Origin of the sequence: Inquilinus limosus, assembly GCF_002195995.1 — a bacterium.
GTDB classification, from domain to species: domain Bacteria; phylum Pseudomonadota; class Alphaproteobacteria; order DSM-16000; family Inquilinaceae; genus Inquilinus; species Inquilinus limosus_C.
This window is the reverse complement of the sequence record NZ_NHON01000035.1, coordinates 1-55880: the sequence shown is the minus strand read 5'-3', so window position 1 is coordinate 55880 and position 55880 is coordinate 1. Positions and strand designations below refer to the sequence as shown.

Sequence of the window (55880 nt, the reverse complement as noted above, 5' to 3'; positions counted from 1 at the left end):
GGTGATGGAGAGCATCGGCCAGGCCGTCCGCACCGCCGCCTTCCTGGTGCCGGGCGCGCTGGGCATCCAGGACGGCAGCATCCTGGCGCTGGGCGTGATGTTCGGCCTGCCGCCGGAGCTCGCCCTGTCGGTGGCGCTGGTCAAGCGCATCCGCGAGCTGCTGCTGCATGCGCCGGCGCTCCTGATCTGGTACCTCATCGAAGGCCGGCGCCTGCTGCGGGCGCCGGATGTCGCACGCGAGCAAGCCTCCTGATGTCGATCTACACCCAGCCCCACACCTCCTGGACCCACCGCCTGACCCGGATGATGGTCCGGCCCCTGGTCGGCACCCGGGTCACGCCGAACCACCTGACCACGGCGCGCCTCATCACCGGCCTGGCCAGCTGCGCCGCCTTCGCCGTCGGCGACGAGAGCTGGACGGTCTGGGGCGGGGTGATCTGGCTGGTCTCCTGCCTGCTGGACCGGGCGGATGGCGAGCTGGCGCGGCTCGGCAACAGCTCCTCGCCCTTCGGCCATCTCTACGACACGATCTGCGACCTCTCGGTCAACGCGCTGATGTTCCTGGCGATCGGCATCGGCCTGCGCACCAGCTGGCTGGGCGAGGCCGGGCCGCTCCTGGGCCTGCTGGCCAGCGCCGGAGTGCTGGCGGCGTCGATCCTGTCGGCGAAGCTGGAGGCGGCGGGGGCGGTCGAGACCAAGGCCTATGTCGGCATCCTCGGCTTCGACTTCGATGACGCGCTGTATCTGTTCGCGCCGGCCGCCTGGTTCGGGCTGTTCCCGTACATCCTCATCGGCGCGGCGATCGGCGGCCCGTTCTTCGCCATCCTCACGGCGCTGCGCCTTCGCGCCGCACGGGCCGGGGCGCGGGCAGGATAGAGCGCCTATTGACACTCATTCGCAATCTCATCTAAATCCGGCGGACCACACCGGAGCCGCCGACGCATGTATATCTGCATCTGCAACGCCCTGAACGACACCCAGGTCCGGTGTGCCGTGGATGCCGGGGCGAAGAATGCGGGGCAGGTCTATGCCGGGCTCGGCTGCTCCCCCCAATGCGGCAAATGTGTCACCGCCATCCGCCGCATGGTGCACGAGGCCAGCCGCGAGCAGGACGACGTGGCGCCGGTCCTCCTGGCCGCCGAGTAGCGCGCCGCAGCCCCTGTACGCCGCCGCGCCGCGGTGCTAGCCAGCCTCCCTGAGACTTCGAAACGGGAGGCCGCGATGGCAAGGCGCATCATCATCGACACCGATCCGGGCCAGGACGACGCCATCGCCATCCTGCTGGCGATGGGCTCGCCGGAGCTGGAGATCGCCGGCCTGACCACCGTGGCCGGCAACGTGCCGCTGCACCTGACCACCGCCAACGCGCTGAAGCTGTGCGAGCTGGCCGGGCGCACCGACATCCCGGTGGTCCAGGGATCGATCCGCCCGCTGGTGCGGCCGCTGGTCACCGCCGAGGCGGTGCACGGCAAGACCGGCCTCGACGGCTCCGGCCTGCCGGATCCCACGACCAGGCCGGTTCCCGGCCACGCGGTCGACTGGCTGGTCGACACGATCATGGCGGCGCCGGAAGGCACCACCACGCTGTGCCCGCTGGGGCCGCTGACCAACATCGCCGCGGCGCTGGTGCGCGAGCCGAAGATCGCGCCGCGGATCCGCGAGATCGTGTTCATGGGCGGCGGCTTCTTCGAGGGCGGCAACACCACCCCGGCGGCCGAGTTCAACATCTATGTCGACCCGCATGCCGCGCATGTGGTGCTGACCAGCGGCATCAAGCTGACCATGGTGCCGCTCGACGTCACCCACAAGGCGCTGATCTCCCGCGCCTGGCTGGACAAGGTGGCGGCGCTGGGCACGCCGGTGGCGAAGAGCGTCCACGGCATGCTGGATTTCTACGAGCGCTTCGACATGGAGCGCTACGGCACCGCCGGCGGCCCGCTGCACGACCCCTGCGTCATCGCCTATCTGCTGCGGCCGGAGCTGTTCGGCGGCCGCGACTGCCATGTGGCGGTCGAGCTGGCGGGCGAGCACACGCTGGGCATGACGGTGGTCGACTGGTGGGACATGGCCGCGAAATGGAACCGCCCGGACAAGAAGCCGAAGAACTGCCATGTGCTGCGCGACATCGACGCCGACGGCTTCTTCGAGCTGATCTACCAGGCGCTGCAGCGGGTCTGAGGCCGACAGACAGCCGGGGAGGGGATGAGGTGACCGAAGCGCTCGAGAGCATCTTCACCATCGAGGCGGCGCCACTGAAGTTCGGCGCCGGCGCGGTCGAGGAGCTGGGCTGGGAGCTGAAGCGCCTCGGCGTCTCCCGCGTGCTGCTCGTCGCCGACCCGGCGCTGCACGATTTCAAGCTGGTCGACCGGGTGATCGGCATCATCCAGCGCAGCGGCATCGGCGTGACCCGGTTCGAGGGCATCGCGGTCGAGCCGACCCTGGAGTCGCTGGAGCTGGCGGCCGAGGTCGCGCTCGCCGCGGAGGTCGACGGCTTCGTCGCGCTGGGCGGCGGGTCGACCATCGACACCGCCAAGGTCGCCAACCTGATCAAGCGCCATGGCGGCGCGATCATGGACTATGTCAACGCGCCGATCGGCGGCGGCCGCAAGCCGCCGGGGCCGCTGTTCCCGCTGGTGGCGGTGCCGACCACCTCGGGCTCGGGGTCGGAGGCGACGACCGTCGCCATCCTCGACATCCCTGACCTCAAGCTGAAGACCGGCATCTCGCACCGCCATATCCGCCCGAGCCTGGCGCTGGTGGATCCGGAGCTGGCGCGCACCACCCCGGCCGGCGTCACCGCCTCGGCCGGGCTCGACGTGGTCTGCCACGCGGTCGAATCCTACATCTCCAAGCCCTTCGACGCGCGGCCGCGCCCGGCCACGCCGGACGACCGGCCGCCGTATCAGGGCAGCAACCCGGTGGCCGATCTGTGGTCGCTGCGGGCGATCGAGTTCGGCGGCCGCTACCTGGCCCGGGCGGTGGCCAGCGGCGACGACCTCGAGGCGCGCGGCACGATGATGCTGGGCGCGACCATGGCCGGGATCGGCTTCGGCACCGCCGGGGTGCACATCCCGCACGCCTGCGCCTATCCAATCGCCGGGCTGAAGCATGTGTTCCAGGCCGAGGGCTACAGCCGCGACCATGCCTTCGTGCCGCACGGCATTTCCGTGATCGTGACCTCGCCGGCGGCGTTCCGCTTCACCTACGATTCGGCGCCGGAGAAGCACATTCGGGCGGCGGAGCTGCTGGCCGGCCGCCCGGTCGGGGATCCGGGGCCGGACAGCCTGCCGAAAGCGCTGATCGCGCTGATGCGGCAGGTCGGGGCGCCGAGCGGCATCGCCGCGCTGGGCTATGGCGAGGCCGACATTCCGGCCCTGGTCGAGGGCGCGCTGAAGCAGCAGCGGCTGCTGGTCGGCGCGCCGAAGCCGGTCGGGCCGGCCGACCTGGAGCGGATCCTGCGCGAGTCGCTGGCGAATTGGTGAAAGAGAAAGGCCGCCGGATCGCTCCGGCGGCCCCGTATGATGCGTGGCGACGGCTCAGGCGGCGCGCAGCACCACCTCGGTCGGCACGTAGTTCAGGCCCAGCGCCTCGGCCACCGGCTTGTTGGTGACCTGGCCGGAATGGACGTTCAGCCCCTCGCGCAGATGCGGGTCGTCCAGGCAGGCGCGGCGATAACCCTTGTCGGCCAGAGCCAGGGCGAAGGGCAGGGTGGCGTTGTTCAGCGCGAAGGTCGAGGTCCGCGCCACGCCGCCCGGCATGTTGGCGACGCAGTAATGCACCACCCCGTCGACCACATAGGTCGGGTTGTCATGGGTGGTCGGCTTCGAGGTCTCGAAGCAGCCGCCCTGGTCGATGGCGACGTCGACCACCACCGAGCCGGGCTTCATCTTCGCGATCATGGCGCGGGTCACCAGCCGCGGCGCGGCGGCGCCCGGCACCAGCACCGCCCCGATCACCAAATCGGCGCCGGTGACATGCTCCTCGATCGCGTCGACGGTGGAGTAGATGGTGTTCAGCTCGGCGCCGAACTGCAGGTCCAGCTCCTTCAGCCGCTGCAGCGACTTGTCGATCACCGTGACATGGGCCTCCAGCCCCATCGCCATGCGCGCCGCATTGGTGCCGACCACGCCGCCGCCCAGCACGACGACCTTGGCCGCCGGCACGCCCGGCACGCCGCCCAGCAGCATGCCGCGGCCGCCCTGGATCTTCTCCAGGCAATGGGCGCCGCACTGGATCGACATCCGGCCGGCGACCTCGCTCATCGGCGCCAGCAGCGGCAGGCCGCCGCGGGCATCGGTGACCGTCTCATAGGCGATGGCGACGCAGCCGGACTTCATCAGCAGCTCGGTCTGGCGCGGGTCCGGCGCCAGATGGAGGTAGGTGAACAGCACCTGGCCGCGGCGCAGCATGCGGCATTCGTCCGGCTGCGGCTCCTTGACCTTCACCACCATCTCGGCGCGGTCGAAGATCTCCTGGGCGGAGGACACGATCTCCGCCCCGGCGGCGCGGTAGCGATCGTCGCCGAAATCGATCCCGCCGCCGGCATTGGTCTGGACGATGACGCTGTGACCGTGATGGACCAGCTCGCGGACGGAGCTCGGGGTCAGGCCGACACGGTACTCGTGGGTTTTGATTTCCTTCGGCACGCCGATGAGCATGTTTCCCCCGGGTTTCGTTGCCGGCGGCCGCCCTGCGGGCGGCGCCTTACCCGATTCCTACATCAGCCGTGCGGGGAATGACATCACCTGTCGGCGCCGGGGCCGTCCTGCCATGGCACGGAATGACAAAACCGCCGCGAGGCGGGGCCTCCGGCGGTCATCCGGTCAGTCATCCGCGGCGGCGGCGGACGGGTGTCGTCAGAAGCCTTCGCGCTCGAGCCGCTTGCGCAGCATCTTGCGGGCGCGGCGCACGGCCTCGGCCTGCTCGCGGGCCCGCTTCTCCGACGGTTTCTCATAGTTGCGACGAAGCTTCATCTCCCGGAAGATGCCTTCGCGCTGCATCTTCTTCTTCAGCGCCCGCAGCGCCTGATCGACGTTGTTGTCGCGGACATGGACCTGCACGTTCGGTCAAAGCTCCTTTCGCCGCCGGAATGGTTGCCGGCGCAAGGGGTTGTGAGAATATGTCTTGTATCATGTCACTTTTTTCTTGCCAAGCCGGGGTGAATCAGGGCCGGCCGTTTTGCCAGGAGACAAGGCTTTGACTCTGTTGAAGATCACCGGCATGGGGCACCCTGTGCTGCGCCATATCGCCGAGCCGGTGACGGACCCGCTCGACCCGGAGATCGCGCGGCTGGCCGCCGATATGATCGAGACGATGCGGGACGCGCCGGGCATCGGCCTGGCCGCGCCGCAGGTCTATCGGCCGCTGCGGCTGATCGTGTTCGAGGTGCCGCAGGGCCGGCAGGAGGAGGGCGAGCCGCCGGCGCCCGGGGCCCCGACCGTGCTGATCAATCCGGAGATCGTGCCGCTGGGCGACGACACGGCGCTGGGGCTGGAAGGCTGCCTGTCGATCCCGGGCTTCCGCGGCCTGGTGCCGCGCTGGCGCCGGATCGCCTATCGCGGCCTCGGCCTCGACGGCGAGGTGATCGAGCGCGAGGCGGAGGGGCTGCACGCCCGCGTGGTGCAGCACGAGGTCGACCATCTCGACGGCGTGCTGTATCTCGACCGGCTGCGCGACCTGGCCGACCTGGCGCTGGACGCCGAGGCCCGCCATCTCGCCGACCGAGCCTGAAGGGACGCATCATGACCGACCCGACCCCGAACGATCGGCCCCCTGGTGACCAGCCCCATGGTGACCGGACCGCCGGTCGCGACGCGCTGCTGCTGGCGGTCCTGCCGCATGTCGCCTTCGACGGCTGGACCCGGCAGGCGCTGCGGCTCGGCGCCGAGGATGCCGGATTCGGCCTCGACGAGGCCGCCATCCTGTTCCCCGGTGGGATCGCGGCGCTGGCGGACCATCTCCACGACTGGGCCGACCGGGAGATGCTCGATCGGTTGGCGGAGGAGGGCGAGGCCTTCGACGGGCTGCGGGTGCGCGAGAAGATCGCGCGGGCGGTGACGGTGCGGCTGGGCCTGCTGGCGCCCTATCGCGACGCGGTCCGGCGTGACCTGTCGCGGCGGGCGCTGCGGCCGCTGTCGCGGCGCGGACTGCAGCAGCTGCACCGCACCGTCGACGCGATGTGGCGGGCGGCGGGCGACCGGTCGACCGACATCAACTACTACACCAAGCGCGGGCTGCTGGCCGGCGTCTACGCCTCGACCCTGCTGGTCTGGCTCGACGACCGGTCGGAGGGGCAGGAGACGACGCACGCCTTCCTCGAGCGCCGCATCGGCGAGGTGCTGGCCTTCGGCCGCCAGATCTCCGGGCTGAAGCGGCTGGGCGACCTGGCCGAGGCGCCGTTCCGGCTGGCCGCCCGGCTGCGCGAGGGGCGCGGGGCGGCGGCTTCGTAGGTTGTTGGGTTCGCGACAGCGAACCCAACAGCGTGATGCGTCGAGACGTTGAGTTCGCAAAGCGAACCCAACCTACGCGTGATGTCGCGAGGGGTTATTTCTTCCGGAACGCATCCAGCGCCACGACCTTGGCGCCATCGGCCGGCACGGCTTCGGCCGCGACCTTGGCGTCGGCTTCCGCCGGTTCCTCCGCCGCCTCGGCGGCGTCGGCGTCCTCCTCCTCCACCCCCTCCTTCGCGGACTGGAACTGCAGGGCGAAGTTGACCGACGGGTCGGCGAAGGTGGTGATCGCGGCCAGCGGGATCACCAGGCGCTCGGTCTTGCTGGAGAAGCTGAGCGAGACCGAGAACCGGTCCTCGCACACCTCCAGCCCGAAGAACTGGTGTTGCAGGACGATCGTCATCTCCTGCGGGTATTTCTGCCGCAGATAGTCCGGAATCGCGACCCCTCGATGATTGGTCACGAAGGTCAGGTAGAAGTGGTGGTCACCCGGCAGCCCCTTCTCGGCCACCTGGGCCAAAGCTTCCCTGACCACGCCCCGCAGGGCGGATTCGACCATGCGGTCGTATCGGAGTTCGTCGTCCATCCGATCACACTAGACCGGGGCCGGCGGGTTGAAAAGGGAGACGCGCGGCGTCCGGCCGCCCAAGTCCGACATTCCAAGGGGGAGTGAAGCGGGGCGTTCTGTTGCTGGGTGCCCCAAGCCCCACCTCGACGGGGCTAACCGCCGAGGGATTGATCGAGGACGCTTAGCTGCTTACGCAGCCGCGCGAACCTCAGCAAAGTTGTCGTTGGCAACTATTGCAATGGCCCGATAACGGCGGAACCATGCCGGACGAAAACCTTCCCTTTACTACACGCGTCGATCCTATTTCGCCCCCATGCTCCGTCCAACACCGGAGATTTGGTGGAGGCGCCGGGTACCGCCCCCGGGTCCGCAGCGTCTATTCCAAAAGGCGTTTATCGTCATAGTCGGTTGCCCGACACCCCTAAGATAGGGGCTCGGCGGCGCGGATGGAAGGGTCGAAACCGTCATCGGCCCGTCACAGAACGAAATCGGCGACGACCAGCGCGATCGCGCCGGTCAGGCGGATGTGGAAGTCCGAGACGCCGTCGCCATTGATGTCGCCGGCGATGGTGGTAAGTCCGCCGGACTGGGCGAAGCGCAACTCGCCGGCATGGTGGCCGTAGAGGGCCGAGCCGATGAAGCTGAAGGCCTGGTTGCCTGTCATACCGGTGTCGGCATCGATCGCCGAGAGATCCACACGGTCGCTCTGGGCGTGGCTGAAATCGGTGATCAGGTCGGACCTTGCGCCGACCGGGCTCTGCGTTGTCGAGCCGTAGACGAAGCGGTCGGCGCCCGCGCCGCCGGACAGCGTGTCCTGGCCGCCGGCGCCAGTGAGCACGTCATTGCCGTTCCAGCCCTGGAGCACATTGGTCCCGCTATTCCCGACCAGGCTGTCATTGCCCTGGCTGCCGGACAGATTCTCGATGCTGATCAGGATGTCGCCCTGGGCCGTTCCGCCGTTGCCGGCGCCGCTGACCAGATTGGCCAGCACGCCGCTGGAGCTGTTGTAATAGCTGGCCGTGTCGGTGCCGGCGCCGCCGTCCAGCCGGTCGGCGCCGCCTTCGCCGCGGAGCACGTCGTTGCCATGACCGCCCGCAAGTTGATTCGCCCCGCTGCCGGCGGTGATCGTGTCGTTGCCGTCGCCGCCGACCACGTTCTCGATGATGGTGCCGGCGGCGATGGCGAGATGGCGGCCGGCAATGGTGGCTGTGGAATGCAGAAGGTCGATCACCGCGGCCGCGGTCAGCGCGGCGCCGTTGATGGTGTCGCTGCCGCCGGTATCGCTCAGCGTCTGGCGCGACGCGGCGGCACCGACGGTCGCGAATTCGTCCGTATAGACATAGGTGTCGTCGGGGCTGGCGGCATCGCCGTAGAGGTGCAGGCTCCAGGAGTTCAGCACCCCGGTGTCGCCGGCGACCAGGTCGCGGACCGTCAGAGACCACACGCCTTGGCCGAATTCACCCCAATCCTGCACGGTGCTGAAGGTGAAGGCGATGTTGTCCTGGCTCGAACCATCGACGGCGTTTTCGCTCAGCCCCGGCCGGTTGACGAGGACGCTGTCGGTGCCGTCCGGCGAGGTCAGGACGATCTGCAGGTCGCCGATCCAGGTGTGGCTGAGGTTCAGCGTCACTTCGACCCGGTCGATCTCGATGCCCGTGCCGATCGTCAGGCTGGTGGTGACGCCGGCGGTGCTGCCGTCGGGGATGGCGAGACCTGGCGAGGCCGAGGCGGAGACGCTGGTCTCGTTGGCGCTGGTATGGGCCGGGCCGCCCCAACTCTCGGCCAGGCGCACCGCGGCATGGGCGTCGATCAGGCCGAAGCCAATGTCGTGATTGACCGTCAGCCCGCCGCCGTTCCAGTTGGTCGCGCCATTGGTCTGGTCGGTGGCCGCGCCCGGCGCGGCGGAACGGGCGGTGTAGGCCAGGATCTCCTGCACGTCGCGCCAGCCGAGATGCGGATTGGCCTCGAGCATCAGGGCGACGACGCCGGACACCATCGGCGTCGCGGCCGAGGTGCCGTTGAAGCTGGTGGTATAGTCCCCCGCGGCATAGCCGTTGCCGCCGACGCGGTCGGTGGTGACGATGGTGCCGGTGCTCGGGCTGCCCGGCGCGCCGATCAGGATCGAGGCGCCCGGCGTCGAGTAGTCGGAGATGGTGCCGTCCTGGTTGGTGGCGCCGACGGTGATGGTCCAGCGGTTGTTCTGAAAGCTGTGCAGGTTGGTGTCGTCGCCATAGTCATGGGCGTTGCCGGCGGCCTGGACGATGATCGTGCCGAGCCCGCCGCGCCCGTTGGTGGCCGCGTTGATGGTGGCCGCCCGGGCGGCGGCCCAGTCGGACTCCGCGAAATTGTCGAGGAAGGCCGAGTTCGGGTCGTCGAAGAAGGCGTTGCCGAAGCCCCAGCTGTTGTTGAGCACGTCGGCATGGGTCGCGGCATAGTTGCGCGCGTTCACCACCGCGGTCTGCAACGTGTTGAAGAACAGCGGGTCGTAGTAGGACTGCAGCGTCGCGCCATAGGCGACGCCGACCACGCCCGTGCCGTTGCGCTCGGCGGCGATGATGCCGGCCACGGCGGTGCCGTGATTGTCGTCGGCCGTCACCGGCGCGCCGCCGGAACCGCCGGTCGAAGCGTTGAAGCTGTGGGCGCTGTCGATGTTGTCGTTCAGGTCGGAATGGCTGAAGTCGATGCCCTGGTCGTGCACCGCGACGACGACACCGGCGCCGGTATACTCGTCCCAGATATTGCCGAGATGGATGCCCCATTGGCCGGTCAGATGCCATTGCTGGGCGTAAAGCGGATCTGTCGGAGCCGGCATGACGAAATATCCTGCAATGGAAATGGAATGACACGACCATAGCAGGGAAATGCGGCTGTTCCGCGGTGCAATTGCCTTGTGTCTTCGGCCTGCTGCGGCCCAGGGCTTGAGCGCCCCGACACACCAGCCTTGGTCCCTGACCCCGGCGCGGCTACACTATCTGGGTCTTCCTTGAAAGAAACCTGGCCCCATGACGATCACCGCCGACCAGCGCGCCGAGCTGGACCAGATCCGCTCCGCCACCTTCACCACCCGCCGCGCCACGGTGCCGGCGCTGGAGGAGATCCTGTTCGAGCCGCTGCCCGTGCTCGACCACGGCTTCGTGCGGGTGATCGACTATATGGGCGACGATTCGGCGGTGGTGCAGGCGGCTCGCGTCTCCTACGGCCGCGGCACCAAGAAGGTGTCGGAGGATGAGGGGCTGATCCGCTACCTGATGCGGCACTGGCACAGCACGCCCTTCGAGATGTGCGAGATCAAGTACCATGTGAAGCTGCCGATCTTCGTCGCCCGGCAATGGATCCGGCACCGCACCGCCAACGTGAACGAGTATTCCGCCCGCTACTCGATCCTCGACCGGGAGTTCTACCTGCCGGCGCCGGAGCATCTGGCGGCCCAGTCCAGCAGCAACCGCCAGGGGCGCGCCGGGGTGCTGGAGGGCGAGGAAGCGTCGCGTGTGATGGACCTGCTGCGCGAGGATGCCGAGCGCTGCTGGCGCGACTATGCCTGGATGCTGAACGAGGAGATCGACGGCGCCGAGCCGGTCGACCCTTCCCGCCAGGGCCTGGCGCGCGAGCTGGCGCGGATGAACCTGACGCTGAACACCTACACCCAGTGGTACTGGAAGACCGACCTGCTCAACCTCATGAATTTCCTGAGGCTGCGGGCTGATTCACACGCGCAGTACGAGATCCGCGCCTATGCCGACGTGATGGTGGACGCGATGGAGCGCTGGGTGCCGCTGACGTCCCGGGCGTTCCGCGACTACCGCATGAACGCCGCGACGATCTCGGCGCCCGGCCTCGCCGTGCTGCGCCGCATGCTGGCGGGCGAGGCGGTGGCCCAGCCGGACAGCGGCCTCAGCCCGCGCGAATGGCGTGAGCTGATGGCGGTGCTGGGCCGGCCGGCCTGACGCGCCGCCCGGCCGAAAGCTCCGCTCATTTCTCCGGCAGGCCGAACTCGGCGCGCGCCTGCTTGACCTCGGGCTTGGTGTAGTCCGGGTTGTCCCATGTCTGCTGCGATAGCTTGTCGGCCGCGCCGAGCTGCTCGCGGTACTGCCTCTGCTCCTGGGGCAAGTCCAGGCAACGCGGGTCCAGGGCCGCGAGATAGTTCTTGATGTACTGGCGCTTGTTCCCGGGCACGGGATCCTGGCCGCCCTGGGCGACGGCGGCCGGCGTCGGATGGTTCAGGTTCTGCACGACCGCGTTGTACAGCTCCTCCATGACCGCGGGGGAGGACTTGCCCCAGTCGTGGCCGGTCAGCGCCTTGAAGGCGGCGGCGTTGTCGGCGCCGTTCACCTGCCCGATGAAATTCGAGATCTGTGCCCGGAGCTGGCCGCGGTCGCCGCAGTCGGCGGCGGTCTGGATCGCGGTCAGCCGGGGATCGGCCGGCGCCTGGGTCTGGGCCGGGGCCTGCGCGGACGCGGTTTTCAGGCCGCGCTTCTGGGCGGCCTGCGTGACGTCCTGCTTGATGTCGTCGCCGTTGACCGGCCATTTCTGCGCCAGCAGCTGGTCGACCATCTGCTGCTGCGCGCCCTTGTCGCTGCCCAGCGCGTCGAGGGCCTGGTCGACCACGAAGCTGCGAGCATGGGCCGAACCCTCGGCGGCATAGTCGTAGCCGACGAGGTCGAAGGTGGCCTGGACGAAATCGTCCTGCGGCACCGACTTCAGATAGGTCCCGATATCGGCGTTGATCCCGTCCCATTGCTGCATGGCCGTGCCGGAATCGGCGTTCGCGGCATGGTTGGCGCGGGTCTCGATGCTCTGGGCGAAGGCATCGCGTCCCTCGGGACCCAGGGCGGCGGCGCCCTCCGGGGTGGGGGCGGGCACGGCGACGGCCTCGCCGACGAGGATCAAATCGTCATTCGCGAAGTTGTTGGAGGCGGTCATCTCGCTCCAGGGAGAGCCGACCTGGTGCGACATCGTCCACTGCGAATCGCCGGGCTCGGCGATCAGGAACCGCATGTTCGAGGCGTCGGTGGTGCCGTTGCGCTGCATCGCGGCCTGGACCGCCGCCTGCCATTGCTGCTGCTGCCCGGTCGGGACGTAGGTCGTGACGCCGTTCTCGACCTTGACCATGCGTCCGTCCTTGTCGACCTCGATCGCCATTCCGGCCTCCGTCCTCTCCATCCGGGGGCGGCACCATAGGCGACGGACCTCTCCGGAAAGATGACCGTTCGGTGAAGATCTCAATCGTTTAGGATTTGTGGGAATAAAATCACATAAAATGCGCTCCGTCCTCTTTGTCATACAAATGAAATAACGCCGTCACGCAATGTCCCTAGGTTTACCAACCGGTCAACGAAGGGCGGCGGGACGTCATGCTGAAGCCGATCGAGCGCAACTCACGTCCGGTCAATCCGGTCCGGCCCGGCACCGATCCCGACTTCCAGGCGGCCGTCCGCCGGGCCCTGGCCGCCCGCGCCTCGGCGGAGGGGCGCCCGCCCGAATCGCATGGCTACGAGACGGCGGGCGAGGTGCGCCCCGGCGACGCGCTCGAGCGTCTGGTCGGGCCCGACGGTGTCGCCAACAATGGCCAGTTCCCGGACCCGAACACCATCTATCCCGGCGAGATCTATTTCCAGCAGGGGCCGTCGCCGGTCAGCGCCCAGACGGAATCGGTGATCGACACCGCGCTCGCCTATGACCGTGAGCACGACCCGAGCTCGGCCGACAGCCAGCACAACTGGGATGCGGTGCAATCGGCGATCGCCGGCGAGCTGCGCCAGACTGTCCATCTTAATGCCGACGGCAAGCTCGACCTCACCGCCGACCAGCAGGCCAAGCTGCAGGCGCTCAACAGCTGGGCCGTCGGTACCGACCGGCTGTCGCAGGAGACGCAGCAGGCGCTGACCCAGGTCGACGGCGAGGTCCAGAAGCAGTCGCGGGACAAGGCGCTCGACCAGACGATCAACGCGCTGCAGGGCAATCTCGACCAGGTCAAGCACAAGCTTGGCGACCAGAGCTTCGTCCGCAAGGGCTGGGGCTGGATCACGCCGGGCAAGAGCGCGGGCGAGAAGTTCGAGGACTTCCTCCAGGACAAGCTCGACGACGTGAAGGAGCTGAAGGCCAACGACACCGGGCTGCCGGACGCGCAGTACCAGCAGAAGCTGACCGCCGTCCTCGGCAACTTCGACCAGGAGTTCCAGGACCATGCCAAGGACATGGAGGACAGCGATAAGACCTGGGACACGATTGGCGAGGTCGGCCGGGTCGTGGCAGCCACGACTGTCGGCATCATCACCACGGCAGCGACCGGCGGCAACGTCGTGGCCGGCTTCGCCGCGGGATTCGGCACCTATCAGCTGATCGACACCGTCGGCGACGTCAGCGCCGTGGTCCAGGGCAAGGACATGTACGCCGACGGCCACACCTCGCTGATCGGCTTCGGCATGGATGCGGCCAACCTCGACGGCGACAAGGGCGACGGCTGGGGCGTCAGCTGGGACCACACCAAGGCGGTGCTGAAGGACACCGCGATCGACGCGGTGTCGTCGATCAGCACCGCCGGGGCGACCACCGCCGGCCTGAAGGTCAGCGCCGCCGTGACCTCCCGCCTCGCCAGCACGGCGCTGCCGGCGCTGGGCACGCGGGTCGTGGCCACATCGGCCGCGGGCACGGTCGGGCAGGTGGTGAACGGCACCGGCCAGCTCGCCACCGACGCCACGCGGCTGGCCTTCGACAACAAGCTGTTCACTGCCGAGGGCGGGCAGCAGATGCTGAACTCCGCCAAGACCCAGGGCATTTACCTGACCACGGCTCCGGTGACCGGCGCGGTCTCGGGCGCCATCCCGGTGCAGCGCGTGGTCAGCACCGCCTCGGCCGGAACCACCCAGGCGACGCAGCAGGGCGCGTCGCAGACGGTGCAGCAGACGGCGGCCAGCTCGACCCAGCTCTCGCGGCTCGGGGTCACCGCGCAGTTCGGCAATGACGTGGTCAGCAATCTCGGTGGCGCCGAGCTGGTGGCGCAGCTGACCGAAGGCCGTCACATGAACCGTGACGAGGCGATCTCGGCGGCGATGGGGGCGGTGCCGGGCACCGCCCAGAACCTCGCCCTGCACCCGCAGATGATGCAGCGGGTCGCCGACCGGCGCGACATGCTGCAGGCCAATGGCGGGATGCGGGACAAGGACACGATCCCGAGCCTGTGGGGCTGGCAGGGCAAGATCCCGGAGTTCCGCCTGGGCGCCCAGATCCGGATCCTCGGCAATCCGGATCCGGTCACCAGCCTGGTCGACGGCGCCCCGAAGGGCGGCCAGCCGACCCTGGCGTCCTTCGGCGGGGCCGTCAGCTCCAAGATGAACATCAGGGCGATGGGCCAGTCCGTCATGGACAGCCTGGTGATGGGCTCGACCAAGCCGCTGCGGCTGACGCTGGGCAAGGAGCTGACGGTGTCGCAGCGGCCGCGCGAGTACCGCAACATCACGGGGAAGGAGGCCGGGCTGCTGCCCGCCTCCGACCAGACGGTCCTCCAGATCAAGGGGTCGACCGTGGTGGGGAAGGGCCACGACCTCGTGCTCGGGACCGACCCTGCCGAGGTCAAGGCCGATTTCATGCCGACGCTGCAGAAGGTGCGCGACGTCGGCGCGCCACGGGACGAGAACGGCGAGGTGCTGCCCGGAACGGTGATGGAGCTGAGCTGGAGCGGGATGCTGCCGGACGCCCAGCAGGTGACGCTCCATCCGGGCGAGATGGACCTGTTCGGCACCGTCGCCGGTCAGGACGCTCCCGTCGGCGCCTTCGTCACGCTGCCGCAGGACATGACCTTCACCAAGCTGATGGAGGAACAGAAGGTCGGCGTGCGGCCGCGCGCCTGGACCAATTTCATCCCCGTGCTGAACAAGGTCTGGCGCGTCGGCGGCGAGCGGCGGCCGGAGGACAACATCACCGTCACCATCCCGAAGGGCACCAAGGTCTCCGAGCAGGCCTGGGACAACATGAAGGGCACCTATGAGCGGGTGTCGATGCGGACCCGCATCGTGGTGGACGACGCGACCAGGCAACTGCTGCTGGACTCCGAGCCGGATCTCGCGACCGTCCACGACCTGGTCGGGGATGGGAAGATCGATCCCACCCGCGCGGTGTCCTACGTGCCCGGCCGGAAGAGCGGCATGCGCCTGTCGGCCGTCACCGGCAAATATGCCGAGCAGCATGTCGACCTGCTGACCGGCAGGAAATACACGTGGCATCCCGATGCGGCCAATGCCGACTTCATCTTCAATGACCGCTTCCCGACCGAGAGCATTCCCGGCCTGCCGGACAGCCTGCCCAATCCCGACCAGGCGGTCTCCAATGCCGCATACCGGGCGCGGAAGGCGGCGAATAACGGGTTGCCGGATCCCGTGACGGGCGTCCTGCCGAAATCGCTGGGTGGGGACGAGGGCACGACGCCGCTGGTGCGCGCGGTACCGTCCAAGGTCAACCTGTACCGGCGGCTCGCCGGGCCGAACGCCTCCTTCGTGGCGGAGGCGACGCGGTTCACGGGATCGTTCAAGCTGCAGACCGCGCTGAGCTCGCTGAAGACGGTCGTTCCCTGGCTGCAGCGGGTCATTCCCTTCGACCTGTCGCTGGAGTTCCGCGGCCAGGTCAAGATCGATCCCCCGGGCGTGTCGAAGCAGACGCCGCGCGGTGTCTCCAGCGCGGTGCGGAAGAGCGAGACGACCGTCCAGACCTATACAGCGGCCGATGGGTCGGTGAAGCAGTTGCCGGTCCCGGGCTGGCTCGACACCTTCCTGACATGGTCGGAGCAGGGCCAGGGCGTGCTGTTCCCCGAGGGCGGCGTCCACGCGATGAAGCAGTATCTGAAGGACCTGCACGGCCTGCCGACGACCCGGCAGCAGCAGGAGGCCCTCGTGGAGTTCCGGCGGAACGTGCTGCCGAAGCTCGGCAACGAGACCCTGACGACGCCGGAGACGGCTCAGGTGATCCGCGATTTCCTCGAGGGGCAGGCCAAGCCGGTCGGCGTAGCGGCGTCGGGCACGCCGATGCCGCTGTGGACCCAGCAGAACCAAGCCGGCGGCGCGCCCTGACCGGCCGTCCGGTCAACCGGAGCCGGTCACCCGTGATCGATCAGTCCAGGTCGATCACGGGCCGGCTGCACAGGTTGAGGCTCCAGTATTCGGCCTCGGCGCCGTCATTCTGGCGCACCTTGACGTCGAAATAGCAGCCGCCGCGCAGGTCCTCGGTCGGGATCCGGGCGGAGGCGCCGGGCGCCAGCGGCGATGCGCGCAGCCGGTTGTAGCCCCAGGAACTCTCGAAATCGGGCGAGACGCGCAGGTCCTCGATCGCGGCGCTGCGCCGATTCTGGATCTCGACCGAATCCGGCAAGGCCTGGGCCAGCGCCGCCGCCGGCACCCCGGCTGCGGCCGCGGCGAGGACCGCGATCCGGCAGAAACGTCGCATTACTCTCCCACTCCGAGGGCTGGCACCGGGCCTTCTCCCGGTGCCGCAATCGCGCTCGTTATCGGATCGATTTGTGGCGAGGTGGTGACGTCGTGACCGGTCACTCGATCACGATCCGGGGCGCGGCCGGGCCGGCGCCGGAGCGCAGCTTGTCCCACACCCGGGCGGCGATGCCGCGATAGGCCTCGGCATGCGCGCTGTCCGGCGCCGAGACCACGATCGGTTGCCCGGAATCCGAGGTCTCGCGGATGGCGATGTCGAGCGGGATCTCGCCCAGGAAATCGCAGCCCAGCTTCTCCGCCTCGGCCCGCGCGCCGCCATGGCTGAAGATGTCGGTGCGGTGGCCGCAATTCGGGCAGCAGAAATAGCTCATATTCTCGATGATTCCGAGCACCGGGACATCGACCTTGCGGAACATGTTCAGGCCCTTGCGGGCATCCAGCAGGGCGATGTCCTGCGGCGTCGACACGATCACGGCGCCGGCCAGCGGCACCTGCTGCGCCATGGTCAGCTGGGCGTCGCCGGTGCCCGGCGGCATGTCGACCACCAGCACGTCGAGCTGGCCCCAGTTGACGTCGCGCAGCATCTGCGACAGCGCCGACTGCACCATCGGGCCGCGCCAGATCATCGGCGTCTCCTCGTCGATCAGGAAGCCGATCGACATCACCTTCAGCCCGTAATTCTCCTTCGGGTCCAGGCTCTTGCCGTCGGGCGAGTTGGGCTTGCCGGTGATGCCGGTCATCCGCGGCATCGACGGGCCGTAGATGTCGGCATCGAGCAGCCCGACCTTGAGGCCGTTGGCGACCAAGCCAAGGGCGAGGTTGACCGCGGTGGTCGACTTGCCGACGCCGCCCTTGCCCGAGGCGACGGCGATGATCGAGCCGATGCCGGCCACCGGCAGCTTGCGGCTTTGTGCCCCACCCGGGGCGGCGGCCCTGGGCGTAGCGCTAGGCGCAGCGGCCGGCGCGGCCGTGGCGGGGGCCGACGGGCCGGCGCCGCGATGCGCGGTCAGGACCGCGGTCACCGACAGCACGCCCGGGATCGCGCTCACGGCCTTTTCCGCGGCCTGGCGCAGCGGCTCCAGGGCCGGGCCGCGCTGGGGATCGACCTCGATCGAGAACAGAACATGGCCGTCGCGCAGCGTGAGGCCGGAGATCATGCCGAGGCCGACGAGATCGCCGCCGCGCTCCTCGTCCCTCACTGTGCCGAGAGCCGCGCGCACTGCGGCTTCTGTGACCATCGCCCGGCCGTTTGCCATGGTTGAACTTCCTGCCCTTTGTCCAATATGACAGGCTCCACATTTGCTGCCCGTCGCGCCGAGATATAGCATCCGGCGCCCGGGATGACAGGGCGGTCGACGGGGGAAGGGAACTGGATGCCGTGGAGTAATCAAGGCGGTGGTGGCGGCGGTGGCGGACCGTGGGGCGGATCACCGCAAGGCGGCGGACAGAATCCCTGGGGTCGCGGCAGCGGTCCCAGCCAGGCCGATATCGAGGACATGATCCGGCGCGGCCAGGACCGGTTCCGCCAGGTCATGCCCAAGGGCTTCGGCGGCGGCCGCGGCATCCTGGTCGCCATCGTGGTGATCATCATCGGCTGGCTGCTGACCGGCATCTACCGGGTGCAGCCGGACGAGTTGGGCGTGGTCCAGCGATTCGGCGCCTATGTCAGGACCGAGCAGCCCGGCCTGCGCTATCACCTGCCGGCACCGATCGAGACGGTGACCAAGCCGTCGGTGACGACGCAGAACCGGATCGAGATCGGCTTCAGCAGCGGCGAGGGACGGGCCAGCCCCCGCGACGTGCCGGATGAAAGCCAGATGCTGACCGGCGACGAGAACATCATCGACATCGATTTCGTCGTGCTGTGGCGCATCTCCGACCCGGTCGCCTACCTGTTCAACATCAAGAACGCCGACGCCACGGTGAAGGTGGCGGCGGAGAGCGCGATGCGCGAGGTGATCGGCCGCACCGAGATCCAGCCGGCGCTGAATGAGGCGCGCGGCCGGATCGAGCAGGACGCCCGGCGCCTGCTGCAGGCGACGCTGGACAGCTACGGCACCCCTGGCCGCCCCGGGGCCGGCGTGGTGATCGACCAGGTGCAGCTGCAGAAGGTGGCGCCGCCGCAGCAGGTGATCGACGCCTTCGACGACGTGCAGCGCGCCCGCCAGGACCAGGACCGGCTGCGCAACGATGCCGAGACCTACCGCAACGACATCGTGCCGCGCGCCCGAGGCGACGCCGCGCGGGTGGTGCAGGAGGCCGAGGCCTATCGCGAGCAGGTGGTGGCCAAGGCCCAGGGCGACACGGCCCGCTTCACCTCGGTGCTGCAGTCCTATCGCGCGGCGCCGGAGATCACGGCCGAGCGCTTCTATCTGGAGACGCTGGAGAGCGTGCTGAAGGGTTCGAACAAGATCCTGATCGACGACGCCGTCGGCGGCCAGGGCGTGCTGCCCTACCTGCCGCTGAACGAGCTGATCAACAAGCCGGCCGCGGCTCCGGCCCAGCGGGGAGGGCAGTAACATGAACGCCAAGCTTGCCGCCCTCGGCGCAGCCATCGTCGTCGTCGGCCTGGTGCTGGTCGATTCCCTCTACACCGTCGGCCAGAACGAGCAGGCGCTGGTCCTGCAGTTCGGCGAGGTGGTGAAGATCGAATCCGAACCCGGGCTGAAGCTGAAGCTGCCGGTCGTCCAGAACGTGCAGTTCTACGAGAAGCGCGTGCTGGACGTGGACCCGCCGGTCGAGCAGGTGATCCTGTCCGACCAGCGTCGCCTCGACGTCGACAGCTATGCCCGCTACCGGATCGCCGATCCGCTGCTGTTCTTTCAGTCGGTGCGGAACGAGGCCACCGCCAGCACCCGCATCAGCGGCTTCGTCAACAACGCGCTGCGCAACGTGCTCGGCAACTACAACCAGCTCGACGTGCTGTCGGAGCAGCGCGGGCCGATCATGCGGTCGATCCGCGACAGCGTCGAGGCCAACGCCAAGCCGCTGGGCATCGAGGTCGTCGACGTCCGCATCGTCCGCGCCGACGTGCCCGAGGGCACCGTACAGTCGGTCTATGACCGCATGCGCTCCGAGCGTGAGCGCGAGGCGGCGCAGTACCGCGCCCAGGGTGCCGAGTACTCGGCGCAGATCAAGTCGAGCGCCGACCGCGAGCGCACCGTCCTCCTGGCCGAGGCGGAGCGCAAGGCGCAGGAACTGCGCGGCCAGGGCGACGCCGACGCCATCAAGGTGCAGGCCGACGCCTATGGCGCCGACCCGCAGTTCTTCTCCTTCTACCGCAGCCTGGAAGCCTACCGGACTGCGCTGGGGGCGAGCGGCACCACCCTGGTGTTGTCGCCGAAGGGCGACTTCTTCAAGTACTTCAACGACGCCACCGGCCGCGGCCTGGTGCCGGCGGTGACCCAGCAGACCCCATCGGGCCCCAGCCCGGCGCCGTCCCCCGCGCCGGCGGTGCCCGAGGTTCCGGCGCAGCCGGTGCCCGCGACACCGGGGAACCCGGGATGATGCAGGCCCGTTTCTCGCCACGATCGGGTGTATGATGACCGACGCCGGCCTCCCGAATGGGGCCGGCGTCGTGCTTTGAGCGAGGGAGAGCGTTCGTGACCAGACCGATTGCCCGCCGCCCGACCGGCCCCGTCGCCGTCGCCCGCGCCGTGGGAGAGACTGCCCTGCTGCGCTGGGCCACGACGGTGCTGGTCATGACGGCCATGCTGATGGCCGCCGTCCTGGCGTCAGGGGTGGCCCGCGCCGCGCCGGCGCCCGACAGCTTCGCCGACCTGGCCGAGAGGCTGGTGCCAGCGGTGGTCAACATCTCGACCACCCAGAAGGTCCAGGACGGCCAGGACCTGCCGGAGATGCCGCAATTCCCGCCGGGATCGCCGTTCGACGAGTTCTTCCGCGACTTCTTCAACCGGCGCGGCCAGGGCCAGGGTGACCGGCCGCGGCCGCACAACGCCACGGCGCTGGGCTCCGGCTTCATCGTCCGGGACAATGGCTACATCGTCACCAACTACCATGTGATCGAGGGCGCCGAGGAGATCACGGTCGTCCTGCACGACAACACCAGCCTCGAGGCCAAGCTGATCGGCCGCGACGACAAGACCGACCTGGCGGTGCTGAAGGTCGAGACCGACAAGAAGCTGCCCTTCGTCGAGTTCGGCGACAGCGACGGGATGCGGGTCGGCGACTGGGTGCTGGCGATCGGCAACCCGTTCGGCCTCGGCGGCACGGTCACGGCCGGCATCATCTCGGCGCGGTCGCGTGAGATCAACGCCGGCCCGTATGACGACTTCCTGCAGACCGACGCCGCCATCAACCGCGGCAATTCGGGCGGCCCGATGTTCAACATGGACGGACGGGTGATCGGCATCAACACCGCCATCTACTCGCCCTCGGGCGGGTCGGTCGGCATCGGCTTCGCCATCCCGTCGGCCCTGGCCCGCGGCGTGGTCGACCAGATCATCGAGTTCGGGCGCACCAAGCGCGGCTGGCTCGGCGTCCGGATCCAGTCGGTGACGCCGGAGATCGCCGAGAGCCTGGGGCTCGAGAAGCCGGAAGGCGCGCTGGTGGCCGGGGTCACCGATGGCGGCCCGGGCGCCAAGGCCGGGATCGAGACCGGCGACGTCATCCTGCAGTTCGACGGCAAGCCGATCACCGAGAGCCGGCGCCTGCCGCGCGTGGTCGCCGACACGCCGGTCGACAAGCAGGTCTCGGTCACGGTCTGGCGCAAGGGCGCGCGCAAGGACCTGCCGGTGACGCTGGGCGAGCTCGAAGCCGCCGAGCAGTCCGGCCTGCTGGCCTCCGACACGCCGGACAGCAAGCCCGACGCCACCAAGCCGCAGGAGCTCGACGCCCTCGGCGTGACGCTGTCGGCGCTGACCGACGCGCTGAAGAAGCAGTACTCGCTGGCCGACGACCAGAAGGGCGTCGTGGTCACCGCCGTTACCAGCGGGTCGCAGGCCGCCGAGAAGGGGCTGAAGGCCGGCGACGTGATCGTCGAGGTCGGCCAGGCCGAGGTGGCGAACCCCGGCGACGTCGCCAAGAAGGTGACCGAGGCCCGCGACGGCGGCCGGAAGTCCGTGCTGCTGCTGGTCGAGAGCGGCGGCGACCTGCGCTTCATCGCCCTGCCGGTCGGGCCGGGCTGAGGCGGACTGGTATTCCGATGAAGAAGGCGCCGTCGGTGGACGGCGCCTTTTTCTTTGGCCGGCAGGCTATTGAGATCAGGTTTCTTGGTGCCGCCGGATCGGCATGGCCCGATATGATCTGAACTCGGCCCGCCGCCTATCCCCGTCGCCGCAGCCGCCGCAGATCCTCGCGCCGCAGGGCGCCGAGGCCGAACAGGGCGGCGAGGTAGACCAGGCCGGCCACGGCCAGCACCGCCAGCGCGGTGGCGATCGCCAGCAGGTTGGAGCGGCCGGCGAGACCCGGTGCTGCCAGCACCAGCAGGCCCCACAGCGCCGCCGCCATCACCAGCCCGGCCACGACCATGCGCGGCAGCCGCCGCCGGGCCGCGGGGTCGAGCTGGAAATGGCCGCGCCGGTGCAGCACCCAGGCCAGCAGGATGATGTTCAGCCACACCCCGGCCGAGGTGCCGACGGCCAGGCCGACCTGGGACAGCGAATCCATCAGCGCGATCTTCAGCCCGACATTCAGCGCCACGGTGGCGACCGCGATCTTGACCGGCGTCGCCGTGTCGCCGCGGGCATAGAAGCCGGGCAGCAGGCAGCGCACCAGCACCACGGCGGGCAGGCCGAAGGCGTAGGCGGTCAGGGTCAGGGCCGACTGGTGGCTGTCGATGGCGGTGAACCGCCCGCGCTCGAACATCGCCGCCAGGATCGGCTCCGCCGCCACCAGGAAGGCGATGGCGAAGGGCAGGGTCAGGGCCAGCGTCAGCTCGATCGCCCGGTTCTGGCTGGCCAGCGCGCCCTCATGGTCGTCGGCGGCCAGGCGGCGCGTCACCTCCGGCAGCAGCACGGTGCCGACGGCGAGGCCGATGACGCCCAGCGGCAGCTGGTTCAGCCGGTCGGCATAGTTCAGGTAGGACTGGGCGCCGGTCGGCAGCGCCTGGGCGATGATGGTGTCGGCGAAGACGCTGATCTGGGCCATGCCGGCGCCCAGCGTCGCCGGCCCCAGCGCCCGAAAGAACTTGCGCACCCCGGGCGACAGCTCCGGCCACACCAGCCGCAGCGAGGCGCCGGCCCGCCGCATGTCCCATTCCAGGTACAGGAACTGGGCGATGCCGGACAGGAACACGCCCCAGGCCAGGGCATGGCCGGCGGTGGGCAGGAACGGCGTCAGCCCCAGCACCGCGCCGATCATGAACAGGTTCAGGAGGATCGGCGCGGCCGCGGCGGCGCCGAACCGGCCGAGGCCGTTCAGCACGCCGCCCTGCAGCGACACCAGCGACATGAACAGCAGATAGGGGAAGGTGATCCGGGTCAGCTCGACCTTCAGGTCGGTCTGCGCCGCCGTGGCGCCGCCCGGCTCCATCACCGAGATCAGCCAGGGCATGGCGGCCAGGGCCGCGACCAGCACCACCAGCAGCACAGCCAGCAGGATCGCCTGCACCTGCTCGGCCAGCTGCAGCGCCCTGGCCTTGCCCTCGCGCTGCAGCGTGGTGGTGAAGGTCGGCAGGAAGGCAACGTTGAACGCGCCCTCGGCGAACAGCGACCGGAAGTGGTTCGGCAGCCGGTTGGCCAGGAAGAAGGCGTCGGCCACCGGCCCGGCTCCCAGCACCGCGGCGATGATCTGGTCGCGCACCAGGCCGAGCACGCGGCTGGCGAGCGTCAGCCCGCCGACGGAGGCGATCTTGCGGTACACGCCTAGGCCGCCACGAACTCCGCCGCGCGATAGCCCTGCAGGTAGAGCAGGGCGGTGAGGTCGCCATGGGCGATCGACACCGGCACCGATTCCCGCACCAGAGGCTTGGCCCGGAAGCCGACGCCCAGGCCGGCGGCCTGCAGCATCGGGATGTCATTGGCGCCGTCGCCGACCGTCACCGTCGCGTCCAGGCCGATGCCGCGGGCCTCGGCCATCTCGATCAGCAGGGCGCGCTTGGCGTCCTTGCCCAGGATCGGCTCGCGCACCCGCCCGGTCAGGCGGCCCTCGGCCTCGATCAGGTGGTTGCCCTCCGACCGGTCGAAGCCGACCGCGGCGGCCACCGGGCCGGTGAAGGCGTCGAAGCCGCCGGAGACCAGGGCGCAATAGGCGCCGTTCGCCCGCATCGTCGCCACCAGGGTGCGGCCGCCGGGGGTGTAGCGCAGATCGGCCAGGGCGCGGTCGATGATCGACCGGGGCTGGCCCTCCAGCAGGGCCACGCGCTCGACCACCGCCTCGCGGAAATTGATCTCGCCGCGCATCGCCCGCTCGGTGATCGGCACCACCCGGTCGGCGACGCCGGCCAGGGCGGCCAGCTCGTCGAGCGTCTCGGCCTCGACGATGGTGGCGTCCATGTCGGCCACCAGCAGCCGCTTGCGGCGCCCCAGGGCCGGCACGACATTGGCATCGACCGGCTGGCCGGCCAGGGACAGCCGCGCCGCCGCCTGCGCCGCCTTGGCATCGGCTGCCGCGAATGCGATATCGCAGGCGACGCCCGGCGCCAGCCAGTCGACCGCGCCCGGCGTTCCGCCGGCGATCGCCAGCGCGTTGCGCACATGGCGGGTCAGGGCGTCGTCGAGGGCCGGGTGATCCGGGGCGGTGGTGAGGGTGAGGACGAGATCCATGGCGCGGCGCAGCTCCCAGCACAGGCGACCGTCTATGCCGCAGCGCGGCGGTACCTGTCTATGCGCGAAAGGCGGCGGGGCAGGGGCATGACCGACAGCGTCATCATCGTCGGCGGGCCGACGGCCAGCGGCAAGTCGGCGCTGGCGCTGGACCTGGCCGGGGCGCTGGACGGCGTCGTGATCAACGCCGACAGCATGCAGGTCTATGCCGAGCTGTCGATCCTGACCGCCCGGCCGGGCCCGGCCGACCTGGCGCGGGCGCCGCATCGCCTCTACGGCGTGCTGCCGGCCTCCACGCGCTGCTCCGCCGCCGCCTGGTGCGACATGGCGCTGGCCGAGATCGGCCTGGCGCGGAAGGCCGGCAGGCGCCCGATCGTGGTCGGCGGCACCGGCCTCTATCTCCGCGCCCTGACCGAGGGGTTGAGCCCGGTGCCGCCGGTGCCGGAGGAGATCCGCCGCGCCACGGTCGAGCTGCACGAGACCCTGGGCGGCGAGGCGTTCCATGCCGAGCTGATGCGCTGGGACCCGAAGATGGCCCAGCGCCTGGCCCCCGGCGACAGCCAGCGGATGATCCGGGCTTGGGAGGTGATGGTCGCCACCAACCGCTCGCTGGCCGACTGGCAGCTCGAGGCCGGGTCTGGCCCGCCGCCCGGCATGGTGTTCGACTGGATCGTGCTGGCGCCGCCGCGCGACGTCCTCTACGCCGCCTGCGACGGCCGCTTCCGCACCATGATCGCCGCCGGTGCGCTGGAGGAGGCGCGGGCGCTATTGGCGCTTGGCCTGGACCCTGACCTGCCGGCGATGAAGGCGGTCGGGGTGCCGGAGCTGGCGGCGCATCTGCGCGGCGAGATCGAGCTGGAGGCCGCGATCGCCCGGGCCCAGCAGGCGACGCGCAACCTGGCCAAGCGCCAGACCACCTGGTTCCGCCACCAGATCCCGGCCCCGGGCGCAAGGGTGCAACGCAGCCATGTCGCCGTCGCGCAATATTCGGAAAAAATTGCAGCTGAAACTTTGTCTTTTCTTCGCAATTCCGATTGACCTGTCGGATTCCGCCGTCTAGCTTGCCGACCCTCGTTGATCCCCAACGTTGAACGTCGCGGCCCGGAGGGGGCCGCAAACCGAGGTTACCATGTCGACAGAAACGCTGACCGGAGCCGAAATCGTCCTGCGTGCCCTTCGGGACCAGGGCGTAGAGGTTATCTTCGGATATCCGGGCGGAGCTGTCCTTCCGATCTACGACGCGATCTTCAAGCAGAACGCGATCCGCCACATCCTGGTCCGGCACGAACAGGCGGCGGTGCACGCAGCGGAAGGCTATGCCCGCTCGACCGGCAAGGTCGGCGTCGTCCTCGTAACCTCCGGCCCCGGCGCGACCAACGCGGTCACCGGCCTGACCGACGCGCTGATGGATTCGATTCCCATCGTCTGCCTGACCGGGCAGGTGCCGACCCATCTGATCGGCAACGACGCGTTCCAGGAGGCCGACACCACCGGCATCACCCGGCCCTGCACCAAGCACAACTACCTGGTGAAGGACGCCAACCACGTCGCCCGCATCGTGCACGAGGCGTTCTACGTCGCCCGCAGCGGCCGGCCCGGCCCGGTGGTGATCGACCTGCCGAAGGACGTGCAGTTCGCCGACGGCGTCTACACCCCGCCCGAGCATGTCGAGCACCGCACCTACCGGCCGCGGACCGAGCCGGACGCGGAGCTGATCGAGCGGGCGGTCGAGCTGATGGCCAAGGCCGAGCGGCCGATCCTCTATACCGGCGGCGGCATCATCAATGCCGGGCCGGAGGCGTCGGCGGCGCTGCGCGAGCTGGTCGAGCTGACCGGCTTCCCCTGCACCTCGACCCTGCTGGGCCTCGGCGCCCTGCCGGCCTCGGACCCGCGGTTCCTGGGCATGGTCGGCATGCACGGCACCTACGAGGCCAATCTGGCGATGCACGGCGCCGACCTGATGGTGGCGCTGGGATCGCGCTTCGACGACCGCGTCACCGGCAAGATCAGCGCCTTCTCGCCGGGGTCGACCAAGATCCATGTCGACATCGACCCGTCCTCGATCAACAAGAACGTCCATGTCGACCTGCCGATCGTCGGTGACGCCGGCCGCGTGATCCGGGCGATGGTCGAGCTGTGGAAGCAGCGCGGCCACAAGTCCCGCGAGAAGGCGATCGCCGGCTGGTGGGGCAAGATCAAGGAGTGGCAGGCGCGCAACTGCCTGCAGTTCAGCCAGGACAAGTCGCATGACGCGATCATCAAGCCGCAATACGCGATCAAGCGCTTGGCCGAGTTGACCGCCGACCGTGACGACGTCTACATCACCACCGAGGTCGGCCAGCACCAGATGTGGGCGGCGCAGCTGATCCCGTTCCAGAAGCCGAACCGCTGGATGACCTCGGGCGGGCTCGGCACCATGGGCTACGGCCTGCCGGCCGCGGTCGGGGTGCAGATCGCCCATCCGGACGCCCTGGTGATCGATGTCGGCGGCGAGGCGTCGACGCTGATGAACATCCAGGAGCTGTCGACCATCGCCCAGTACCGGCTGCCGGTGAAGATCTTCATCGTCAACAATTTCTGGATGGGCATGGTGCGGCAGTGGCAGGAGCTGCTGCATGGCGAGCGCTACTCCGAGAGCTATTCGGAGGCGCTGCCGGACTTCGTCAAGCTGGCCGAGGCCTTTGGCCTGACCGGGCTGCGGGCCACCAACATGGGCGAGGCCGACGATGTGATCCGCGAGATGCTGCGGATCAAGGGGCCGGTGGTGGTCGACATGCAGGTCTCCAAGATGGAGAACTGCTTCCCGATGATCCCGGGCGGCGCGGCCCATAACGAGATCCTGCTGGGCCCGGCCGACCAGGCCGCCAAGCCGACCTCGGAGGAGGGGATGGTGCTCGTATAAGGCGCGGACGACGCCGCTCGCCGCGGCCGTCCCCCCGGAAATGGGGGATGGCCGCGACCCTCGTCTCGTGACCTCACTGGATCGACCATGACCCCCCCGCAGACCCAGATCGAAACCCATACCATCGCCGTGCTGGTGGACAACGAGCCGGGCGCTCTCGCCCGCGTCATCGGCCTGTTCTCCGGCCGCGGCTACAACATCGAGAGCCTGACCGTGGCCGAGGTCGACGCGGCGCGGGACCTGTCCCGCATCACCGTCGTCACCTCCGGCACGCCGATGATCATCGAGCAGATCAAGGCGCAGCTGGACCGGCTGGTGCTGGTGCACAGCGTGCACGACCTGACGCTGGACGGGCCGGCGGTGGAGCGCGAGCTCGCTTTGGTCAAGGTCCGCGGCGCCGGCGACAAGCGCATCGAGAGCCTGCGCATCGCCGACGTGTTCAGGGCCCGCGCCGTGGATTCGACGACCGAGAGCTTCGTGTTCGAGGTCACCGGCTCGTCCCAGAAGATCGACGCCTTCATCCAGCTGATGATCCCGCTCGGGCTCGTCGATGTCAGCCGGACCGGCGTCGTCGCCATCGCCCGGGGGCCCGAAGGGCTCCTGAGCGCCGAGTAACTCCCCTGAAGCTGTCGGTTGCCAGCAGCCGGCGGTTCCCGTCATCGTTGAGAAAGGCCGGGCCGCCCGGCCCCGTGTGAGAGGACAGAGCAATGCGCGTGTATTACGACCGCGACGCGGATGTGAACCTGATCAAGTCGAAGAAGGTGGTGATCGTCGGCTATGGCAGCCAGGGCCATGCCCATGCCGCCAATCTGCGCGACAGCGGCGTCAAGGATGTGCGCATCGCGCTGCGCCCCGAGAGCCCGACCGTGAAGAAGGCCGAGGCCGCCGGCTTCACCGTGATGTCGCCGGCCGAGGCCGCCGCCTGGGGCGACGTGCTGATGATGTGCACGCCGGACGAGCTGCAGGCCGACATCTACGCCCGCGACCTGGCGCCGAACATGAAGGAAGGCGCCGCCATCGCCTTCGCCCACGGGCTGAACGTGCACTTCAACCTGATCGTGCCGCGCAAGGACCTGGACGTGTTCATGGTGGCGCCGAAGGGCCCGGGCCACACCGTGCGCTCGGAGTACCAGAAGGGCGGCGGCGTGCCCTGCCTGATCGCGGTCGACCAGAACGCGACCGGCGCCGCGCTCGACATCGGCCTGTCCTACGCCTCGGCGATCGGCGGCGGCCGCGCCGGCATCATCGAGACCACCTTCAAGGAAGAGTGCGAGACCGACCTGTTCGGCGAGCAGGTGGTGCTGTGCGGCGGCCTGACCGCGCTGATCATGGCCGGCTACGAGACCCTGGTCGAGGCCGGTTACGCGCCGGAGATGGCCTATTTCGAGTGCCTGCACGAGGTCAAGCTGATCGTCGACCTGATGTATGAGGGCGGCATCGCCAACATGCGCTACTCGATCTCCAACACCGCGGAATACGGCGACTACGTCACCGGCCCGCGGATCATCACCGCGGAGACGAAGGCCGAGATGAAGCGCGTGCTGGACGACATTCAGTCCGGCCGCTTCACCCGCGACTGGATGCTCGAGAACAAGGTCGGCCAGGCCAGCTTCAAGGCCACCCGCCGCCGCCAGGCCGAGCACGACATCGAGAAGGTCGGCGAGAAGCTGCGCGCGATGATGCCGTGGATCGCCAAGAACAAGCTGGTCGACAAGGCCAAGAACTGAGCCGGACCGTCTCCGGACTGGGAAAGGGCCCCGCGAGGGGCCCTTTTTCGTTGGCGGGCTGGCAAGGGTGAAGCCCGGACTTTCGCGTTGCCTCTCCAGCAAGCGAGAGCCTTTCGGAATTCAAACACCGTCATTGCGAGCGTAGCGAAGCAATCCAGGGGCCGGTGCGCACCGGCCCCTGGATTGCTTCGTCGGCTTCGCCTCCTCGCAATGACGGTGAGGGGTGGGCGTTGTGAAAAGGTCTCGCAAGCGGGAGAGGCAACGCGCGCCCGGCAACTACTCCGCAGCCGCCGCGACGCTCCGGCCGAACACGGCCCGCCGCAGTCCCCAGGCGACCACGACCACCGCGGCCGAGGCCAGGCTGAGGAGGATCTGCGACCGGGTGTCGTCCTGGAAGCCCATCGCCACCAGCACTGCCACCATGCCGGCGATGGTGAGGAGGGTGAGCACCGGATACAGCCACATCTTCACCCGCAGCCGCTCCGGCGGCGTGCGCGGGCGCAGCACCAGCTGCGACACGGCGATCATCAGATAGACGAACAGGATGACCGCGCCGGAGGAGTTCAGGAGGAACAGGAACACCGTGTCCGGCGAGACATAGGCGGCGACGACGGAGAGATAGCCGATCAGGGTCGAGGCCAGGATCGCCCGCGCCGGCACGCCGCTCCGGGTGGTGCGGGTCAGGCCGCCCGGGGCCTCGCGCCGGCCCGCCAGCACGAACAGCATGCGCGACGCGGTGTAGAGGCCGGAGTTCAGGCAGGACAGCACCGCGGTCAGCACCACCGCGTTCATCAGGTCGGCGGCCCAGGCGATGCCCATCCGCTCGAAGGCGACGACGAAGGGCGACTGCTTCGGCGCCAGGCCGTCCCAGGGCAGGATCACGGTCAGCAGGAACACCGAGCCGATGTAGAAGATCAGGATCCGCACCACGACCGAGCGGGTTGCCTTCACCACCGCGCGCTCCGGGTCCTTGGCCTCGGCCGCGGCGATGGTGGCGATCTCCGCCCCGACCATCGAGAACACCACGACGACGATGCCGGAGAAGATCGCCCCGACCCCGTTCGGCAGGAAGCCGGCGGCGGGCGTCAGGTTCGAGAAGTCCATGGCGTGGCCGGGCCACAGCCCGAAGACATAGGCGCAGCCGAGCAGCAGGAACACGACGATGGTCGCCACCTTGATGCCGGCGAACCAGTACTCGAACTCGCCGAAGGAGCGGACGGAGTAGAGGTTGGTCGCGGTCATCAGCAGCAGCAGGCCCAGCGACGCCGCCCACAGCGGCACGTCCGGCAGCCATTTCTGCAAGAGGCCGGCGCCGGCCACCGCTTCGAACCCGACCACGATCACCCAGAAGTACCAGTACAGCCAGGCCACGGTGAAGCCGGCCCAGTCGCCCAGCGCCAGCCTTGCATAGTCGGAGAAGGAGCCGGTGGAGGGGTTGGCCGCCGCCATCTCGCCCAGCATGCGCATCACCATGATGATCAGCACGCCGGTGACCGCATAGGTCAGGAAGGCGCCGGGGCCGACCGTGCCGATGATGGAGCTGGAGCCGACGAACAGCCCGGCGCCGATGACGCCGCCGATCGCGATCATGCTGAGATGGCGCTGCTGCAGGCCCTGGTGGAGCCCGCCCTCCGGTGCTTCGGCCATGGTTGATCTTCTTGTTGTGGATCCGATGCCCGCCCTCCTAGCCTGATTTCGCCGGCCGCACACGCGATTTTGTCGGGAATGAGGCGTTCTGGCCTGTATGCGACGCCGTCTGTAGGATTTCCGGCCGAGATCCAGGGAGATGTTCATGCCAAGCACTGTTGACGACGATGTGGCCCATCTCGCCCGGCTGGTCGGGCTGGCGCGTTCGGATCCCGACAACATCCGCCTGCTGTCGCCGCGCGACGCCTGCGCGGTGGCGCTGCTGCTGAACCGCCTCGACCTGCTGCCGGAGGCGCAGCGCCACCCACTGGCGGCGTTGGAGCTTCTGGGTCCGGACGGCCGCGACAGGGTGCTGGACCTCTACCGCCGCCGCGCCGGGCTGGACGCTTCGCAGGACGCGTGACGCGCCTCACCGGATCACCCTGCGGGCCCGGTTCAGCAGCGTCGGCGGGATGATGACGCCCATGGCCGCGGCCGATTTCAGGTTCACGACGAGGTCGCCGCCGCGGGCGTTGATGACCGGCATCTCGCCGGGCTTCTCGCCCTGCAGCACCCGGACGACCATGGCGCCGGTCTCGCGGCCGAGCTGGTAGTAGTCGAAGCCGATCGCGGCGACGGCGCCGCGGGCGACGCTCTCGGTCTCGGCGCCGAAGACCGGGAGGCGATTCTCGAGCCCGACCCCGACCACCGCCTCGACCGCTGAAGCGACGGTGTTGTCGGTCGGGACATAGATCGCGTCGACCTTGCCCACCAGGCTCAGGGCGGCGGCGCGGACATCGGCCGTCTTGGTGGCGGTCGCCTCGACGATGCCGACGCCCCGGTCCGGCGCCATCTTGCGCAGCGTCGTCACGGTCCAGACGCTGTTCGCCTCGCCCGGGTTGTAGATCACGCCGAGGGTCTTCACGCCCGGCATGATCGCGCGGATCAGGTCGAGATGGTCGGCCAGCGGCTGCATGTCGGAGGTGCCGGTGACGTTGCCGCCGGGATGGTCGCGGCTGGCGACCAGCCTGGCGCCGACCGGGTCGGTGATGGCGCCGAACACCACCGGGATGTCGCGCGTCGCCGCGGCCACGGCCTGGGCGGAGGGTGTCGTGATCGGCACGATCACGTCCGGCGCCTGGCCGACATATTTCCGGGCGATCTGCGCCGCCGTGGCCGCGCTGCCCTGGGCGGATTCAAATTCGAAGACGAGGGTCTCGCCCTCCTTGTATCCGGCCTGTGCCAGGGCCGCGCGCACCCCGTCGCGGACGGCGTCGAGCTGCGGATGCTCGACGATGGCGGTCACCGCCACGACCGCTTTGTCGGCGGCGGGTGCGGCGGGTGACAGGAGCGCCAGGACGGCCCCGGCCGCCAGCGCCAGACGGATGATGTGCATGGAGGGTTCCCCGTGGTGACCCGGCCCAGGCGGCCGGGCGACCGCATTGACGCAGATGGCGGGGATTCCTCGTGTCCCGCGGGGAACAGCGGGCGGTCGGGCGGCTTCCGGCCGCCCGGCTCAGCCGGGGGACTGGAGGGCGGACGGGGCCAGCAGCAGGATGGCGCCAGCGGCGATCAGCGCCAGGCCCGGCCAGTTCGCCTTCAGCCCGAAGCCGCTCAGCCCGAAGGAGCGCTTCTCACGGCTGAACCGGCCGATCCAGATGGCCTGGAAGGCCGAATACACCAGCCCGGCGATGACCAGGAGCGCGCCGATCAGGGGCAGCAGCGCAGTCAACGGCATGGCGACCTCCATCCCGGCCCTCCGGCGGAACGTCTCGCGGCGCCGGACGGGGCGGCCGAACAAGCAACGGGGCCGGGCCGGCCAGGGTTCCGGTCGGCCAGCCGCACCCCGCGCTCCCCCGGGGGGACGGGAAGGGCGCAGGCCGTGCGGAGCTGTCGTGAGAAAGCCGCGCAGCGAGCCGCGCTCAGCTGCTGTCGGGTTTCCATGGCTTCGAGGGAAGCCGGCCGGTGGCGGACTCATCCATCGGGCGAGGCCAGCCCTCCACGGACGCAGGTTCGGCGGCCTCCGCCGGCAGCGTGTCGTCGGCCGCCGCCTTCTCGGCCAGCCGGGCGGCAGCCACGTCGGGTCGGGCGGTAGGCTGATCCTGCGGCAAGCCGCGCTGTGCCGGGGGGAACAGCCGCCCGGCGCCCGATCGCCTAGATCTGCTCGCGACCATACATGAGGCGAGGAACACCATGGCCATCGTCAACGGAACCGGGGGGAAGGATTTCATCCATGAGGCCGGCGACGGCCTGCCCGTGCCGGCTGGCTTTCACGGGATCGCGCTGGCGACGGCCCGGAACGACATCATCCAGGCAGGGGCAGGCGACGATATCGTGGTGTCGGGGGCCGGCAATGATTTCGACGATGGCGGCGCGGGAAACGACATCCTCCGCGGCAGGCTCGGCGACGACACCCTGCTGGGCGGCGACGGCAACGATGTCCTCCAGGGCGGCGCGGGGGCGGACAATCTGGTGGGCGGGGCCGGCGTGGACATGGCCGACTACAGCGGCAGCCTCAACGCCACCTTCGTGCGGATCGGCTTCGGGGATACGGACGGGATCGGCAACAGCGACTCCGTCGGCGATCAGGTGGCGGCCGATGTCGAGAACCTGGGCGGCTCCGACTTCAGCGACTTCTTCGACGGCGCGAACGGCAGCAACATGCTGCTCGGTCGCGGCGGAAACGACGTCCTGACAGGCGGTGCCGGCGATGACACGCTCAATGGCGGCGAGGACGACGACATCCTGACGGGCGGCGCCGGCAGCGACCATCTCATCGGCGGCGCCGGCAGGGACAGGATCACCTATGACGACAGCGCGGCTGCTGTGACCGTGAACCTGGCGACGCGGGTCGTCTCAGGCGGCACGGCCCAGGGGGACGTGATCGCCGACGATATCGAGGATGTCATCGGCGGCCAGGGTGCCGACCGGCTGACCGGCGATGGCGGCGCCAACCTCCTGGACGGGCGCGACGGCAACGACATCCTCCGCGGCGGCCCCGGCGCCGATCTGTTCAGTGGCGGGGCCGGCATCGACCTCGTCACCTATTTCGGCGCCACGGTCGGCGTGAAGGTGAATCTACAGGGCGGCTCCGGCAGCGACGGCGATGCCCAGGGCGACGCTTATGGGCTGATCGAGAACGTCAATGGCGGCAAGGGCGGAGACGTGATCGCCGGCAACGCCGAGGCCAATGCGTTGAGCGGCTTCGAGGGCAACGACATCCTCATCGGCGGCGCCGGGCGCGACCGGCTCGGCGGCGGCATCGGCGCCGACACCTTCGTCCTCACCGCGACCGGCGACAGTGTCGTCGGCGCCGATGCCGACCGGATCACGGATTTCAGCCGGGCCCAGGGCGACCGCATCGACCTGTCGGAGATCGACGCCAGCACCGTCGCCACCGGCGACCAGCCCTTCACCTTCATCGGCACCCAGCTCTACCACCATGTCGCCGGCGAGCTGCGCTTTGCCCAGTCCGGCGGCGCCACCACCATCGCCGGCGACGTCAATGGCGACGGCGCGTCGGACTTCCACATCGTGCTGGCCGGCGCGGTCGCGCTGACGGCGGGCGATCTCGTGCTGTAGCGCCTCAGCCGCTCAGCCGCGGTACAAGCCCAGGCGCTGCAGCAGCTGGCCGATCACCCGGCCCAGCCGCTCGGCGATGCTGGCGGGCCGCGCGGCTTCGCGCACCGGCTCCGCCGCCCGGGGATGATGGCCGGGCGCGTCCTCGTCCTCGCCGGCGAAGGCGGCGCGCGCCTGCTCCAGCAGCACCGGGATCGACCGCGCCTGGCGCAGCAGCAGAGGCAGGAACAAGAGCGCGACCACCGCGCCGATGATCAGGAGCTTGACGGGGCTGAAGCCCATGGCGGCTCTCCGCTCAGGCCTGCTCGCCGGCGCGCTGGCGCCGGGCGCGGACCGGGACGGCACGGCGGGCCGCGAACTTGGCGAAGGCCGCCAGGGTCAAGGCGCCAGCCAGCAGCGGGGCGCCGGTCATCAGGATCCACTGGGTCTCGCCGATGCCCTCCAGCTCGCCGACACCCTGGGCCACCAGCCAGCCGGGCGCCAGCATGGCGGGCACCCAGACGATGGCGGACAGGACATTGGCGATCTGGAAGCGGGCGGGGCGCATGCGCATGATGCCGGCGATCAGCGGCACCACGGCGCGCAGCGGCCCCAGGAAGCGGCCGAGGAAGATCGAGGCGGTGCCCCAGCGGCGGAAGAACAGCCGGCCGCGGGCGATCATCGCCTTGTCGCGCGAGAACGGCCAGACGTTGCGGGCGTTCGGCCCCAGCTTCTGCCCCAGCCAGTAGGAGACGGCGTCGCCCAGCACGGCACCGGCGATCGACCACAGGATCACGGGCACGGGGTGCAGGAGGCCGCCGCCGACCAGGGCGCCGGTGGCCAGCATCAGGGCGGTGCAGGGGACGAACAGGCCGACCACGGCCATGGATTCGCCGAAGGCCAGCAGGAACAGGATCGGTCCAGCCCAGGCCTGATTGTCGGCGATGAACTGCGTGACCTGGGCAACGAAGGATTCCACGATGCGTCCGATCGGTTCAGAGGTCGTCTCGAAATTCTACACGACCTTACACGACAAAAAGGGGAGGGCCGGGGCATGACGCCGCCGGCCCCATTCTAACCTCAGAGCTCGTCGCCGCCCATATCGAACCCGGCGTCGGAGGCGAAGTCGTTGGCGGTGTCCTCCGCCGCCTGGCCGATGCCTTCGGCCGCCTGGGCGACGTCGGGCGTGAAGGCGTCCATCAGCAGGTTGCCGAGGACGACGCCGCCGGCGACGCCCATGGCGGTCTGCATCGCGCCGGCCATGAAGCCGCCACCGCCGGACCGGCCGAAGCCGGGCTGGCCGCCGAAGCCGCCGCGGGCGCCGTAACCCTGCTGCGCGCCATAGCCGGGCTGCGCCTGTTGCCGGCCCCAGGGCGAGCCACCCGGCTGCGGCCGTTGCTGGCCGCCGCCGAACAGCCCGGCCAGGAAGCCGCCGGCCGCAGGCTGGGCGGCGCGCCGCTCCAGCTCGTTGATCTGCGCCTGGGCCGCAGCCAGCGCCTGCTCCTGCACCAGGATGACCTGGGCCATGTAGTAGGCGGCGGCCGGCTGCTCGGCGAGGCGACGCCGGATCAGGTCCTCGGCACCGGCGTCGCGCGGGCCGCCGTCGCGCTCGGCCCGCTGCAGCTTCACGAACAGGTCGTCGATGGCCTGCTTCTCGGTGTCGTACACGCGCTTACTCCTCTCGCGAGCCGGTCAGGCTCAGCAGCAGCTGGAACATGTTGATGAAGTTCAGGTACAGCGACAGCGCACCCATCACCGCCATCTTGTTCAGGCTCTCGCTGTCATAGTGCTCGGCGTACTCTTCCTTGATCCGCTGGGTGTCCCAGGCGGTCAGGCCGGTGAAGATCAGCACGCCGGCGACCGAGACGATGAACTGGATCGCGGTCGAGCCGAGGAAGATGTTGACGATCGAGGCGATGATGATGCCGACCAGGCCCATCATCAGGAACGCGCCGAAGCGGGACAGGTCTGCCTTGGTGGTGTAGCCGTACAGGCTCATCGCGCCGAACATGACCGCGGTGATCATGAAGGTGCGGGCGATGCTGGTCCCGGTGAAGACCAGGAAGATCGACGCCATCGACAGGCCCATGACGCCGCAGAAGGCCCAGAACACCATCTGCGCCGTGGAGGCGGAGACGGCGTGGATGCGGAACGACAGGAAGAACACGAAGGCCAGCGGCGCCAGCATCACCACCCATTTCAGCGGGCTGGTGAAGATCGGGATGTAGATCGCCGGGGTGCTGGCGACCAGATAGGCGACCAGGCCGGTCAGGACCAGGCCGAGGCCCATGTAGTTGTAGACTCGCAGCATGTGCTGCCGCAGGCCGGCGTCGAGCTCGGCGGCCGAGGCGCGCTGGGCCGTCCCCTGCCATTCATATTGTTGCATGTTCATGGTGTCGTTCTCTCCTTCGAGACCATTCAGTAGAGGGTGTCGGCCAGGCCGTTGGCGGCGGTCAGCAGGTCGTCGGCCTTCGCTTCCGCGCACAGGGCGTAGACCGCGGGGCCGACCTGCCAGTAGGCGACCGTGACGTCATTGGCCCGCTGCGCCTGCGGCTGCTGCACGTCGAAGCCGTCGGTGGCGGCGGCGAACAGCGTCACCAGGCCGAAGCGGTCGGTGTCGATCGTCGCCTCGAAGCCGGAGCCGCCGTCCCAGGGCACCACCTCGATCGACCGGATCGACCAGCCCTGCGGCAGGTCGGGCAGGGTGATCGGCGCCTTGGCCAGGTCCTCCGGCTTCAGCCCGCCCTTGGGCTCGGCCGGGTCGACCAGGTGGCGGTACAGCACGGTGCGATAGGCGTCGCCGGCCTCGTCGGCATAGGCGGGGATGCCGGCCGAGGCGCTGTCGATCCGGGTGACGCCCAGCATCGACTGGGCGCCCCAGCCGATGCCGACCAGCAGCACCACCGCCGCCACCCGGCGCAGCCGCACGGTCAGCCGGCGCCAGCGCACGGCCCGGCCCAGCAGCCGGGCATTCTCGTAGCTGGCGACGCGGATGCCGGCATCCTCGGCGAAGGCCAGGCGCAGCGCGTCGCGCAGGCGCAGATCGGCCATCACCTGGGCGGCCAAAGCAGGGTTGGCCTCGAGATGGGCCTCGACCTCGATCCGGCGCGGCAGGTCGAGCTCGCCGTCGATATAGGCCTGGATCTCGGCTTCGGTGGGGTCGGTCTGGATCTGGGTCATGGGCGTCACTCCACCAGCCGCAGATGCGGCGGGGTCGGTCCGTCGGTGCGGCTGGCCGGGGTCTCGGCGCCGCCGGCGCTCTCGCGCAGCGCGGCGCGGGCCCGGCCCAGCCGCGACATCAGCGTGCCGAGGGGGATGCCGAGGATGGTCGCAGCCTCCTGGTAGCGGAACTCCTCGACCGCCACGAGCAGCAGCGCCTCGCGCTGCTCCTCCGGCAGGGCCATCAGGGCCCGCTGCACCTGGGCCAGTTGCACCCGCGCATCCTGGCTCGGCGCGCCGGACTGGGGCGCCAGCTGCGTCGCCTGGGCGATGCGGGCATCCTCGGCGCGGCGGCCGCGCAGCCGCGAGGCATGGGCGTTGTGCATGATCGAGAACAGCCACGGGCGCAGGGCCCGGTCCGGCTGCCAGCCGCGACGGCCCTCATAGGCCTTCAGCAGGGTGTCCTGCAGCAGGTCCTCGGCCTCGGCGGCATCGCGGGTCAGGACCAGCGCGTAGCGCTTCAGCCCCGGCAGCTCGGCGATGACGTCGAAATCATCCTTGCGGCGTTTCATGCCCCATATACGCAGCCACCCCCGGTTTTCATCCCAGGCCTCGCGCCTTGTTCCGGTGGAGGCACGGACAAACTCTCAACACGATCCTGGATATGATGATTTTTGCGAGGTTTTTGCAGACGAAATGCAGCCTGCCGGTGTTATAGGCAGCAATACTCGATAGTCCGGCGCGATTCGGAGCGACATGACCGACGACACTGTGGAGCAACGCCGATCGGTCGATCCCTCCGTGTCCGATCGCTACATCGGTCGTCCGGTCGGTTCCGCAGCAGCCTCGGTCGCTCTGCCGTATCCGTCGCGGCCCGGCATCCTCGACCGCTGGCCCGCCTGGCTGGTCGGCCTGGCCGGGCTGCTGGCCCTCGGGCTGGTGCTCCGCTTCGCCCTCGCCCTGGCCTTCCCGCGCATCCACCACGCCGACGAGCTGTTCCAGTATTACGAGCAGGCGCACCGCCTGGCCTTCGGCCAGGGCATGGTGCCGTGGGAGTATCGCGAGGGCATCCGCTCCTGGCTGCTGCCGGGCATGCTGGCCGGGCTGATGAAGGCGGTGTCCTGGGTCAGCGACGACCCGTCGGCCTATCTCGGCGTTTCCAAGGCGCTGTGGTCGGCGCTGTCGCTCAGCATCCCGGCCGTGGCTTTCCTCTGGGCCCGGCGCGCCGCCGGGCTGACGGCGGGGCTGACCGCGGCCTTCATCGGCACGATCTGGTTCGAGCTGATCTATTTCGCGCCGACGGCGCTGACGGAATCGATCGCCACCAGCCTGCTGCTGGTCGGCTGCTGGCTGGCCTGGACGGCGGAGGCGGGGGACCGCCGCCGGCTGGTCTGGGCCGGGGTGCTGTTCGGCCTGGTCTTCGTCTTCCGCTTCCACCTGCTGCCGGCGATCGTGACGGCGGTCCTGATCGCCGGGCGCGGCGACTGGCGCGGCCGGATCCGGCCGATGCTGCTGGCCGGGCTGGTGCCGGTGGTGCTGTGCAACGGCCTCTTGGACTGGGTGACGTTGGGCTGGCCGTTCCAGTCGGTGCTGAAGAACTTCTGGATCAACATCGTCGAGGAGAAGAGCCACAGCTTCGGCGTCATGCCGCTGGGCTTCTACTTCACCGAATACGCCCGGGTCTGGTCGTGGTGGCTGGCGCCGATGGCGGCGCTGATCGTGCTGGGCGCGCGCCGCCAGCCGATGCTGGTCGCGGTGCCGCTGGCGGTGGTGCTGTCGCACAGCCTGGTCGCCCACAAGGAATACCGCTTCGTCCTGCCGGCGCTGCCCTTCCTGCTGATCCTGGCCGCGATCGGCACCGAAAGGCTGGCCCGGCGCCTGTCGGGGCTGGCGGCGGGGCGCTGGCCGGCGCGCTGGGGAGCGATGCCGCGCTGGGCGCCGCTGTCGGTGCTGTGCGCCGCCTGGGTCCTCGCCTCCGGCCTGCTCTCGGGCAGCGACCGCTGGGGCCCGGAATGGAGCCGCGTCGCCCCCGGCATCGCCACCGCCACGGCGCTGCACGACCGCCAGGCGCTGTGCGGCCTGGGCCTGATGACGCCGTGGTGGGACCTGCCGGGCTACACCACCCTGCACCGCGACGTGCCGGTGTTCTGGTTCGGTGACGACACGCGCCGGTTGTGGCGTTCGGCCCCGTCCTTCAACTACGTGATGGCGCGGCCGGAGCAGATGCCGCCGGGCACCGCCTACCGGCTGGAGAGCTGCCCGAGCGAGATCTGCCTGTACCGCCGTCCGGGGCAGTGCGCGGCGCCCCGCGATATCGGGGTCAGCGGGGCAATGGCCGAGCGCGGCAACTGAGTCCGGGCGCCCCGAGTCGCGCCGACTCTCCGCTTGAGACTCGGACCGGGCTGGTCTAAAGCAACGCGGCGGCGGGATCGGCCCGCCGTTCCCGTTTCTCGCACTGGCCCATCCCAGCCGAGTCCGGCTGACAGGAAATCACCGTCGCATGTTCAATTTCTTCGGTTTCCTTTCCGCCGACATCGCCATCGACCTGGGCACGGCGAACACGCTGGTCTACGTCAAGGGCCGGGGCATCGTGCTGAACGAACCGTCGGTCGTGGCGATCCAGACGCACCGCGGCAAGAAGCAGGTCCTGGCGGTCGGCGACGAGGCCAAGCTGATGCTGGGCCGCACCCCGGGCAGCATCATCGCCATCCGCCCCCTCCGCGACGGCGTCATCGCCGATTTCGAGGTGGCGGAGGAAATGATCAAGCATTTCATCCGCAAGGTCACCAACCGGCGCAGCTTCGCGGCGCCGGAGATGATCATCTGCGTGCCCTCCGGCTCGACCGCGGTCGAGCGCCGGGCGATCCAGGAATCGGCCGAGAGCGCCGGGGCCCGCCGGGTCCGCCTGATCGAGGAGCCGATGGCGGCGGCGATTGGCGCCGGCCTGCCGGTGACCCAGCCGACCGGCAGCATGATCGTCGACATCGGCGGCGGCACCACCGAGGTGGCGGTGCTGTCGCTGGGCGGCATCGTCTCTTCCCGCTCGGTCCGCGTCGGCGGCGACAAGATGGACGAGGCGATCATCGCCTATATCCGCCGCAACCATAACCTCCTGATCGGCGAGGGCTCGGCCGAGCGGATCAAGAAGGAGATCGGCTCCGCCGCCCCGCCGGAGGACGGCGAGGGCCGCTACATGGAGATCCGCGGCCGCGACCTCTTGAACGGCGTGCCGAAGGAGCTCCTGATCTCCGAGCGCCAGATCGCCGAGAGCCTGGCCGAGCCGATCAGCCAGATCGTCGAGGCGGTGAAGGTGGCGCTGGAGCATACGGCGCCGGAGCTGGCCGCCGACATCGTCGACAAGGGCATTGTCCTGACCGGCGGCGGCTCGCTGCTCGGCAATCTCGACCTGGTGCTGCGGCACTCGACCGGCCTGCCGGTGTCGATCGCCGACGACCCGCTATCCTGCGTCGCGCTGGGCACGGGCCGGGCGCTGGAGGAGCGATCGCTGCAGGCGGTCCTCATCAGTGCTTACTGAGATCTGAAAGCGGCGTTATTGTAAGGGCATAGCGGGGTACGGCGAGGGCCCCGCTGCAACCGTTGGCGACGGACGGAACATGCGGGTGATGCAACGGAGCAGACCGGCGGTTCGCATCGCGGCAGTCAGGGCCGTCGCTCACCGATTCTCCTTCGGCCTCCTGCTGTTCGCCGCGGTCAGCCTGCTGATGGTCGGCAAGATCGACGCCGTGTTGCTGGATGGCGTCCGCGCTCGCGTGGTCGACGCGGTGGCGCCGATCCTCGACGCCATGTCGCGCCCGGCGGCCAGCGTCGCCCGGCTGGTGACCGAGGTGCAGAGCCTGTCCGACATCCGCGGCGAGAACGCCCGGCTGCGGCAGGAGCTGTCGACGCTGCATCAGTACCAGGACGTCGCGTTCCGGCTGGAGGCCGAGAACCTGACGCTGCGCAACCTGCTGAACTACACCCCGGATTCGGCCCATTCCTTCCTCACCGCCCGGGTGGTGGCTGACAATGGCGGCGCCTTCGTGCGCAGCCTGACGATCAATCTGGGATCCGCCAACGGCATCCGCGACGGCCAGGCGGTGCTCGGCGGCCGCGGCCTGATCGGCCGGATCGTCGAGACCGGCGACCATTCCGCCCGGGTGCTGCTGATCACCGACCTCAACGCCCGCATCCCGGTGACGATCGAGCGCACCCAGCAGCGCGCCGTGGTCGGTGGCGACAACACCGACCGGCCGCGCCTCCTGTACCTGCCGCCGGACGCCTCGATCCGGGTCGGCGACCGCATCGTCACCTCCGGCGCCGGCGGCATGTTCCCGGCCGGCCTGCCGGTCGGCGTCGTCGCCGCGGCGCAGGACGCCACCATCCGGATCCAGCCGATCGAGCCGCTCGAGGCCATCCCCTACGTCAAGGTCGTCGATTTCCGCACGCTCGATCCCGGCATGGCGATGCAGCCCGTGCCCGGCTTCGCGCAATGACCGGGGACCTGCTGCACAAGCTCGACCTCGCCGCCCGCCACGCCGCCCCCGGGGCCGTGACGCTGATCCTGGTGCTGGTCGGCGTGACCCCGACGCAGCTGCCCTATTACAGCAGCATCGCGCCGCTGCTGCCGCTGGCCTCGGTCTATTACTGGGGCGTGTACCGGCCGGACCTGATGCCGATGTGGCTCTTGTTCCTGGTCGGCCTGCTGCATGACGCGCTGACCGATTCGCCGATAGGCCTGCACGCCGCGATCCTGCTCCTGTGCCAGTGGGTGCTGCTGCGCCAGCGCCGCTTCCTGGCCGGGCAGCCCTTCGCGGTGCTGTGGCTCGGCTTCGCCGTGCTGGCCGCCGCGGTCACCCTGGTCGAATGGATCGGCGTCGGCCTCTACGACGTCGCCGTGGTGCCGCCGCGGCCGCTCCTGATCCGGCTGGCCGTGACCATCGCCATCTTCCCGCCGCTGGCCTGGCTGTTCATCCAGGTGCATCGCGGCTTCCTGCGGGCGGCGGACTGATGGACCGCGACGCGGACCGCTCGCGCGGATTCACCCGCCGCGCTTTGGCCCTCGGCGGGCTGAAGCTCGGCCTGCTCGGCGTGCTGGGCGGGCGGCTCTACTACCTCCAGGTCGAGGAGAGCGACCGCTACAAGGTCCTGGCCGAATCCAACCGCATCAACATGCGGCTCCTGGCCCCGTCGCGCGGCCTGATCACCGACCGCTTCGGCGCCCAGATGGCGGTGAACGACCAGAACTTCCGCGTCGTGCTGGTGGCGGAGGAGGCGAAGGACATCCAGGGCGTGCTCGGCCGGCTGGGGCAGAACGTGCCGCTGACCGATGCCGACCTGGCCCGCATCATCCGCGACGTCAAGCGCCGCCGCGCCTTCGTGCCGGTGACGGTGAAGGAGAACCTCAGCTGGGACCAGGTCTCCTGGATCGACGTCAACGGGCCGGAGCTGCCGGGCCTGTCGATCGAGGTCGGCGAATCCCGCCGCTATCCGTTCGGCGTCGAGATGGCCCATATCATCGGCTATGTCGGCGCGGTGGCCGAGGCCGACCTGACCGGGGAGCCGGTGCTGAGCCTGCCGGGCTTCCGCATCGGCAAGTCGGGGATCGAGCGGCAGTACGAGACCGACCTGCGCGGCGTCGCCGGGTCGAGCCAGGTCGAGGTCAACGCCGTCGGCCGGGTGATCCGCGAGCTGAACCGCGACGAGGGCAAGCCGGGCCAGGAGGTGCGGCTGACCATCGATTTCGATCTGCAGCGCTACGTCATGGAGCGGCTGAAGACCGAGTTCAGCGCCGCCGCCGTGATCATGGACGTGCACAGCGGCGACGTGCTGGCCATGGCCTCGCACCCGTCCTTCGACGCCAACCTGTTCCCGAACGGCATCAGCACGACCGATTGGCGCCGCCTGGTCGAAGATCCGTACGGCATCCTCAACAACAAGGTGATCAACGGCCAGTACCCGCCGGGGTCGACCTTCAAGATCGCGGTGGCGGCGACGGCGCTGGAGGCCGGGGTGGTCACGCCGGACCAGCGGGTGTTCTGCCCCGGCTATGTCGATCTCGGCGACCACCGCTTCCACTGCTGGAAGCGCGGCGGCCATGGCAGCCTGAACGTGGTCGACGCCATGGCCCAGTCCTGCGACGTCTATTTCTACGAGATGGCGCGGCGGCTGGGCATCGACCGGCTGGCCGAGGGCGCCCGCAAGTTCGGCATCGGCCAGAAGCTCGGCGTCGACCTGCCGAACGAGCGGCCGGGGCTGATGCCGGACAAGGCCTGGAAGGAGGGCGCGATGGGCACCTCCTGGCAGATGGGCGAATCGCTGATCGCCGGCATCGGCCAGGGCTATGTGCTGGCGACGCCGCTGCAGCTCGCCACCATGACCGCGCGGCTGGTCAATGGCGGCAAGGCGGTGGTGCCGCGGCTGGTCATGGCGGTCGGCGGCGAGGCGATGCCCGAGGTGCCGGACGCGCCGCCGATCGGCGTCGCCAAGAGCCATATCGACACGGTGATCGAGGGCACGGTCGCGGTGATGACCCGCGGCACCGGCAAGCGGTCGCAGATCAAGCAGAAGGGCATGGAGATGGGTGGCAAGAGCGGTACCAGCCAGGTCCGCCGCATCACCATGGCCGAGCGCGCCGCCGGCGTGAACCCGGACAACTGGCCGTGGAACCAGCGCCACCACGCCTGGTTCGTCGCCTACGCCCCGGTCGGCGCGCCGCGCTACGCCTGCTCGGTGATCGTCGAGCATGGCGGCGGCGGCAGCGAATACGCGGCCCCGATCGCCCGCGACATCCTGCTGGAATGCCAGCAGCGCGAGTCCGGCCGGCGCCTCCTGTCGGCCGCCCCGGGAGAGGGCAGCGATAAAGGTTGAGACTTTCGTGAAGAAAGGGTTGCAACCCGTCCGGCCGGCGGCTATATCACCGGCCGTCCCGAGCGAACGGGCGCATAGCTCAGTTGGTAGAGCAGCTGACTCTTAATCAGCGGGTCCTAGGTTCGAGCCCTAGTGCGCCCACCAGTTCGCGGGATGGAAAGAGCAGGCTCGCTTCGGCGGGCCTTTCTTTTTGCCCGCGATCCGTCCCGGGCGACCTGGGTGACGACGCCGGCGCTCATGACCGCCGCTCTCTCACCCCTCCCTTACGATCCGCTGCAGCATGCCGCGGAGCCGGGCGGTTTCCTCGACGGTCAGCGGCCGGGCGGCGAGGGGGCCGGAATAGACCTCGTCGCGCCGCTCCGGCGGCAGCGTCATCGAGCGCCAGCTGGAGGCGGCGCCGGTGGCCAGGCGGCGCGACAGGAAGCTGCAGCCGCGGCGGAAGAAATCGGCCTCCCAATCGTCGAAGGGCTGGTCCAGCCGCTCCAGGTAGCGGGCAGCCCATTCGGCGATCTCGGAACGCGGCGCGCGGGGCTGGCCTCCGGCCATGGATCTCGACCTCCGACTCCAATGCAGGCTTGTCGGCCGAAGCCTGTTTGGTGCGGGAATAGGACAGTGGTCGTTAATCCTTCGTGAATTCCGGCCGGGATGGGCGGGCGGACCCAAAATGCAGCGCCGCCTCGATCCGCTGCAGCCGGGACAGGGTCGAGGCTAGGCCGGCACAGAGCAGCCACAGCACCAGCCCGGCGACCACGGCGCCGCCGCCCATGGTCCAGGCCTCGGTCCGCAGCTGCCGGCCCAGCCCCGGCCCGTCGCCGATCATGTCGGCCAGCGCCGAGATGCGGGCATCCGGCGCCGCCAGCATGTCGGCGGGCCGGTCGGGGATCAGGGCGGAGACCTGGCCGAGCAGGTTGGCGGTGCCGATCAGCCGGGCGGCCAGGACATAGCCGGCCAGGAGGCCGGCGACGAAGAGAAGGATGCCGAGGGCGTGCAGCGCGACCGCGAGGCCGGGCATGCGCTGGCTGTCCGGATCACGGCTGGTCAGCGGGCGTCGGTCCCTGGAGGCCTGGAGCATGCATCCCCTCGCGCGATCCGGGAGGGGCGGCGGCCGGGTCCGACGGGAACCCCCGGATCGCCTCGATCTTAAGCCGGCGCGCCGGCGGAGGCGAGGGGCGCCGCAGGCCTCTCAGGCGATGGCGGGCACCGGCGCCGGCTGCACCGCGTAGCCGACATAGAGCGGGTGCTTGGGCGATCCGTCGGCGGTGATGGCCAAGGCGTGCGGCACCGTTCCCGCATCGCCCAGCATCCGCAGCAGCGCGCGGCCCCAGCCGGGACGCACGGCGTCGCAATGCCGGCCCCAGCCGCAGACCACCAGCGCCGCGGCCCGGGCGGCCTCGACGATCGCCTCGGGGTTGCCGGGACCGACCGGATCGGCCTCGGCATAGAGCGCCTTGGGGTCGGTCGAGCGCAGGGCGAAAGCGTTGGTGACGATCAGCCCGCCATAGCCCATCGCCCGGGCCCGGCGCTCGCAGCGCTCGACCGTCGGGTCGTTCCTGATCTCGTCGGCGGTGGACGGGTTCAGCAGCAGGAAGTTGGCCGGCGGCACCGCCGGGTCCCAGCGCCGCCACAGCAGGGTGCGATAGCGGCCGCAATCGCTGAAGACGGCGCCGCGATCGGTGAACAGGTCGGGCTGAACCATGCCGGTCTCCGGTCGGGATCGGCCGTTCTTAGCCCAGCCCCGCGGCGGCGTCGCGCCCTAATCACGCCGGGCGGGCACGACGGCGTGACCGGCGGTGGGGGCTCGTAGGAAAAAAGGCCCTGTCCTGTCACATGCACTTCACATGCTGGCCCTAGGCTCGATGCGATCCTCGGTCTCATCGGACTGAAGCGGGAGCAGGAGAAGCGAGTCACATGGTGAAGATCGACGCCGCGACCACCCATCCGGGCCCAAGCAAGGCCAAGTCGGAAACGGACCCCGAAACCGTCAATGCTTGGGAAGAGGCCACGAAAGCAGCCAAGGATGCGGGAATACAGTGGGAGCGGCCGAAGGGTGACAATCGCTCGGCGCAGGACATCATCAACGATACGCCGCTGCTGCGCGACCTGGGGAACCAGAGCGGCGTCAGGGACATGCTGGAGAAGCGGGTCGGCGACATCGATACGGATGCCGACGCCGCGTACCGGGCGGTGCAGGTTCTCGAGCATGTCGAGAAGTTCGACGAGGACGGCAACAGGATCGCCGGCAACGACGTCAACAACGGCCGTGTCGACGGCTTCACCAAGGGCGGCGACGCCCGGCACGGTACCGAGGCCGGCCGCCTGCAGGATTTCGGCAAATACGGCTTCGACAACCTGAAGGGCAAGCTGGAGACCCCGGCCTCAGCCGGCGATGACAAGGACGCCCGCGCGCAGGCCGAGAAGGCGGGCATCAAATGGGAGCTGCCGGACGGCGACAAGCGCTCGGCGCAGGACATCATCGACGGCAACCCCCTGCTGAAGAACCTGGGGAACCAGAGCGGCGTCAAGGACATGCTGAAGGAGCGGGTCGGCGATTTCGAGCACGACGCCGATGCCGCCTACCGGGCGATCCAGGTTCTCGATCGCGTCACGATGATGGACGAGGACGACAACGCGCTGTCCGGCGACGACGTCGCCAACAGCAGCATCGACGGCTTCACCAAGAGCGGCGAGGCCAGGCACGGCACCGAGGCCGGACGACTTCAGGATTTCGGCAAATACGGCTTCGAGACCATCAGGGACGTGAAGAAGCCGGAGGACATCGGCGCTTATAAGGATTTCCTGAAGGCCAACCCCGACGCCGACGACGCGTCGAAGAAGATCGCCCTGTACGGTGCCATCCTCGGCGAGAATTTCGATGCGATCCGGGGCAAGACCGGCTCGGGCGACACCCTGACGGCCGACGCCCTGAAAAAATACAAGGACGAGAACCCGCAGATCAGCCAGGAATTCAAGGAAGCGCTGGATTTCTGGTCGCAGCCCGGCGCGTTCGGCACGATCGAGACGGCCCAGGACCCGCTGAAGCTCAAGCCCGACGGCAAGCTCAGCCAGGGCGACGTCAAGAACTGGCTGACGAGCCAGGCCCCGAAGGATGCCGCCTCGGCCATCTCGTTCCTGTCCGGCGTCGCCGACCGGAACACCGTCTCGGGCGTCGACACCAGCAAGCTGGACAAGGACATCTTCGAGCACCCGGAGAAGCACTCCACCGAGGAAAAGGCCGCCGCTCTGCAGGACCTGCTGACCGCGCAGCAGCTGATCACCCAGGGCGCCGCGGCCGGCATGTGGAAGGACGACTACTCCATCGTCAGCATCGCCAACCGCGTGCGCAGCCATCCGGATCCGCAGAAGCTGCTCGAGGACGTCAACGACCACATCGAGACCCTGCAGAGCGACCCCGAGGTGGTGAAGTATCTGGGCGAGAACAGCGCCAAGCAGATCACCAAGTTGCTGGACGACAACAAGGGCCTGAAGGACGCCCTGCAGAAGAGCTATGACAGCGAGATCAAGTCCGGCAAGACCCTCGACGGCCTGTGGGACGCGAGGACGAAGGACGGCAAGACGGATCAGCAGGCCGTCCTAGCCGAATTCTTCGGGTCGGCGCAGGCGTTCCAGGGCGCCCTGGGCATCAAGGACGCGGCGGATATCCAGGGCGCGGTCAAGAACTCCAAGCACGCCGGCGAGTTCCGGGATTTCTACGAGAAGTCGCTGGCGTCCGGCGATCGCCTGACCGAGCTGCTGAAGACCAATTCCTTCGAGAAGGCCACCAGTGCGTACAGCATGGAGGTCGCGCTGTACAACGCCGCCCTCGACCCCGAATTCACCGGCAAGTTCGACAAGCAGCTGAGCGAGAACTTCACCCGGATCGCCCAGGAGAACGCCTTCAAGGACGTGTCGTTCGACGACATGAAGACGGCGTTCGGCGTCAATGGCGGCGACACGCTGGATGAGGAGAAGGTCAAGTCCTACATCGAGCAGGTCGGCAAGGACAATCCGGAGCTGTTCATCAACCAGGACGGGACGGTGGCGAAGCCGGACCAGATCCTGGCCGGCTTCCGGGGCGACTGGGACCTGCTGCGCCAGGGCGCGAAGACGGTCAACGAGCTCAAGCTGTTCAGCCCGGATTCGTCGGTCAAGGGCGCCGCCGACAAGGGCGTCCTGCACGGCGTCAGCGGCCTGTTCCTGGCCGGTGTCACCATCGCCAAGGGCGCCAGCGGCTCCGGCAAGCTGACCGACCGGCAGATCGTCGACATCACCACCGGCTCGATCCAGACCGCGACGATCATGACGGAGGGCGGCGTCAAGGGCTACCGGGACTATCTGACGGGCGTGAAGGGCAAGCTGCAGGGCGATCTTCTCGACCATGTCGGCTCGCTGCTCGACGATGTCTCGCCGGAAAGCCAGGCGCTGCAGGATAAGGACAAACTCACCGACAAGCTGTCCTCCAACCTGGGCAAGCTGGAGCAGGCGGCCAAGGGCCTGGGCGGCATCGTCGGCATCGCCGCCGGCGCCTACGGCATCTTCGACGGCGTCCAGGCGATCCGGAAGGGCGACACGGTCACCGGCGGCATCAGCATCGCCTCGGGCTCGCTAGGGGCGATCGCGGGCCTGGCCTCCGCCGTCGAGGGCGGGCTGGCGCTGTTCGCCCCCAACGTGGCCCGGCTGATCCCGGCGCTGGCGGGTGGCGTCTTCGGACTGGCCGCGGCGGGTGTCGGCGCGCTGGCGCTGCTCCTTCCGGGCCTGATCGCCGAGGGCAAGCAGCAGAAGCGGGCCGATGATTTCGGAGAGCTGCTGAGCAGTTATCTGACCAAGTACGAGATCGACGGCGTGAAGAACGGCGACATCTGGGACGTCCCGGAGGAGGACTGGCCCGACAGCGGCAGCGGCACGTCCTGACGCCCGCGCCGCCGGCCTCCGCCGACCAGGAGGCGGATGGCCGGAAGGAGGGGCGGATGGTCCCCTCCTGCGCCGGCCGCGCCCTCAGCCCCGCGGGCCGAGGGCGCGCAGCTGCGCCTCCGCCCGCTCGAGGCCGAGCGACAGCAGCGCCGCGATCTCGTCCTCGCGCAGGCCCCGCTCCAGGGCGCGCCAGCGCAGCTCGCAGCGCCGCACCGCCTCCTCGAGATCGGCCTGGGAACGGATGTCCCGGATCGGACGCATGGGGCGGACGGCTCCTCGGAAGCTGGGGCGGACAGGGTTGAGGGGGCGGATTCGATGCAGCGAATCCAGGGGCATCGTCGCGGCGGGTCTCGCGGCCATCGGTGTCTCGCCGGGATGTTTGTTCGTGATTTGTTCTAGACGAGAACAGCGCCGGAGTCGAGTCCGGAAGCGATTTCGAACACGAGGAAGAGCGACCGGCCGGCGGCCTCAGGGCAGGCGGCCGGACCCTGCGACGCCGGAGCGGCGGCTGAGCAGCATGGCGACCAGCGGCACCAGCAGGGTCAGGGCGATGGCGACGCTGCTCATCGCCATGCCGAGCCCGACCGAGCCTTGCTCGAACTGGCGCCAGATGAAGGTCGAGATCGTCGGTATGCCCACCGGCGCCACTAGGATCGACGCCACCAGCTCGCGCGAGGCGATGGCGAAGACCAGCAGCATCGCCGCCACCATGTTGGGCAGGATCAGCGGCAGCACGATGCGGCGGAAGGTGGTCAGGGTCGAGGCGCCGGCCACCCGCGCGGCCGATTCCAGGCTGGGGGATATCTGGCGCAGCGCGGCGTTGGCGTAGCGCACCGGGTAGGGCAGCAGGATGCAGCAATAGGCCAGCAGCAGGATCGCCGGGGTGTTGTAGACCGTGGCCGGCAGCAGCGGCTGGTTCCAGGCCAGGATCAGCCCGACCGCGACCACCACGCCGGGGATGGCGTTGGGCAGCACGGTCAGCGCGTCCAGCACGTGCCGGCCGCGCAGCTTCAGCCGGACCACGCAATAGGCCGAGGCGGCGCCCAGGAGGCCGGTGATCAGCGCGGTGATGCCGCCCAGGGCGAAGCTGTTGCCCAGCGCCCGCAGCGCGCCGCCGCTGTCGTCCAAGATGGCGGCGAAGTTGTCGAGGCCGAGATTGCTCAGGGCCAGTCCGCCGGACAGGCGCCGTGACAGGGCGGTGGCCAGCGTCGCCAGCAGCGGCACGGCGGCGGCCAGCGCCACCAGGGCGAAGGCCAGCGCGGCCGGCAGCGCCAGGGCGCCGAGCGGCCGCGGCACCAGCGGCTGCGGCTTGCCGCCGACGCTCTCATAGGACCGTTTCGCCAGGATCCGCAGCTGCAGCGCGAAGGCGGCCAGCGACAGCAGCACCAGCAGCAGCGACAGGATGGCGGCGCCCGGCAGGTCGATCGGCCAGTCGGCGATGCGGGTGTCGATGCCGGTGACCAGCACGGTGAATCCGGTCGTCCGGCCCAGCGCCGCCGGCGTGCCGTATTCCTCGATGGTCATGGCGAAGGCCAGCAGCAGGCTGGCGGCCAGGCCGGGCAGGGCTAGCGGCAGGGTGATGCGGCGGAACACGGTGGCCGGGCCGGCACCGAACACCCGGGCGACGTCGCCCAGCCGGCCGCCGACCGCGGCGACGGTGCGCGACACCGCGAAATACACCACCGGGAAGATGTTCAGCACCATGACGAAGACGATGCCGGGGAAGGAGAATAGGAAGGGCCCGGCATGCACCCCGACCAGCTGGGCCAGGTAGCCGCGCGGCTGCAGCGTCATGATCCAGCCCAGCGTGGCGATATAGGGCGGGATCATCAGCGGCAGCAGCATCAGCACGTCCCACAGCGGCGCCAGCGGCACCCGGAACAGGGCGCGCAGCACCCCCAGCGGCACGCCGACCAGAGCGGCGCCGGCGACGACGCAGCCGCCCAGCGCCAGGGTGTTCAGGGTCAGCTGCAGCAGCGACGGGTCGCCCAGCACCTCGCCGACCTTGCCGAACGGCTCGGCCAGGCTGCCCTGGCCGAGCCCCGGGAACACCGCCTGCAGCAGGATGAACAGGAGGGGCAGCGCGACGATGACGGCCAGGACGGCGATCGTCGTCCAGACCAGCGCCGCCGTGCCGCGCGTGCCCCCATGCTTCACTTGCCCAGCGCCTTGGCGAACTGGGCCAGGATCTCGCTGCGCTTCGGATACACCGTCGCGGCGTCGACCTTGAGGATGTTCAGGTCCTTGATCAGCGGCCGGTCGGCGGCGATGTCGCTGCGCGCCGGGATCAGATAGGTCTTGGCGACCGCCTTCTGGCCCTCGTCGGACAAGATGTAGTCGACGAAGCGCTTGGCCTCGTCCTGCTGCTTCGACCAATTCAGGATCATCACCGGCCGCGGCGCGATGACGGTGCCGGAGGCCGGGAAGATCACCTCGATCGACTCGCCCTTGGCGTGCTGGCCCAGCGAGATGTAGTCGACCGCGCCGAACACGGCGGCCTTGGCGCCCTGCAGCACCGGGTTCAGCGCCTGGGCGTTGGCGCCGGCGACGACCGCGCCGTTGCTCTTCAGCCCGTCGAACAGGTTCCAGTTGCCGGCCTTGCCCTGCAGCGCCGCCACCAGCTCGAAGGACGCGCCGGACTGGGCCGGGTCCGGCACCGTGACCAGGTCCTTGAACGCCGCCTGGGTCAGGTCCGACCAGTCGGCCGGGCGCGGCGTGCCGCTCTGCGGGTTCCAGGCGATGCCGAGCGCCGAGACGCCTTGGGCCACGGCGGTCGGGGTCTTCAGGAAGTCCGGCACCTTGGCCGCGTTCGGGCTGGTGTAGGTCACCAGCCAGCCGCGCTTGGTGAAGTCGGTCGCGGTGTCCCAGGAGGCCGAGATCAGCACGTCGACCACCGGGTTCGACGCCTCGGCCTCGATCCGGGCCATGACCTGGCCGGTGGTGCCCTGGAACACGCCGACCTTGGTGCCGGTCTGGGCGGTGAAGCCCTTGGCCAGGGTCTCGATCAGGTCGGCCGGGCCGGCCGAGTAGACGGTGATGTCGGCGCGGGCGGACTGGGCGCCCACGGCCAGGGCGGCGACCGCCAGGACGGCGCCGAGAAGGGAACGGGATCGCATCGTCGTGAACCTTCTTGGTTGGTTATGAGGTCGTGCGGGGAAACAGGCGCAGGGCGCCGGCATCGACGGCGAGCCCGGCCGGGCTCCCCTCGGCGTATCGGGTGGGGGCGGCAGCCTGCAGCGTCACGCCGGGCGCCGCGTCCAGCCGCAGGGTCAGCAGATGCCGGTCGCCGCGGAACTGGGAGCGCAGGACGGTGGCGGCCAGCGCGCCGGGCGCCGCCGGGTCGACCAGCGACAGGGCCGCGCGGGGCACCAGGGCCGTCGCCGCCATCTCCGCTCCCGCCGTGCGGGGCGCCAGCCACAGTGTCGTGCCCGCCAGGCACCAGGCGTCGCCGCACGCCTCGACCGGCAGCAGGCTGCCGAGATTCAGGAACTCCGCCACCACGGGGCTGGCGGGCTCGGCCACCAGCCGCTCCGGCGCGTCCAGCTGCAGGATGCCGCCGCCGCGCATCACCGCGACCGCGTCGGCCAAGGCGAAGGCCTCGGCCTGGTCATGGGTGACGTAGATCGCGGTCAGGCCCAGGCTGCGGACCAGCGAGCCGATCTCCTCGACCAGGCTCTCGCGCAGTTCCTTGTCCAGGTTCGACAGCGGCTCGTCGAACAGCACCAGCCGTGGCTCGGCGACGATGGCGCGGGCGATGGCGACGCGCTGCTGCTGGCCGCCGGACAGGGCGCCGGGCGGCCGGTCACCGAAGCCGGAGAGGCCGACCCGGTCCAGCGCCGCGGCCACGCGTATCGCACGCTCGGCCTTCGGTACGCGCTGCATCTCCAGCGGGAAGGAGACATTGGCGCCGACGCTGAGATGCGGCCACAGCGCATAGTCCTGGAACACCATGCCCAGGCCGCGCCGCTCCGGCGGCAGCATCAGGCTGCTGGCGGCGTCGGCCACCACAGTGCCGGCGATCGCGATGCGCCCGGTGCTTGGGGCCAGCAGGCCGGCGACGAGGCGCAGCAGGGTGGTCTTGCCGCAGCCGGACGGGCCTAGCAGCGCCAGGATCCGGCCCGGCCGCAGCGACAGGTCGATGCCGTCCAGGATCGTTGCCGTGCCGTAGCGATGGCCGAGGCCGGCGGTCGCGACCGCATCGGCCTGGCTGGTGTCTATGATTCGGGCGTGCATCCGGGCGGTTCGCGGCGAGCAGAGGGCGGAACCGAAGGACTCCGCACAGGCGGCCGCAGCCTATCGGCGACGGATGACAGTTGCGTGACTGTTTTGTTTCGGTTTCTCGATCAACCCGCCGCCGGCGCGCGTTCGACCAGATAGAACAGCAGCTTCGGCTTGTAGGGCACGACCGTGACGCTCTTGAAGCCGGCATGGCGCAGCAGGGCCGCCATCTCGACCGAGTTCAGCGCGTTGACCCAGCCGAGCGACCAGCGGTCGCGGCCGATGTTGCGGTCCAGCGGATGATAGCTCAGCAGGGCGCGGGGCACCGCCATGCGCAACTGCCTCAGGAAGCGCGGCACGTCGTAGAGATACTCCAGCACCCCGAGGCCGAAGGCCATGTCGGCCTCGATCTCGGGGAAGGGCTCGCGGTTCAGGTCGCGGATGATGGTGCGCGCGTCGCGGCGGACGCAGTCCATCGGCAGGTAGCTGCAGCCCTCCGGCAGCAGCCCTTCCAGCGCCATGGCGCCGCAGCCGATGTCCAGCACCCGCATGCCGGGGCGGGCGTGGATCGCGGCAGCCCGCGCTCGTTCGGCCCAGCTTTCGAGCTTGCCGACATCTTCTCGCGACCAGCGGTCGATCAGCGTCGACCGCGTCTTCGCCGCCGCGATGGTGGCGCGGCGGCGCTCCTCCGGATCATTGTCCGCGGCCCAGTCCGACACGGCCTGTTCCCCCTTCCGCGACGTGCTCAGCGCCAGCCGGCGTGCCAGCCATAATGCGGGTGCCACCAGCCCCAGCCATAGACCCGATGATAACGCCAGAGATAGCCGGACGCCGGGGCCATGCCGACCGGGGCGACATAGACCACGCCGGGCGGCGCCGCCGCGGGCTCGACCACCACCGGGCCCGGCGCGACGGCGACGGGGCGGGGGCGCACGGGATAGGCGGGGTAGGCGACGCAGCCGGCCAGGGTGGCGACCGCCGCGGCGGCGGCCGCAATCCGGAGCAGGGACAGTGCAGTGTGCGGCATCGGGAGGTCCGTGTCGTGGGGTCCGGCCGACGGACCGGATTTCCACGGCGATAACGGACATCCCGGCCGGTCGGCCACCGGCTTACCGCGAATTAAGGACCGGGTCGCGTCACCCCGCGGCGGCGGCCTCGCGGATCAGCGCGGCGCGGGCGGGGGAGGCGCCGTCGGTCGGCCAGGCCTCCAGCCCCAGCTGGCGGCGGCCGAGATCGGTCAGGTCGGCCTCGGTGCCGCGGCCGAGATAGGCCTTCTCGCGATGCTCGGGCGAGAAGTCGGGCGGGGTCTCGCCGGCCAGGAAGCGGCCGCGCTGGCGGGCGGCGTATTCCGCGTTCTTGGCGCAGAGCGGGCCGGCGCCGATGAACATGACGTTGGAATAGTTGGCGCCGCGATGCTCGTCCCCCACCGCGTGGATGCAGTCCGGGTGCCACCACACCGTGTCGCCCGGCTCGGCATGCGGGATCGAGACCTGGGCGTCGATCAGCGGCTGGTGCCATTGCGGCAGGATCGCCTGCGCCTTGCCGCGGGCCGCGCCGCAGATCAGGTCCTCCGGCACGTCGTCCAGCAGCGGCCGCAGCAGCAGATAGGCGATGGAATGCCGGATCATCGGCACCACCTGCAGCGTGCCGTCGGTCTTGCCCTGGCCGGTCAGGGCCAGCCAGCCCTGGTAGGAGCGGAAGAAGGTGCTGGTGTTCGGCGCCGGGAATTCGCGGGCGTCCACCCGGAACTCGCCGTCGAACGGGTCGTGCTGCTCCCAGTCGCCGCTGAACACATTGCGGTAGACGCGGCGGTAGCCGGGGTCGAGCCAGCGCTCGATCGACCCGCCATCCATGTGCGGCGACAGGCCCAGCGTGGTGTCGCCCGGCTCGCGGCGGCGCACCCGGTCGGCATAGGTGACCTCGCGGTCGGGGTCGAAGAACATCCGGCCTGCCGTCGCCTCGTCGCCGGTGTCGCAGAAGCGCCACAGCCGGTTCATGAAGCGCCGGGCCGCGGCCATGTTCGGGTGCTGCCGGGCCTCGACCTGCGGCCGCGACCAGTAGATGGCGAAGATCTGCGGCGTCTTGGCGCTCAACCCGCCGAAATATTTCTGCAGGTTGCCGTCGTCCTTCTGGCTGGTATAGCCGTTGCCGTCGATATAGGCGGCGACCGCGTCGTTCCAGCGGGTGATCTGGTCGCGGTCGACCGTGCCGCGGATCAGGGCCGTGCCGCGGCGGCGGATCTCGGCCACCGTCTCGGCGGGGACGCTGTTGCCGACGATGTCGCTGAAGCGGACCACCGGCACCGGCGACCGGCCCCGGGCGTCGATCTCGCGGATGGCGTCGGCCTCGCGCCGCACCGCATCCTCCAGCCGCCGCCACACCCCGGCGACGTCGCCGATCGCGCCGCGCAGCTCCTGCTTCACCGCGCGCACCTGCGCGGCGTCATCGATCTCGGTCATGGCCCTGTCCGACGCTGTCATCAGCGGGCACCCTGCACCCGGCGGGCGGCCGCGTAAAGGAGGCGGTGCCGAGGCGGTTCTTGCTGCGGGAACCCCCTCCCCCTGCCCCCCTCCCGCGAGGGGAGGGGGGACTCTATTGTGCTAGTTGAGGAGCGCTCCCGACGCCCAAGCCAACGGAGTCCCCCCTCCCCTTGCGGGAGGGGGGCAGGGGGAGGGGGTTCCCGCAGCAAGAACCGCCTCGGCACCGCCTCCTTTACGCGGCCGCCCGCCGGGTGCAGGGT

Annotated in this window: 53 protein-coding genes, 1 tRNA gene and 1 other RNA gene (1 of these 55 running past the window's edge); 25 read left to right on the top strand and 30 right to left on the bottom strand. The window is 69.7% G+C overall.

Annotation, left to right across the window (positions count from 1 at the left end; all coding sequences use genetic code 11):
- From BWR60_RS19000 to BWR60_RS18980, 5 genes are all read left to right on the top strand, one after another.
- Positions 1 to 253, top strand: the 3' portion of a protein-coding gene (locus BWR60_RS19000; RefSeq protein ID WP_179221837.1) for a lysylphosphatidylglycerol synthase domain-containing protein. 752 nt of this gene lie to the left of the window's left edge; the window shows 253 of its 1005 coding nt (coding positions 753-1005); its start codon lies beyond the left edge, outside the window; it ends in the stop codon at positions 251 to 253.
- A complete protein-coding gene (locus BWR60_RS18995) occupies positions 253 to 876 on the top strand; it encodes a CDP-alcohol phosphatidyltransferase family protein (RefSeq protein WP_088152594.1) in 624 nt (207 codons plus the stop codon). Before BWR60_RS19000 ends, BWR60_RS18995 begins: the two co-directional genes overlap by 1 nt.
- Positions 877 to 942: 66 nt before the next feature.
- On the top strand, positions 943 to 1146 hold the full coding sequence (locus tag BWR60_RS18990; RefSeq protein ID WP_034830353.1) for a (2Fe-2S)-binding protein: 204 nt from the start codon (positions 943 to 945) through the stop codon (positions 1144 to 1146).
- 75 nt (positions 1147 to 1221) lie between these two features.
- A complete protein-coding gene (locus BWR60_RS18985; RefSeq protein ID WP_088152593.1) occupies positions 1222 to 2178 on the top strand; it encodes a nucleoside hydrolase in 957 nt (318 codons plus the stop codon).
- 29 nt (positions 2179 to 2207) lie between these two features.
- A complete protein-coding gene (locus BWR60_RS18980) occupies positions 2208 to 3482 on the top strand; it encodes a hydroxyacid-oxoacid transhydrogenase (protein ID WP_230983102.1) in 1275 nt (424 codons plus the stop codon).
- 54 nt (positions 3483 to 3536) lie between these two features.
- Here the strand turns inward: BWR60_RS18980 and ald are convergent, their stop codons facing one another.
- Together ald and rpsU are read right to left on the bottom strand one after the other, a co-directional pair.
- Positions 3537 to 4658, bottom strand: coding sequence for an alanine dehydrogenase (ald, locus tag BWR60_RS18975; protein ID WP_088152591.1), 1122 nt, complete (start codon positions 4656 to 4658; stop codon positions 3537 to 3539).
- Between the two features lie 198 nt (positions 4659 to 4856).
- The gene (gene rpsU / locus BWR60_RS18970) at positions 4857 to 5060 is read right to left on the bottom strand and encodes a 30S ribosomal protein S21 (protein WP_026873525.1); all 204 of its coding nucleotides are present in this window, start codon (positions 5058 to 5060) and stop codon (positions 4857 to 4859) included.
- A gap of 136 nt (positions 5061 to 5196) precedes the next feature.
- Between rpsU and def the strand changes: the two genes are divergently transcribed.
- Both def and BWR60_RS18960 read left to right on the top strand, forming a co-directional pair.
- Positions 5197 to 5730 carry a peptide deformylase gene (def, locus tag BWR60_RS18965; RefSeq protein ID WP_088152590.1) on the top strand — a complete coding sequence of 178 codons (534 nt, stop codon included), beginning with the start codon at positions 5197 to 5199 and terminating at the stop codon, positions 5728 to 5730.
- A gap of 11 nt (positions 5731 to 5741) precedes the next feature.
- Positions 5742 to 6449 carry a COQ9 family protein gene (locus tag BWR60_RS18960; protein WP_088152589.1) on the top strand — a complete coding sequence of 236 codons (708 nt, stop codon included), beginning with the start codon at positions 5742 to 5744 and terminating at the stop codon, positions 6447 to 6449.
- 94 nt (positions 6450 to 6543) lie between these two features.
- On the opposite strand, the gene BWR60_RS18955 is transcribed toward BWR60_RS18960, so the two are convergent.
- From BWR60_RS18955 to BWR60_RS18945, 3 genes are all read right to left on the bottom strand, one after another.
- Complete coding sequence (locus BWR60_RS18955) at positions 6544 to 7035, bottom strand: SspB family protein (protein ID WP_230983101.1); 492 nt, start codon at positions 7033 to 7035, stop codon at positions 6544 to 6546.
- An 87-nt stretch (positions 7036 to 7122) separates the two neighbouring features.
- Positions 7123 to 7473, bottom strand: a transfer-messenger RNA (tmRNA) gene (gene ssrA / locus BWR60_RS18950).
- Positions 7474 to 7492: 19 nt separating this feature from the next.
- Positions 7493 to 9829 carry a S8 family serine peptidase gene (locus BWR60_RS18945; protein WP_088152588.1) on the bottom strand — a complete coding sequence of 779 codons (2337 nt, stop codon included), beginning with the start codon at positions 9827 to 9829 and terminating at the stop codon, positions 7493 to 7495.
- Positions 9830 to 10019: 190 nt separating this feature from the next.
- Between BWR60_RS18945 and thyX the strand changes: the two genes are divergently transcribed.
- Positions 10020 to 10961 carry an FAD-dependent thymidylate synthase gene (thyX, locus tag BWR60_RS18940; protein WP_088152587.1) on the top strand — a complete coding sequence of 314 codons (942 nt, stop codon included), beginning with the start codon at positions 10020 to 10022 and terminating at the stop codon, positions 10959 to 10961.
- 25 nt (positions 10962 to 10986) lie between these two features.
- Here the strand turns inward: thyX and BWR60_RS18935 are convergent, their stop codons facing one another.
- Entirely contained in the window at positions 10987 to 12156 is a 1170-nt protein-coding gene (locus BWR60_RS18935; protein WP_088152586.1) for a hypothetical protein, read from the bottom strand.
- Between the two features lie 212 nt (positions 12157 to 12368).
- Between BWR60_RS18935 and BWR60_RS18930 the strand changes: the two genes are divergently transcribed.
- Positions 12369 to 16076 (top strand): hypothetical protein, encoded by a 3708-nt coding sequence (locus BWR60_RS18930; RefSeq protein WP_088152585.1) that lies wholly within the window; start codon positions 12369 to 12371, stop codon positions 16074 to 16076.
- A 40-nt stretch (positions 16077 to 16116) separates the two neighbouring features.
- Here BWR60_RS18930 and BWR60_RS18925 read toward each other — a convergent pair whose 3' ends face one another.
- On the bottom strand, positions 16117 to 16449 hold the full coding sequence (locus tag BWR60_RS18925) for a hypothetical protein (RefSeq protein ID WP_088152584.1): 333 nt from the start codon (positions 16447 to 16449) through the stop codon (positions 16117 to 16119).
- Between the two features lie 100 nt (positions 16450 to 16549).
- Positions 16550 to 17707, bottom strand: coding sequence for an iron-sulfur cluster carrier protein ApbC (apbC, locus tag BWR60_RS18920; RefSeq protein ID WP_179221836.1), 1158 nt, complete (start codon positions 17705 to 17707; stop codon positions 16550 to 16552).
- Between the two features lie 84 nt (positions 17708 to 17791).
- On the opposite strand from apbC, the gene hflK reads away from it, so the two are divergent.
- From hflK to BWR60_RS18905, 3 genes are all read left to right on the top strand, one after another.
- Positions 17792 to 18970, top strand: a complete 1179-nt coding sequence (hflK, locus tag BWR60_RS18915; protein ID WP_343216412.1) for an FtsH protease activity modulator HflK — start codon at positions 17792 to 17794, stop codon at positions 18968 to 18970.
- Between the two features lies 1 nt (position 18971).
- Entirely contained in the window at positions 18972 to 19958 is a 987-nt protein-coding gene (gene hflC, locus BWR60_RS18910; protein WP_088152582.1) for a protease modulator HflC, read from the top strand.
- Positions 19959 to 20152: 194 nt separating this feature from the next.
- Positions 20153 to 21598, top strand: coding sequence for a DegQ family serine endoprotease (locus BWR60_RS18905; protein WP_088152604.1), 1446 nt, complete (start codon positions 20153 to 20155; stop codon positions 21596 to 21598).
- A 136-nt stretch (positions 21599 to 21734) separates the two neighbouring features.
- On the opposite strand, the gene murJ is transcribed toward BWR60_RS18905, so the two are convergent.
- Positions 21735 to 23273 (bottom strand): murein biosynthesis integral membrane protein MurJ, encoded by a 1539-nt coding sequence (gene murJ, locus BWR60_RS18900; protein ID WP_088152581.1) that lies wholly within the window; start codon positions 23271 to 23273, stop codon positions 21735 to 21737.
- Positions 23274 to 23275: 2 nt separating this feature from the next.
- A complete protein-coding gene (gene serB, locus BWR60_RS18895; RefSeq protein WP_088152580.1) occupies positions 23276 to 24175 on the bottom strand; it encodes a phosphoserine phosphatase SerB in 900 nt (299 codons plus the stop codon).
- Positions 24176 to 24262: 87 nt separating this feature from the next.
- On the opposite strand from serB, the gene miaA reads away from it, so the two are divergent.
- The 4 genes from miaA to ilvC all read left to right on the top strand — a co-directional run bounded on the left by miaA (position 24263) and on the right by ilvC (position 28804).
- Positions 24263 to 25213 carry a tRNA (adenosine(37)-N6)-dimethylallyltransferase MiaA gene (miaA, locus tag BWR60_RS18890; RefSeq protein WP_088152579.1) on the top strand — a complete coding sequence of 317 codons (951 nt, stop codon included), beginning with the start codon at positions 24263 to 24265 and terminating at the stop codon, positions 25211 to 25213.
- A gap of 91 nt (positions 25214 to 25304) precedes the next feature.
- On the top strand, positions 25305 to 27077 hold the full coding sequence (locus BWR60_RS18885) for an acetolactate synthase 3 large subunit (RefSeq protein ID WP_088152578.1): 1773 nt from the start codon (positions 25305 to 25307) through the stop codon (positions 27075 to 27077).
- Positions 27078 to 27164: 87 nt separating this feature from the next.
- On the top strand, positions 27165 to 27692 hold the full coding sequence (ilvN, locus tag BWR60_RS18880) for an acetolactate synthase small subunit (RefSeq protein WP_088152577.1): 528 nt from the start codon (positions 27165 to 27167) through the stop codon (positions 27690 to 27692).
- Between the two features lie 92 nt (positions 27693 to 27784).
- Positions 27785 to 28804 carry a ketol-acid reductoisomerase gene (gene ilvC, locus BWR60_RS18875; protein WP_088152576.1) on the top strand — a complete coding sequence of 340 codons (1020 nt, stop codon included), beginning with the start codon at positions 27785 to 27787 and terminating at the stop codon, positions 28802 to 28804.
- Positions 28805 to 29080: 276 nt separating this feature from the next.
- On the opposite strand, the gene BWR60_RS18870 is transcribed toward ilvC, so the two are convergent.
- On the bottom strand, positions 29081 to 30451 hold the full coding sequence (locus BWR60_RS18870) for an amino acid permease (protein WP_088152575.1): 1371 nt from the start codon (positions 30449 to 30451) through the stop codon (positions 29081 to 29083).
- Positions 30452 to 30596: 145 nt separating this feature from the next.
- Between BWR60_RS18870 and BWR60_RS18865 the strand changes: the two genes are divergently transcribed.
- Positions 30597 to 30854 (top strand): hypothetical protein, encoded by a 258-nt coding sequence (locus tag BWR60_RS18865; protein WP_144445668.1) that lies wholly within the window; start codon positions 30597 to 30599, stop codon positions 30852 to 30854.
- Positions 30855 to 30860: 6 nt separating this feature from the next.
- Here the strand turns inward: BWR60_RS18865 and BWR60_RS18860 are convergent, their stop codons facing one another.
- The 3 genes from BWR60_RS18860 to BWR60_RS36425 form a co-directional block, all read right to left on the bottom strand.
- The gene (locus BWR60_RS18860) at positions 30861 to 31826 is read right to left on the bottom strand and encodes an ABC transporter substrate-binding protein (RefSeq protein ID WP_088152573.1); all 966 of its coding nucleotides are present in this window, start codon (positions 31824 to 31826) and stop codon (positions 30861 to 30863) included.
- Positions 31827 to 31946: 120 nt separating this feature from the next.
- The gene (locus tag BWR60_RS18855) at positions 31947 to 32168 is read right to left on the bottom strand and encodes a hypothetical protein (RefSeq protein WP_088152603.1); all 222 of its coding nucleotides are present in this window, start codon (positions 32166 to 32168) and stop codon (positions 31947 to 31949) included.
- 184 nt (positions 32169 to 32352) lie between these two features.
- Entirely contained in the window at positions 32353 to 32625 is a 273-nt protein-coding gene (locus BWR60_RS36425) for a hypothetical protein (protein WP_144445667.1), read from the bottom strand.
- Between BWR60_RS36425 and BWR60_RS18850 the strand changes: the two genes are divergently transcribed.
- Positions 32624 to 34012, top strand: a complete 1389-nt coding sequence (locus BWR60_RS18850; protein WP_088152572.1) for a calcium-binding protein — start codon at positions 32624 to 32626, stop codon at positions 34010 to 34012. The two genes, BWR60_RS36425 and BWR60_RS18850, sit on opposite strands and share 2 nt — an antisense overlap.
- A 12-nt stretch (positions 34013 to 34024) precedes the next feature.
- On the opposite strand, the gene BWR60_RS18845 is transcribed toward BWR60_RS18850, so the two are convergent.
- The 6 genes from BWR60_RS18845 to BWR60_RS18820 all read right to left on the bottom strand — a co-directional run bounded on the left by BWR60_RS18845 (position 34025) and on the right by BWR60_RS18820 (position 37719).
- Positions 34025 to 34291 (bottom strand): hypothetical protein, encoded by a 267-nt coding sequence (locus BWR60_RS18845; protein ID WP_088152571.1) that lies wholly within the window; start codon positions 34289 to 34291, stop codon positions 34025 to 34027.
- A gap of 13 nt (positions 34292 to 34304) precedes the next feature.
- Complete coding sequence (locus tag BWR60_RS18840; RefSeq protein ID WP_218823575.1) at positions 34305 to 34967, bottom strand: DedA family protein; 663 nt, start codon at positions 34965 to 34967, stop codon at positions 34305 to 34307.
- A 101-nt stretch (positions 34968 to 35068) separates the two neighbouring features.
- Positions 35069 to 35656, bottom strand: coding sequence for a DUF2076 domain-containing protein (locus tag BWR60_RS18835; protein ID WP_088152569.1), 588 nt, complete (start codon positions 35654 to 35656; stop codon positions 35069 to 35071).
- A gap of 4 nt (positions 35657 to 35660) precedes the next feature.
- The gene (locus BWR60_RS18830) at positions 35661 to 36380 is read right to left on the bottom strand and encodes a Bax inhibitor-1/YccA family protein (RefSeq protein ID WP_429913031.1); all 720 of its coding nucleotides are present in this window, start codon (positions 36378 to 36380) and stop codon (positions 35661 to 35663) included.
- A gap of 26 nt (positions 36381 to 36406) precedes the next feature.
- Positions 36407 to 37168: an anti-sigma factor family protein gene (locus BWR60_RS18825; RefSeq protein WP_088152568.1), complete on the bottom strand. Its 762-nt coding sequence runs from the start codon at positions 37166 to 37168 to the stop codon at positions 36407 to 36409.
- A gap of 5 nt (positions 37169 to 37173) precedes the next feature.
- The gene (locus BWR60_RS18820; protein WP_088152567.1) at positions 37174 to 37719 is read right to left on the bottom strand and encodes a sigma-70 family RNA polymerase sigma factor; all 546 of its coding nucleotides are present in this window, start codon (positions 37717 to 37719) and stop codon (positions 37174 to 37176) included.
- A 184-nt stretch (positions 37720 to 37903) separates the two neighbouring features.
- On the opposite strand from BWR60_RS18820, the gene BWR60_RS18815 reads away from it, so the two are divergent.
- The 6 genes from BWR60_RS18815 (at position 37904) to BWR60_RS18790 (ending at position 44158) form a co-directional block, all read left to right on the top strand.
- Entirely contained in the window at positions 37904 to 39499 is a 1596-nt protein-coding gene (locus tag BWR60_RS18815; protein ID WP_088152566.1) for a mannosyltransferase, read from the top strand.
- 148 nt (positions 39500 to 39647) lie between these two features.
- Positions 39648 to 40682 (top strand): rod shape-determining protein, encoded by a 1035-nt coding sequence (locus tag BWR60_RS18810; RefSeq protein WP_088152565.1) that lies wholly within the window; start codon positions 39648 to 39650, stop codon positions 40680 to 40682.
- An 88-nt stretch (positions 40683 to 40770) separates the two neighbouring features.
- Positions 40771 to 41640, top strand: a complete 870-nt coding sequence (mreC, locus tag BWR60_RS18805) for a rod shape-determining protein MreC (protein WP_088152601.1) — start codon at positions 40771 to 40773, stop codon at positions 41638 to 41640.
- Positions 41637 to 42155 (top strand): rod shape-determining protein MreD, encoded by a 519-nt coding sequence (mreD, locus tag BWR60_RS18800; protein ID WP_088152564.1) that lies wholly within the window; start codon positions 41637 to 41639, stop codon positions 42153 to 42155. Before mreC ends, mreD begins: the two co-directional genes overlap by 4 nt.
- Entirely contained in the window at positions 42155 to 44014 is a 1860-nt protein-coding gene (mrdA, locus tag BWR60_RS18795) for a penicillin-binding protein 2 (RefSeq protein WP_088152563.1), read from the top strand. The genes mreD and mrdA overlap by 1 nt, the downstream gene beginning before the upstream one ends.
- A gap of 68 nt (positions 44015 to 44082) precedes the next feature.
- Positions 44083 to 44158 (top strand) — tRNA-Lys (locus BWR60_RS18790).
- 108 nt (positions 44159 to 44266) lie between these two features.
- On the opposite strand, the gene BWR60_RS18785 is transcribed toward BWR60_RS18790, so the two are convergent.
- The 3 genes from BWR60_RS18785 to BWR60_RS18775 all read right to left on the bottom strand — a co-directional run bounded on the left by BWR60_RS18785 (position 44267) and on the right by BWR60_RS18775 (position 45710).
- Entirely contained in the window at positions 44267 to 44560 is a 294-nt protein-coding gene (locus BWR60_RS18785; protein ID WP_088152562.1) for a hypothetical protein, read from the bottom strand.
- A 73-nt stretch (positions 44561 to 44633) separates the two neighbouring features.
- Positions 44634 to 45026 carry a hypothetical protein gene (locus tag BWR60_RS18780; RefSeq protein WP_144445666.1) on the bottom strand — a complete coding sequence of 131 codons (393 nt, stop codon included), beginning with the start codon at positions 45024 to 45026 and terminating at the stop codon, positions 44634 to 44636.
- A 171-nt stretch (positions 45027 to 45197) separates the two neighbouring features.
- Positions 45198 to 45710, bottom strand: coding sequence for a DUF1643 domain-containing protein (locus BWR60_RS18775; RefSeq protein ID WP_088152560.1), 513 nt, complete (start codon positions 45708 to 45710; stop codon positions 45198 to 45200).
- A 212-nt stretch (positions 45711 to 45922) separates the two neighbouring features.
- Between BWR60_RS18775 and BWR60_RS18770 the strand changes: the two genes are divergently transcribed.
- Positions 45923 to 48922, top strand: a complete 3000-nt coding sequence (locus BWR60_RS18770) for a type III effector HrpK domain-containing protein (protein ID WP_088152559.1) — start codon at positions 45923 to 45925, stop codon at positions 48920 to 48922.
- 84 nt (positions 48923 to 49006) lie between these two features.
- On the opposite strand, the gene BWR60_RS37125 is transcribed toward BWR60_RS18770, so the two are convergent.
- The 7 genes from BWR60_RS37125 to BWR60_RS18740 all read right to left on the bottom strand — a co-directional run bounded on the left by BWR60_RS37125 (position 49007) and on the right by BWR60_RS18740 (position 55599).
- Positions 49007 to 49183, bottom strand: a complete 177-nt coding sequence (locus BWR60_RS37125) for a hypothetical protein (protein ID WP_179221835.1) — start codon at positions 49181 to 49183, stop codon at positions 49007 to 49009.
- 207 nt (positions 49184 to 49390) lie between these two features.
- Positions 49391 to 51079 (bottom strand): ABC transporter permease, encoded by a 1689-nt coding sequence (locus tag BWR60_RS18765; protein ID WP_088152558.1) that lies wholly within the window; start codon positions 51077 to 51079, stop codon positions 49391 to 49393.
- Entirely contained in the window at positions 51076 to 52038 is a 963-nt protein-coding gene (locus BWR60_RS18760; protein ID WP_088152557.1) for an ABC transporter substrate-binding protein, read from the bottom strand. Before BWR60_RS18760 ends, BWR60_RS18765 begins: the two co-directional genes overlap by 4 nt.
- A gap of 22 nt (positions 52039 to 52060) precedes the next feature.
- Positions 52061 to 53155, bottom strand: coding sequence for an ABC transporter ATP-binding protein (locus BWR60_RS18755; RefSeq protein WP_088152556.1), 1095 nt, complete (start codon positions 53153 to 53155; stop codon positions 52061 to 52063).
- A gap of 110 nt (positions 53156 to 53265) precedes the next feature.
- Complete coding sequence (locus BWR60_RS18750) at positions 53266 to 53859, bottom strand: methyltransferase domain-containing protein (protein WP_088152555.1); 594 nt, start codon at positions 53857 to 53859, stop codon at positions 53266 to 53268.
- Positions 53860 to 53885: 26 nt separating this feature from the next.
- Complete coding sequence (locus BWR60_RS18745) at positions 53886 to 54167, bottom strand: hypothetical protein (RefSeq protein ID WP_088152554.1); 282 nt, start codon at positions 54165 to 54167, stop codon at positions 53886 to 53888.
- A gap of 109 nt (positions 54168 to 54276) precedes the next feature.
- The gene (locus tag BWR60_RS18740; protein WP_088152553.1) at positions 54277 to 55599 is read right to left on the bottom strand and encodes a YbiU family protein; all 1323 of its coding nucleotides are present in this window, start codon (positions 55597 to 55599) and stop codon (positions 54277 to 54279) included.
- Positions 55600 to 55880: the final 281 nt, after the last annotated feature.

Excerpts from the sequence above, each read along its gene's own strand:
- BWR60_RS18995 (WP_088152594.1), top strand. The coding sequence starts at position 253 with ATGTCGATCTACACCCAGCCCCACACCTCCTGGACCCACCGCCTGACC.
- BWR60_RS18990 (WP_034830353.1), top strand. The coding sequence starts at position 943 with ATGTATATCTGCATCTGCAACGCCCTGAACGACACCCAGGTCCGGTGT.
- BWR60_RS18985 (WP_088152593.1), top strand. The coding sequence starts at position 1,222 with ATGGCAAGGCGCATCATCATCGACACCGATCCGGGCCAGGACGACGCC.
- ald (WP_088152591.1), bottom strand. The coding sequence starts at position 4,658 with ATGCTCATCGGCGTGCCGAAGGAAATCAAAACCCACGAGTACCGTGTC.
- BWR60_RS18960 (WP_088152589.1), top strand. The coding sequence starts at position 5,742 with ATGACCGACCCGACCCCGAACGATCGGCCCCCTGGTGACCAGCCCCAT.
- BWR60_RS18955 (WP_230983101.1), bottom strand. The coding sequence starts at position 7,035 with ATGGACGACGAACTCCGATACGACCGCATGGTCGAATCCGCCCTGCGG.
- BWR60_RS18945 (WP_088152588.1), bottom strand. The coding sequence starts at position 9,829 with ATGCCGGCTCCGACAGATCCGCTTTACGCCCAGCAATGGCATCTGACC.
- thyX (WP_088152587.1), top strand. The coding sequence starts at position 10,020 with ATGACGATCACCGCCGACCAGCGCGCCGAGCTGGACCAGATCCGCTCC.
- BWR60_RS18935 (WP_088152586.1), bottom strand. The coding sequence starts at position 12,156 with ATGGCGATCGAGGTCGACAAGGACGGACGCATGGTCAAGGTCGAGAAC.
- BWR60_RS18930 (WP_088152585.1), top strand. The coding sequence starts at position 12,369 with ATGCTGAAGCCGATCGAGCGCAACTCACGTCCGGTCAATCCGGTCCGG.
- BWR60_RS18925 (WP_088152584.1), bottom strand. The coding sequence starts at position 16,449 with ATGCGACGTTTCTGCCGGATCGCGGTCCTCGCCGCGGCCGCAGCCGGG.
- apbC (WP_179221836.1), bottom strand. The coding sequence starts at position 17,707 with ATGGCAAACGGCCGGGCGATGGTCACAGAAGCCGCAGTGCGCGCGGCT.
- hflK (WP_343216412.1), top strand. The coding sequence starts at position 17,792 with ATGACAGGGCGGTCGACGGGGGAAGGGAACTGGATGCCGTGGAGTAAT.
- hflC (WP_088152582.1), top strand. The coding sequence starts at position 18,972 with ATGAACGCCAAGCTTGCCGCCCTCGGCGCAGCCATCGTCGTCGTCGGC.
- BWR60_RS18905 (WP_088152604.1), top strand. The coding sequence starts at position 20,153 with ATGACGGCCATGCTGATGGCCGCCGTCCTGGCGTCAGGGGTGGCCCGC.
- serB (WP_088152580.1), bottom strand. The coding sequence starts at position 24,175 with ATGGATCTCGTCCTCACCCTCACCACCGCCCCGGATCACCCGGCCCTC.
- miaA (WP_088152579.1), top strand. The coding sequence starts at position 24,263 with ATGACCGACAGCGTCATCATCGTCGGCGGGCCGACGGCCAGCGGCAAG.
- BWR60_RS18885 (WP_088152578.1), top strand. The coding sequence starts at position 25,305 with ATGTCGACAGAAACGCTGACCGGAGCCGAAATCGTCCTGCGTGCCCTT.
- ilvN (WP_088152577.1), top strand. The coding sequence starts at position 27,165 with ATGACCCCCCCGCAGACCCAGATCGAAACCCATACCATCGCCGTGCTG.
- ilvC (WP_088152576.1), top strand. The coding sequence starts at position 27,785 with ATGCGCGTGTATTACGACCGCGACGCGGATGTGAACCTGATCAAGTCG.
- BWR60_RS18870 (WP_088152575.1), bottom strand. The coding sequence starts at position 30,451 with ATGGCCGAAGCACCGGAGGGCGGGCTCCACCAGGGCCTGCAGCAGCGC.
- BWR60_RS18865 (WP_144445668.1), top strand. The coding sequence starts at position 30,597 with ATGCCAAGCACTGTTGACGACGATGTGGCCCATCTCGCCCGGCTGGTC.
- BWR60_RS18860 (WP_088152573.1), bottom strand. The coding sequence starts at position 31,826 with ATGCACATCATCCGTCTGGCGCTGGCGGCCGGGGCCGTCCTGGCGCTC.
- BWR60_RS18855 (WP_088152603.1), bottom strand. The coding sequence starts at position 32,168 with ATGCCGTTGACTGCGCTGCTGCCCCTGATCGGCGCGCTCCTGGTCATC.
- BWR60_RS18850 (WP_088152572.1), top strand. The coding sequence starts at position 32,624 with ATGGCCATCGTCAACGGAACCGGGGGGAAGGATTTCATCCATGAGGCC.
- BWR60_RS36425 (WP_144445667.1), bottom strand. The coding sequence starts at position 32,625 with ATGGTGTTCCTCGCCTCATGTATGGTCGCGAGCAGATCTAGGCGATCG.
- BWR60_RS18845 (WP_088152571.1), bottom strand. The coding sequence starts at position 34,291 with ATGGGCTTCAGCCCCGTCAAGCTCCTGATCATCGGCGCGGTGGTCGCG.
- BWR60_RS18830 (WP_429913031.1), bottom strand. The coding sequence starts at position 36,380 with ATGAACATGCAACAATATGAATGGCAGGGGACGGCCCAGCGCGCCTCG.
- BWR60_RS18825 (WP_088152568.1), bottom strand. The coding sequence starts at position 37,168 with ATGACCCAGATCCAGACCGACCCCACCGAAGCCGAGATCCAGGCCTAT.
- BWR60_RS18820 (WP_088152567.1), bottom strand. The coding sequence starts at position 37,719 with ATGAAACGCCGCAAGGATGATTTCGACGTCATCGCCGAGCTGCCGGGG.
- BWR60_RS18815 (WP_088152566.1), top strand. The coding sequence starts at position 37,904 with ATGACCGACGACACTGTGGAGCAACGCCGATCGGTCGATCCCTCCGTG.
- BWR60_RS18810 (WP_088152565.1), top strand. The coding sequence starts at position 39,648 with ATGTTCAATTTCTTCGGTTTCCTTTCCGCCGACATCGCCATCGACCTG.
- mreC (WP_088152601.1), top strand. The coding sequence starts at position 40,771 with ATGCAACGGAGCAGACCGGCGGTTCGCATCGCGGCAGTCAGGGCCGTC.
- mreD (WP_088152564.1), top strand. The coding sequence starts at position 41,637 with ATGACCGGGGACCTGCTGCACAAGCTCGACCTCGCCGCCCGCCACGCC.
- mrdA (WP_088152563.1), top strand. The coding sequence starts at position 42,155 with ATGGACCGCGACGCGGACCGCTCGCGCGGATTCACCCGCCGCGCTTTG.
- BWR60_RS18785 (WP_088152562.1), bottom strand. The coding sequence starts at position 44,560 with ATGGCCGGAGGCCAGCCCCGCGCGCCGCGTTCCGAGATCGCCGAATGG.
- BWR60_RS18780 (WP_144445666.1), bottom strand. The coding sequence starts at position 45,026 with ATGCCCGGCCTCGCGGTCGCGCTGCACGCCCTCGGCATCCTTCTCTTC.
- BWR60_RS18775 (WP_088152560.1), bottom strand. The coding sequence starts at position 45,710 with ATGGTTCAGCCCGACCTGTTCACCGATCGCGGCGCCGTCTTCAGCGAT.
- BWR60_RS18770 (WP_088152559.1), top strand. The coding sequence starts at position 45,923 with ATGGTGAAGATCGACGCCGCGACCACCCATCCGGGCCCAAGCAAGGCC.
- BWR60_RS37125 (WP_179221835.1), bottom strand. The coding sequence starts at position 49,183 with ATGCGTCCGATCCGGGACATCCGTTCCCAGGCCGATCTCGAGGAGGCG.
- BWR60_RS18760 (WP_088152557.1), bottom strand. The coding sequence starts at position 52,038 with ATGCGATCCCGTTCCCTTCTCGGCGCCGTCCTGGCGGTCGCCGCCCTG.
- BWR60_RS18755 (WP_088152556.1), bottom strand. The coding sequence starts at position 53,155 with ATGCACGCCCGAATCATAGACACCAGCCAGGCCGATGCGGTCGCGACC.
- BWR60_RS18745 (WP_088152554.1), bottom strand. The coding sequence starts at position 54,167 with ATGCCGCACACTGCACTGTCCCTGCTCCGGATTGCGGCCGCCGCCGCG.
- BWR60_RS18740 (WP_088152553.1), bottom strand. The coding sequence starts at position 55,599 with ATGACCGAGATCGATGACGCCGCGCAGGTGCGCGCGGTGAAGCAGGAG.